The organism is Paenibacillus contaminans (assembly GCF_003285015.1).
Lineage (GTDB): Bacteria > Bacillota > Bacilli > Paenibacillales > NBRC-103111 > Paenibacillus_V > Paenibacillus_V contaminans.
Window position 1 is genome coordinate 1 of record NZ_QMFB01000040.1, and the last position, 57,671, is coordinate 57,671.

The 57,671-nt window shown below is 52.3% G+C and carries 33 protein-coding genes and 1 other annotated feature (1 of these 34 running past the window's edge); of the genes, 5 read left to right on the top strand and 28 right to left on the bottom strand.

The window, feature by feature from the left end; translation table 11 throughout:
• Nucleotides 1-112: 112 nt before the first annotated feature.
• The 7 genes from DQG23_RS36850 to DQG23_RS36880 form a co-directional block, all read right to left on the bottom strand.
• Complete coding sequence (locus DQG23_RS36850) at nt 113-883, bottom strand: SDR family NAD(P)-dependent oxidoreductase (RefSeq protein ID WP_158560897.1); 771 nt, start codon at nt 881-883, stop codon at nt 113-115.
• 17 nt (nt 884-900) lie between these two features.
• Nucleotides 901-2,034 (bottom strand): mandelate racemase/muconate lactonizing enzyme family protein, encoded by a 1,134-nt coding sequence (locus DQG23_RS36855; protein ID WP_113036050.1) that lies wholly within the window; start codon nt 2,032-2,034, stop codon nt 901-903.
• A gap of 45 nt (nt 2,035-2,079) precedes the next feature.
• On the bottom strand, nt 2,080-3,423 hold the full coding sequence (locus tag DQG23_RS36860; protein ID WP_113036051.1) for a family 4 glycosyl hydrolase: 1,344 nt from the start codon (nt 3,421-3,423) through the stop codon (nt 2,080-2,082).
• Nucleotides 3,424-3,463: 40 nt separating this feature from the next.
• Nucleotides 3,464-4,363: a dihydrodipicolinate synthase family protein gene (locus DQG23_RS36865; protein WP_113036052.1), complete on the bottom strand. Its 900-nt coding sequence runs from the start codon at nt 4,361-4,363 to the stop codon at nt 3,464-3,466.
• A 335-nt stretch (nt 4,364-4,698) separates the two neighbouring features.
• Complete coding sequence (locus tag DQG23_RS36870) at nt 4,699-5,637, bottom strand: carbohydrate kinase family protein (RefSeq protein WP_113036053.1); 939 nt, start codon at nt 5,635-5,637, stop codon at nt 4,699-4,701.
• Between the two features lie 24 nt (nt 5,638-5,661).
• Nucleotides 5,662-6,609 carry a dihydrodipicolinate synthase family protein gene (locus DQG23_RS36875; protein ID WP_113036054.1) on the bottom strand — a complete coding sequence of 316 codons (948 nt, stop codon included), beginning with the start codon at nt 6,607-6,609 and terminating at the stop codon, nt 5,662-5,664.
• Nucleotides 6,606-7,628, bottom strand: a complete 1,023-nt coding sequence (locus DQG23_RS36880) for a LacI family DNA-binding transcriptional regulator (RefSeq protein ID WP_113036055.1) — start codon at nt 7,626-7,628, stop codon at nt 6,606-6,608. Before DQG23_RS36880 ends, DQG23_RS36875 begins: the two co-directional genes overlap by 4 nt.
• 344 nt (nt 7,629-7,972) lie before the next feature.
• Between DQG23_RS36880 and DQG23_RS36885 the strand changes: the two genes are divergently transcribed.
• A complete protein-coding gene (locus tag DQG23_RS36885) occupies nt 7,973-9,247 on the top strand; it encodes an MFS transporter (RefSeq protein ID WP_158560898.1) in 1,275 nt (424 codons plus the stop codon).
• Nucleotides 9,248-9,393: 146 nt separating this feature from the next.
• On the opposite strand, the gene DQG23_RS36890 is transcribed toward DQG23_RS36885, so the two are convergent.
• From DQG23_RS36890 to DQG23_RS36995, 20 genes are all read right to left on the bottom strand, one after another.
• Nucleotides 9,394-9,777, bottom strand: coding sequence for a LamG domain-containing protein (locus DQG23_RS36890; RefSeq protein WP_113036057.1), 384 nt, complete (start codon nt 9,775-9,777; stop codon nt 9,394-9,396).
• Between the two features lie 86 nt (nt 9,778-9,863).
• Complete coding sequence (locus tag DQG23_RS36895) at nt 9,864-16,178, bottom strand: Ig-like domain-containing protein (protein WP_113036058.1); 6,315 nt, start codon at nt 16,176-16,178, stop codon at nt 9,864-9,866.
• Nucleotides 16,179-16,378: 200 nt separating this feature from the next.
• Nucleotides 16,379-22,183 (bottom strand): FIMAH domain-containing protein, encoded by a 5,805-nt coding sequence (locus DQG23_RS36900; RefSeq protein WP_113036059.1) that lies wholly within the window; start codon nt 22,181-22,183, stop codon nt 16,379-16,381.
• A gap of 65 nt (nt 22,184-22,248) precedes the next feature.
• Nucleotides 22,249-23,253 (bottom strand): Gfo/Idh/MocA family protein, encoded by a 1,005-nt coding sequence (locus DQG23_RS36905; RefSeq protein ID WP_113036060.1) that lies wholly within the window; start codon nt 23,251-23,253, stop codon nt 22,249-22,251.
• A gap of 309 nt (nt 23,254-23,562) precedes the next feature.
• The gene (locus tag DQG23_RS36910; protein ID WP_158560899.1) at nt 23,563-25,212 is read right to left on the bottom strand and encodes an extracellular solute-binding protein; all 1,650 of its coding nucleotides are present in this window, start codon (nt 25,210-25,212) and stop codon (nt 23,563-23,565) included.
• 295 nt (nt 25,213-25,507) lie between these two features.
• Nucleotides 25,508-26,383: a carbohydrate ABC transporter permease gene (locus DQG23_RS36915; protein ID WP_113036062.1), complete on the bottom strand. Its 876-nt coding sequence runs from the start codon at nt 26,381-26,383 to the stop codon at nt 25,508-25,510.
• A 26-nt stretch (nt 26,384-26,409) separates the two neighbouring features.
• On the bottom strand, nt 26,410-27,264 hold the full coding sequence (locus DQG23_RS36920) for an ABC transporter permease (RefSeq protein WP_113036091.1): 855 nt from the start codon (nt 27,262-27,264) through the stop codon (nt 26,410-26,412).
• A gap of 394 nt (nt 27,265-27,658) precedes the next feature.
• Complete coding sequence (locus DQG23_RS36925) at nt 27,659-29,905, bottom strand: helix-turn-helix domain-containing protein (protein WP_113036063.1); 2,247 nt, start codon at nt 29,903-29,905, stop codon at nt 27,659-27,661.
• Nucleotides 29,906-30,387: 482 nt separating this feature from the next.
• Nucleotides 30,388-31,278, bottom strand: a complete 891-nt coding sequence (locus DQG23_RS36930; RefSeq protein ID WP_113036064.1) for a hypothetical protein — start codon at nt 31,276-31,278, stop codon at nt 30,388-30,390.
• Between the two features lie 688 nt (nt 31,279-31,966).
• Nucleotides 31,967-33,370: a sulfatase family protein gene (locus DQG23_RS36940; protein WP_158560900.1), complete on the bottom strand. Its 1,404-nt coding sequence runs from the start codon at nt 33,368-33,370 to the stop codon at nt 31,967-31,969.
• A gap of 59 nt (nt 33,371-33,429) precedes the next feature.
• Nucleotides 33,430-34,362 carry an AraC family transcriptional regulator gene (locus tag DQG23_RS36945; protein ID WP_158560901.1) on the bottom strand — a complete coding sequence of 311 codons (933 nt, stop codon included), beginning with the start codon at nt 34,360-34,362 and terminating at the stop codon, nt 33,430-33,432.
• 251 nt (nt 34,363-34,613) lie between these two features.
• Entirely contained in the window at nt 34,614-36,032 is a 1,419-nt protein-coding gene (locus tag DQG23_RS36950) for a sulfatase family protein (RefSeq protein ID WP_113036068.1), read from the bottom strand.
• Complete coding sequence (gene cysC, locus DQG23_RS36955; protein WP_113036069.1) at nt 36,032-36,613, bottom strand: adenylyl-sulfate kinase; 582 nt, start codon at nt 36,611-36,613, stop codon at nt 36,032-36,034. Before cysC ends, DQG23_RS36950 begins: the two co-directional genes overlap by 1 nt.
• Nucleotides 36,610-37,614, bottom strand: coding sequence for a Gfo/Idh/MocA family protein (locus DQG23_RS36960; protein WP_113036070.1), 1,005 nt, complete (start codon nt 37,612-37,614; stop codon nt 36,610-36,612). Before DQG23_RS36960 ends, cysC begins: the two co-directional genes overlap by 4 nt.
• A gap of 122 nt (nt 37,615-37,736) precedes the next feature.
• A complete protein-coding gene (locus DQG23_RS36965; protein WP_113036071.1) occupies nt 37,737-39,137 on the bottom strand; it encodes a sulfatase family protein in 1,401 nt (466 codons plus the stop codon).
• 12 nt (nt 39,138-39,149) lie between these two features.
• Nucleotides 39,150-39,953, bottom strand: a complete 804-nt coding sequence (locus DQG23_RS36970; protein WP_113036072.1) for a sugar phosphate isomerase/epimerase family protein — start codon at nt 39,951-39,953, stop codon at nt 39,150-39,152.
• 146 nt (nt 39,954-40,099) lie between these two features.
• Nucleotides 40,100-41,206 (bottom strand): Gfo/Idh/MocA family protein, encoded by a 1,107-nt coding sequence (locus tag DQG23_RS36975; protein WP_113036073.1) that lies wholly within the window; start codon nt 41,204-41,206, stop codon nt 40,100-40,102.
• Nucleotides 41,207-44,091: 2,885 nt separating this feature from the next.
• On the bottom strand, nt 44,092-45,624 hold the full coding sequence (locus tag DQG23_RS36985) for a 2-isopropylmalate synthase (protein WP_113036075.1): 1,533 nt from the start codon (nt 45,622-45,624) through the stop codon (nt 44,092-44,094).
• Between the two features lie 94 nt (nt 45,625-45,718).
• Nucleotides 45,719-45,948: a binding site (T-box leader), on the bottom strand.
• Between the two features lie 89 nt (nt 45,949-46,037).
• On the bottom strand, nt 46,038-49,022 hold the full coding sequence (locus DQG23_RS36990) for an ATP-binding response regulator (protein ID WP_337589431.1): 2,985 nt from the start codon (nt 49,020-49,022) through the stop codon (nt 46,038-46,040).
• A gap of 585 nt (nt 49,023-49,607) precedes the next feature.
• Nucleotides 49,608-52,337, bottom strand: coding sequence for an alpha-L-rhamnosidase (locus tag DQG23_RS36995; RefSeq protein ID WP_158560902.1), 2,730 nt, complete (start codon nt 52,335-52,337; stop codon nt 49,608-49,610).
• Nucleotides 52,338-52,556: 219 nt separating this feature from the next.
• On the opposite strand from DQG23_RS36995, the gene DQG23_RS37000 reads away from it, so the two are divergent.
• The 3 genes from DQG23_RS37000 (at nt 52,557) to DQG23_RS37010 (ending at nt 55,408) form a co-directional block, all read left to right on the top strand.
• On the top strand, nt 52,557-52,871 hold the full coding sequence (locus DQG23_RS37000) for a winged helix-turn-helix transcriptional regulator (protein WP_113036093.1): 315 nt from the start codon (nt 52,557-52,559) through the stop codon (nt 52,869-52,871).
• Nucleotides 52,872-52,902: 31 nt separating this feature from the next.
• Complete coding sequence (locus DQG23_RS37005; protein ID WP_113036077.1) at nt 52,903-53,817, top strand: DsbA family oxidoreductase; 915 nt, start codon at nt 52,903-52,905, stop codon at nt 53,815-53,817.
• Nucleotides 53,818-53,944: 127 nt separating this feature from the next.
• Nucleotides 53,945-55,408 (top strand): catalase, encoded by a 1,464-nt coding sequence (locus DQG23_RS37010; RefSeq protein ID WP_113036078.1) that lies wholly within the window; start codon nt 53,945-53,947, stop codon nt 55,406-55,408.
• Nucleotides 55,409-55,537: 129 nt separating this feature from the next.
• Here DQG23_RS37010 and DQG23_RS37015 read toward each other — a convergent pair whose 3' ends face one another.
• Nucleotides 55,538-57,487, bottom strand: coding sequence for an alpha-amylase family protein (locus DQG23_RS37015; RefSeq protein ID WP_113036079.1), 1,950 nt, complete (start codon nt 57,485-57,487; stop codon nt 55,538-55,540).
• Nucleotides 57,488-57,594: 107 nt separating this feature from the next.
• Between DQG23_RS37015 and DQG23_RS37020 the strand changes: the two genes are divergently transcribed.
• Nucleotides 57,595-57,671, top strand: the beginning of a protein-coding gene (locus DQG23_RS37020; RefSeq protein WP_113036080.1) for an oxalate decarboxylase family bicupin. The gene runs 1,114 nt beyond the window's last position; the window shows 77 of its 1,191 coding nt (coding positions 1-77); it begins with the start codon at nt 57,595-57,597; its stop codon lies off the right edge, out of view.

Consider the following 57,671-nt stretch of genomic DNA (forward strand, 5'->3'; position numbering starts at 1 on the left):
CCCCTTAGATTCATCGGATTAACCTAGGGGGTTTTCCAATGTCTATTCTAAGGGGTGCACTTCATGATGGCCGAGGGTGCGTTTTTTGGTGAAAGCTAATGGGCGGGGATGCCTAGAGATTAAAGGCGCCGGTTATGTGCAAGTCTGTGCCCGTTACTTGACTGGACTCATCCGAGAGCAAATAAATGACGCCGTAGGCCATATCTTCGTTTGTCTGAAGACGCCCGCTCGGAATTGCTTCCTTCGCAATCGATTCCAGTTCAGCCATAGATGTCCCTTCCTTGGCCAGTAATTCCATTTCCCCCTCGGAGGCTACCCAGCCTACCGTAATCCAATTGGATCGTATGCGATCGCGTGCATACTGACCGGCGATGTGCTTGCTTAGCGTATGAAGCGCCCCCTTCGAGCAGGCATAGGCTGCAAGTCTCTCCGAACCTTTATACCCGTGCGTGGAACCCATATGAATGATAGATCCTCCACCGCTCTTTTTCATGGCGATCACGGCATATTTCGAACAGAAGAAAGCAGACTTCGCATTGACGTCAAAAATCCGGTCATAAAGCTCCTCATCCGTCTCCAGCAAACTTGCTCGCGGAAAAATCCCTGCATTGTTAATCAAACCGTCGATTTTCCCATACTTCTCCACACAAGTATCCATCAGTTTCCGGCAATTGGCGACCTGACTCAAATCTCCATGTATGAAGACAGCCTCCGTACCATATAAGCTCGAGATTTCATCAACGAATTTCCGGCCATCCCGTTCATTTCTGCCGCCTATGACTAAATTCGCTCCTTCTGCAGCAATCATCCGTGCGATCCCTTTACCGATTCCTTTCGTCCCGCCTGTGATGACGACAGACTTTCCCTTCAATCTGCCCGGCATGCTGTCCCCCCTTGCCATTACTTTCTGCGGCTTTCCCAGCCCGATTCGAATAACCGCAAAAAATTCTGGTCTCCGTACGGGTATTTCACTATCCGCTCTTCGATTAGGTCCGTTCCAAGACCCGGGGTGTCCGGTATTTCGATATACCCGTCCTTGACAACAGCCGTATTCGCCAAAATTTCCTTCGTCCATTCCGTATTCGTATCGTCAAAGCACTCCTGAATGAGCAAATTAGGGACGGCGGCCCCGATATGTGCGTTCACCAGCGTGCACAACGGACTTTGCGCATTATGAGGAGCAATATAGCTTTCATGCGCCTCTGCAATCGCCGCCGCTTTCATCATCATGCTGATGCCCCCGATGAGCAGCACTTCCGGTTGGGCGATGCTCACCGCTTTACTCTCCACCAGCTCGGCTATTTCCCGTAACGAAGTCGATCGTTCGCCGCTGGCTACAGGTATGGGAATTCGGCGCGCTACTTCGATAGTTGCGGCAATATCCGTAGACATAACCGGCGTTTCGAAGAACATCGGGTTGAACTCGGCCAACGCATGCCCTATCTTCACAGCTGTGCTAACAGAAAATCGATCATGCGCTTCGATTAATAAATCCACATTGTCTCCAACCGCATCCCTTACCGCACGAACGATGGCAAGCGACAGTTTTTCTTCTTCCCGATCGAGGAATCGATACGCATGGCCGAAAGGATCGAACTTAAGCGCCGTATACCCTTTAGCTACGACTTTAAGCGCGGCTTCGGCAAAGAAACCGGGATCTCGCGGTCCGCGATACCACCCGTTCGCATAAGCGCGAATACGCGGTCTCATCTTTCCACCAAGCAGCTGCCATACCGGAACGTCCAAGCTCTTGCCGAGAATATCCCAGCACGCTTGCTCAATGCCTGACATGGCAATCGAATAACCCAGGAATAACCCTTTTTTCATAGAATCGTAGATTTCTCCAATATTGCGCGGATCTTTGCCTATAAATAACGGCTTCATCTCATGAACGGCAGCTTCATGGGGTTTGGTCTGCAGCCCTCCGGTTACCTCGCCTAATCCGGTAATGCCTTCATCCGTATACAGCTTCACAAACACCCAATTTTTCCATTCGTTTCCGACAACAAACGTTTTCACATCAATAATTTTCATCGGTATGCCCCTCTACATTTCAATGGATGGAGTTCCCTCTATACGCTATTTCTTCTTGCCGAAATGTCTGGCTAATCCTTCATTCCGCGGATCGCCCAACCATTCGTTCAACAAGCCCTCCGCTTGCTCAATCGTTCTCGTTCGAGGATCGTATAGCAGAAATTGCATGAGGTATTCCGGATCCCCCGTTCGCATAGCCTGGACGATACATTCCGTCTTGTGCCAGCGCGGAATCATCTCTCCGACCACAATCTTATCGGGCAGCGGCGCGGAAGTAATCCCGTGGATACCGGATCCGTTCACTACAGCCGGGCACTCGATCACAAGATCCTCGGGAAATCCTTGTACGATTTGCCCCTTATTCGGGATATTGACTTGGTATACCGCTTCCTTATCGTTTACTAGCGAATTAATGATGGGTATGATTTGTTCGCCCCCTTGAACGGGTTTGAAAAACTCCGTTACTTTCCCGTGTTTCCCGGAAACGGCGCGCTCAATTTTCTCGAGGTTTTTCTGCGTAAGCTCCAAATACATGCCCCAACCGATCTCGGAATCGAAGCCGCCGTTCGGACCGAACCAGCGTTTCTTCGTTTCAAGATCCGTATGATACCACCAGCCCACAACGCGCGGCGCATCGCCAATCGGCAATAATCCGAACCGCTTATACTGATCGATGGCCCCACGGGTCATTTGCATGTCCATAAAATTGCTTTGCGGCTCTTGCCAATACGCTTCCGCTTTCCGCTCGATCCATTCATCCAGAAGCGGATACGCATCTTTTCCCTTGTAGAGAAAATCCGTCATCCAAATCCAATGATTAAAACCTTTCATTTTGGCGCTCACATGCTCTTTCTCTAACCCCAATACGCGGGCTACGTCCAAATATCCGTAATGACCATGACACAAACCGAGCACATTAATACCGGTTTCCCGGTGCATAAACGTACACCCTTCGAATACGGGATTTGCGGATTGAATCAATAAGGCATTCGGACAAATGCGTTCCATGTCTCGAGCAACTTCAAGGAAGAAGGCCATTTGCGGAAAATCCTGCAGCGGTACGCCTCGGTAATAGCCATGCCGCTCTCCCATGCCTCGCTGCGCTTCCGTCCAATCATGTCCGCCTACCTGAGCGGTATTAATAACGAAATCGGCCCCCTGAAGAGCAATCCGGTGATCAGTCGTCGTCGAGAACGAGAGGTCCCCGTCAATAGCCTCGGCCAGCATTTGCGCTAATTGATGAATCACCTTTAACCGTCCCTCATCAATGTCCATCAATACGACGTGACTTCCTCTCAAACCCGAATTGACGCATAAATCACGTACGATACCTGCTGAGAACACCGCACTCCCAGCTCCGATGATTGCAATCTTCACCTTGCTCCCCATCCCAATTCCTCCTTCTAGCTATGCTTGAATGCAAACGTGCTTACACTTTAAATAATGGTTTTAAATCTTCCAGAATTTGATCCAACTCCCTATGATCATAAGCATCTAGTGCGCAATGCCCCGCTTTTCGTATATAAGCGCTCTCTATAATGCCTCTGCGCTTCAAGACCCCCTTGTAAACGGCAAGGCCATACATGCCTTCCATGTTAAGCAGCGGCAGCATCCGATTGAATAAGTCGCGAGCCGCTCGTTGATCCCCGGACTCTAGCAGGTCCCATAGCTGTACGTGCACATCGCAGATTTCGCAGGCCGGCATCGTCCCGTCCACACCGCGCGCATACTCGTCAAGCAGATGTCTGCCCGCTACTCCGCCCTGAATTGCTTTTAATTTATGTCCGGCAAGCTCTTTAATTTTCGTAATATTGGGTCCAGGGGGCCAACATTCTTCTTTAATGCAATTCACCGTATCCGTCACATCCATGATCGTCACAAGCAATTCTGCCGACAGCGGTGTGCCTACGGGCGGCATATTGTTCTGGATCCACACGGGTAAACCTTTCGCTTCCTTATCGATGACTTGATAGTAGTGAATGATTTCTTCCGGGGCGGCTTTCTTGATATAAGGCGGCATTGCGATGAAAGAATCCGCGCCAACCTCTCGGGCATACCTCGCATGGTAAGCTGCATGTTCTGCAGTGGTGCCTGCAACGCCGGCAACAACAGGAATGATACCGCCTGCTTCCTCGACAGCAATGCGTACGACTCGTTTACGCTCTTCATCCGTGAGCGCGATAAACTCGCTCGCGTTCACCGGTGTGACAACGCCATGTGCGCCTGATTTCAAGCAAAACTGAACAATGTTTCGTAATCCCTGCTCATCTAATTGTCCATCCTCTTTGAATGGGGTTGGGGGTATAGCGAACACGCCTCGCAGTTTCATTTATATCCCGCCTTCCTTTTACAGTTTTTTTATATGAAGCCTTATGGCTGCATACCTGCATCAAGCATTGACTACCGACAACCACCCTCCTATCGGAATCCTTCCATTCAGTCTTTCTGCGGCTTATCGTAGCCCGATCTTTCGTTACAAGTCGATATCCAAATGTTTGGCGGACAAAAAGAAAGATCGAACCGCTTGTGCGATTCGATCCGATCATGCGTATATCCGATATGGCGCGCGGCTTAAAGCCCGCCGTTCATTACGAAACGATGTTCAAATGTTCGGTGCTCCGCCGCATGGCTATTAGGGAATCCAAAGGTCGGCGGCATCCGCCGTCAATCCGTTTTGGCGCCCGCGATAAACGCGAGCACATCCTCGTGCCGGGGCACGCTGCCGGCGCCGCCGATCCGCTGTGTCGCCAGCGCCCCGCTCGCGTTCGCGAACATCAGCATATCGGGGTCGCTCATGCCCGACAAGAAACCGTAAATCAAGCCGGCATTGAACGAATCGCCGGCACCGGTCGTGTCGACCGGGGTGACGCGGAACGGCTTGCCCTCCAGGCGGGAGCCGTCCGCGCCGTAGAGTACGGCGCCGGCGCCGCCGCATTTGACAGCCACGCGTCCGCGCGATTCCGGCAACCTTGCCGCCGACTCCTCCAGCGTCGATCCCGGGAAGATCCGGGTAAACTCGTCGCGGCTCGGGATGAACAGATCGGTTGCCGTCAACAGGCGGCCGATCGCATCGGCATGCCAGTCTTCGTTCGGGTCCCAGCCGGTGTCGAAGGATGTGGTGACGCCGGCGTTCCGGGCTTTGGCGAAGACATCCTGCCAGTGGCCGCGCATCCCTTCTTGCAGAAAGTAAGAGCCGAAGTGAATATGATTGCCTTGCATATACGCAGCTTCCGGAATATGGCGAGGCTCCAAACTGCGGATCGAGCCCATGTAGGTCAGCAGCGCGCGGTCCTTGGCCGTCGACATCGAGATCGTAACGCCGGTGCGGATAGCGGGATCGACGGTCACGTAAGACGTGTCGATCCCTGCCTGCCGCAGCGACCCGATCATAAATCTGCCGTAGTCGTCGTCGCCGACGACGCCGACGAACGAGACGTCCGCGCCAAGCCCTGCAAGCACGCAGGCCGTGATGGCGGAGGAGGAGCCCATGGCCAGCTCGAACGTATCGGCCAGCTTCTCTTTGTTCCACTCCGGCAAAATGTCAATGCCGGTCAAAATAAGGTCGACGTTTAATTCGCCGAGAATAAATACGCGATGTGTCATGCTGCGCCTCCCGTTATGCAACATTTATTGACGATCCGCAGCTTGAGAAGACGCGGCGATCCTTACCGGGAATGCTTGCGAAACGCTTCGGAATTGCTCGACCTCGAGCCGCTGCGAGGCGGTCAACACGACGCCGCGTTTGGCACGGGAATTGACGAGCAGAGGAACGCCTTCCAACTGCAAATAATATTTGGCGTTGAGCGAATAATTTTGCGTCTCCAATACGGACGAAAACCCGAGGAAGTTTTGCAGCGATTCCGCTTGCTCGGGCGAAGCTGGCCAATTGCGAACAAGCTCGACATACAGCTCCGGATGGAAGTTGGCCATCACGCCGCTGAATCCGGCATATCCAAGCCGGAGGCTGTGCAGCAGCGTCGCCGAGTTGGCGTTGAACAATTGCAAACCGCTTCCGGAGCATCTGCGGACGCGATCCTGCAGGATGGCGGGATCGCAGCAAGTATCCTTGAGGAACGAGAATCGTCCCGAAGCGGCGCACCAGTCGATCAGCTTTTCGGACAGCAATCTTTTGTACGGATACGGACATTCATACATACCGAAGCTCATGTGAGGGAAAGCGTCCAAAATGACGCTCGCGCGCTCGATCCATACGTCGTCGGATTCCTCCGCGGCGGCCAGACGATTCGTGACCAAGACGAAAGCGTCGATCCCCGTATCGGAAACAAGGCGAATCTCTTCGAGCTGCTGCTCCAGCGAGTCGGAGACATGGCCGGAGGCGATGACGGGCACGCGTCCTGCCGCCTGCTTCACGACGAATGCGGCGAGCGCTTCGCGTTCCTCCGTTTCGAGAAAAAACATTTCGCTGGACTGGCAAACCGCGAACAAGCCGTCGACGCCTTTGGCGATATACCATTCCACTAGCGCTGCAAGCGCTGAATAGTCGATCTGAAGCGAGTCGGTAAACGGGGTGATCATGGTCGGCCAAACGCCGGGTGCAATACGATTCGTAGTCATAGGTTCTTAACCTCCGGACAAGAATTACGGTACACGATATGCGTTGCGAACGTCTCGATGACGGCAAGCTCGCGGCCGGGGTCGATTAGCTTCGCAAGCAGCCCGATCGCGGCTGCCGCCATCCGCTCGACCGGCAGATGGACGCTTGTGAGCGAAGGAACGGTGAAGGCTGCGCCCTCTGAATCGTCGTAACCGACGACCTGGATTTGTCCGGGCACCTCGATTCCCCGTTCTCGGAACGCCGTAAGCGCGCCGATCGCCATTTGATCGCAAAGCACGAATAACGCTTCCGGCAGCGGCGGACCGGACGACAAGCGGGCAGCGGCCTCGTATCCCCCTTGCTCGGAGAATGCGTCCAGCAGCCGATGTTCCCCGGCCACCAACATGCCGAGCCGCTCCGCCGTCTCCACAAAGCCCTCTTGTCTAAGCTGGATGGCTTGCGAGGAGACATGGGGGGTGATCAGACCGACTTGCCGGAAGCCCTTGGCATGGAACAATTCGGCCACCTCGCACCCTGACGCGTAATGATCGACCTGAATGGAACGGTACCCTTCCTGGCTTCGTTGATAAAGCACCACGGGCAGAGGCAGGTTCACCTGGCTGAGGTAGGCCAAATCGAGCTCGGTAGCGTTGGCGATAATCGCGCCGTTGAACCGCGTCCCGCGAAGCAAGCTAAGCTCTTTCCCGAGACAGGAGGAGGCATACGGCTGAATGAGCAGCTCTACGCCGTTCTCCTGACAAAGCGGCGAGCTTTGGATGCCTTTGAGGAAGCGCCCCATCAGCGAGGAACGCGTGTCCCAAGTCCAAAACAGGGCGACGACCGGAACCCCGGTATCATCGGCAGTTCGAAGCCTCCTGGCAGGGATGTTCGGACGGTAGTTGAGCGCCCGTGCCGCCTCCCAAACCCGCTCCCGGGTAGCGGCTGCAATGCGCAGCGCGTCTCCCTTGCCGTTCAGGACGGCCGATACCGTGCCGTTCGATACGTTGGCTAACTTGGCAATATCGCGAATTCCGCTCATAAAAATAACTCCTTACTCCGTTTGCTAAAACGTTATAGCAAAATATACAATTCGATCATAGTGGATTCCCTTATCCTTTGTCAATTTATTTGGCGAACCAAACGGTTTGCTCGTTTATTGGCCAATTAGAGGAAACGCGTGTTAGCCTAACTTGGCTTGAATTAATCGATCAAACGCCGCTATAAATCTTCTGCTAAATGACTTCGAAATGACCGTATATGAAAGAAAGAATTCGCTTCACAACATGTTCATTTATAGACGCTAAAAAGTGAGCGGAAGTTCATTGCCCGTATTATAATGTTTACAACCGAACCATATAAAACATCACTAGGAGAATGATTACCTTGCCGGGTCAAACCAACTCGCTTCAAAGAAAATCTTTGAAAAACGCCCATTACGAAGCTTTCATCTCGACGGTTTTTGCCAATCTTCTCCAAGGCCCTTATTTAACCGGCTACTTATTGTATCTAGGGGCCACCGCCGGACAAATCGGTTTAATTATGTCGATTCCGCTAGTGATGAATGCCGTTGTTATTGCATCCGCTTATTTTATGGAAAAATATCCGAACCGCTACCGGATATCCTTAATCGGTTACTCTATTCACCGCTTTTTATTATCGGCTTGCGGATTGATTCCTTTTGTTTTTCCTCAAGAGTGGTGGATACCGGTATTTTTAATCATGTATTCGATTCTAAGCTTCTCCGGGTCATTTGCTTCCGTGCCGTTTACGACATTATTTACCGACCTGGTGCCAACCCAAGTGCGTGCCAAATATTTAGGCCAGCGATTCACGTTGACCGGAATAGCTGCGTCTATCACTATACTGACCGCCGGCTGGTGGCTGGACCGGTTAAATCATACCGAAGGATTCGCCTGGCTTTTTATCGTTGGATTCCTTATGGCCATTCTGAATATGATCGTTATCGGAAGATACCCGAACCTCCCTTATACCCCTTCCGAAAACGGGTTATCTCTTCAGCATCTGTTAAAGCCGTTTCGCAATTCTACCTTTATTAAGTCCGTTTTGTTCGTATCCATTTGGATTATGGCGCAGGGCAGTACGATTTCTCTCTTCAGTTATGTGATGCTGGATATTATGAAAGTGAATTACGAATGGCTGGGTATATCAAATACGCTATTGGCCGTCATATCCATAGTCGCCTTTTCCATTTGGGGGAAATTAAGTATCAAGTGGAGTGCGCAGAAGCTGCTTTTGTGGGTTTTTCCGCTCAACGCGGTCTCGGTTATGTTATGGGGGTTGCAAGCCTTTATTCCCGTCCCGTTCATGCTTATTATTGTCTATACCTTTTTGGGTGTAAGCATGGCAGGGTTCGGTCTGCTTGTCTTCAACTTCGTAGTGAGCAATGCGCCCAAGAAGGATATGCCGATTTATTATGCCGTATATGCTTCCCTAACCGGTTTGTTTGGATTTTTCGGACCGTTGATAGGCGGCCTCCTCTTTGATTACATTAAAACCTGGCCGCTCTGGTATCAGGAGTACGGCTTGCTGGTCTGCATCGGACTCCTGATGCTGCTTGCATCGCTAACGATCGCTTTCCGGATCTTTCATGTGCGGCGTACCCCGAGCGCAGCAAGCGATCAACATGCCAGTATGTAAATCTGGCGCCGAAGACATATGCAATCGCACCGGCGATCGGAAAAATTCCGGCCATGCTCGTCCACGCCTATATCAGCGAATAATTATTTGCTGACACGCTTAAGCTTCTAACGGTCATCGGCATTTGTGCCGCGTTTTTATTGGCCTTACACGTGGTTTACCGCCGTTATTTTTATGCTGCTTAACAAATAACGGCGGTAAATGTCACGGCAATCGGACTTGATCCTGATTTTCCTCCGAGCTAAACCTCTCGAATAAAGAACGATTCTGTCAGCATCCGTTTTAGCGGCCGGTTCATAGGTAAACAGCGAATTTCCGTCAATGAAAACCTCGGCCTTGCCGTTCACCACGTAAACCTGAATATCATGCCATTTGTCATCGTGTACCGTGATCTGTTTCCTGACCCAAGAATTCTTATTGTCCAAGCCGTAAATGCCGTCTTTTTCGATACCCGGCTGCAGCAAATGAGCCCCGTCATCTACGCGCAAAACACTGGTTCCGTAAGTTGGCGTAAAGCTGTTAATTTTCACTCTCCATTGGGAATTACCTACCTATCATTCTTGGAATTACTTTCTTTGACATTAGCGCTTCGCCTGAGCAGCCGGATCGACCGCATTCACGGCAACAAAAATACAATGATTGGATTAACTGCTGTGTTTTCAGATTTCTGCGTGTACGTTCCCGCGTAAGTGACCCCGTAGGAATAGGCGCCCGCCAGCAATTCCTTGTTTGCTTCCCCTCCGGACGTCGTGCCGAAAGACCGCCAGCTTCCTGCGTAATATTTGACTTGGCCGCCGTCAAGCGCGTTCCCTTGACTGTCCTTCAACTGGACCTTGACATTCACGGTCTGGAACCCGACTACCGGATCATTCCCCGTGTTCTGCGCTTTCTGGTTATACGTGCCCGCATAGGTAATTCCGTAGGAATAAGCGCCTGTCAGCAGTTCCTTGCTTGCTTCTCCTCCGGATGTCGTGCCGAAAGGCCGCCAGCTTCCTGCGTAATATTTGACCTCGCCGCCGTCAAGCGTGTTCCCCTGGCTGTCCTTCAGCTGCACCTTGACGTTCACGGTCTGGAACCCGACTACCGGATTGTTCCCCGAATGTTGCGACTGCTGATTCGTCGTTCCTTCATATGTCATGGAGAATGTATAGGTCTTGTTCGGCAGCTTCTTTCTTGCCCGCCCGAAGGAATCCGTTATGCCAAAGTCTTTCCAGCCTCCGTCGTAATATTTTACGACACCTCCGCTTAGGGGGCTGCCATGGCTGTCCTTCAACTGCACGATAACATCGCTCGTTACCGTCACTTTGGTTGCCGCCGTCAGCCCGCCGTTTGCTGTTGTTGCCGTAACATACGCGACTCCCTCGGTAACCGCTGTAATGTTTCCGTCATGATCGACTATCGCTACATTTTGATTATCTGTGCTCCACAGCACCGTTTGGTTCGGGCCCGTCACAGGAGCGATCGTTGCCAACAGCTTTTCCGTACCTCCCGGCGGCAGCACGATGTCCGTCTGATTCAGCTCAATATCGGTCGGCATAGGGCTCTCTGTCCCTCGGATCATTTGGATGGAATCGATATATACCTCATTCGTCCCCGACTGCCAGTCGAGCGGAATATTGTAGATAAGTAAGCCATCGGTGCCGGTCGGTTGCGCTCTGCCCATTCCGGAATGCTCGACCAGTTTGACGCCATCCAGCCACAAGGACAACGTTTGCTCGCCATCAAAAACAATTTCCCAATCGAGAAAAGCTTGATCGTCAGGCATGTTCAACTGATCCTGAGTATTCGTTGAGATCCCCAGAAACATCACTTTATTCTTATCGTTGAAGGTGATGCTGAAATGTTTTTGATTGGCCGTTATTTTGAAAATGACCCCGCGATTGATAAGGTTCTGGGATGGCGTCATCAGATCGACAATGCGCGCATTCAGCTTCAGTCTCCATGCGCCGGGACCAATCGTGAAGTTTTTGTTCATCGTGACATAATTCGTCCCCGCCTGCTGATCCCCATAGAATAAATATTGGCCTGCATCAACCGGCTTCATCGCCGTCCCGTTCGGGTTTCCTTTGGAATTGACGGAGTCGGTTATATACGCACCTGTCTTCGGCGCAGCGCTTACTCCCCATGCCGCGCTGGTCAAATTCGATGCGTTATTGTTCAACAGCAGGTTGTTGGGCGTGCCGCTTGTCGTCACCAAGCCGTTCACCCATGTCGCCGGGTAGGCCAGCTCGTGCCATTTATTCACCTTGACTTTATCCCCGAGCAGTCCAAGCGCGTTCGTCCCCGCAATGTTGTTGAACAGGTAAATCCCGTCATAACCTGCCTCATAGAACTGATGGGAGCGCAGAAGATATTGTTCCTTCGAGACGTTAGCTCTTGATATGTTGCTGGCAACGCCCCGCTTAAGCAAATCTTCCTCCTGTTTGGACAAATCGACTCCAGCGATATTGTAATTGATCCCGCCGTACAGCTTCACATTCGTTCCGCTCACCATAGCGGCAAACTCGTCAAGATTGCTCCAAAACTTCTCGCTATTGACCGAAGAAGGAACCAGAATATCGATGAGACCTTCATCAATCCAGGTTTGAATATCAAACCCGTTTTTGAAATAATCGTGATCCGGCACCCGTACGGAAATGCTCATCCCAGGCAATTGCTGCCGCAGCTCCCGCATGAAGTCGGTCAAAATATTCGCCCGATATTGCTGCCACCGCTGAGCGCCCGCCAGAGTATGCTCCAGCTTCGGATCGACGCCATACTCGGCTATATATCCCGCCATAATGGCAGGCTCCCAGCCCAGCACATACGGATTGCGGTTGAAATCCAGCTCGATCCCTTTCACGCCCTGGAAGGACGCGGCTTCCTGCAGCAAAGCCTTGATCGTTCCGCGAAGCTCCGAGTAGCTGTAGCTCAAGTTGTTGCCGAGAGGCGCGCCATAATAAGTCAAATAGCGATAAGCGTCATATTGCGGGTAAATGTTGCCGTTCAGCCACGGATACTGATTCATCGGATAAAAAGCGTTCACCCTCAGCGATGCAAAGGTATCGATGCCGATATCCTGCGAGTGTTGAGCCACGATCTGCAACGGATTTTTGCCGTCCGCTACGAACGCAAGCGTGACATCGCGAATTTTTTTGTCGACATCCCTCATTAGCTCTTCCTGCTGCGGGGTCAAGCTCGTATACGGGATTCCCGCAACCTCGCTCTCGTAGAAGGTGAGGAATGTCGTGCCGGTGGCATAATAGATCGCGCCGACGTCCCGATTCGCATAAATATCCACATCATTTGTTTTCAATGAGGCTTCATCGGTGACCTTCCCGGTAGCCATGTCGGTATTCGCGTCATTATTGTAAATGACCCGTTTGCCGTTTACGCCTTCATCCACTTGGGAGGCGACCATGATTTCGCTTTCTGTCAGGCTTTTGAATTTGAGATAGGCGATTCTCGCCTGCTTCCCCGGCTCAGGTGTAATGGTCAGCATATTTCCGTCGAAATCCGCAGCCATCACATACACTTCGGAAACCGCTTTGCCGCCATATGCGGTCGCCGGATCGAATTTGGCTCCGTCGATTAAGACAGTCTGCCCGTATACGCCGTCCGTTACGGAAAATCCTTGCGTACCGGATATGTAGCCCGCATAGACGCCAAACCATCCGGTGAGCGGAACAGGCACCTGCAAGGCGGCTGACTCATTCTGGCTTTCCAGGATGACTCCTCCCTCATAGGACCCGTCGTATTGGTAATGCGCTTGCTTCCACCCTGCGGCAATCGGATCTTGACCCAGCGTATCTTTTAATTCATGCATTTGCGTATACAAAAATACATCATCGTTAACCGCCGTTATCGCCTGATCGGGATACGCCGAATGAACTTCGGAACGCAGCTCCACGTCTTGCGTCAAGCTCGCAAACTCGTAGTTGCCCTGCATCAGTTTTACGCTTAGCTTCATTCGCCCTGTTTGCCCTTGCGGGTTTATGTGCACAGGAATAATCGATTCCGTAACCGCTTGATTCGTCAGGCTGACGCTTTGATTATTCTTGGTCAATTCCGCTCGAAGCGTCAGGCTATGATCGGCAATCCAGCGCGGATCAAGATCAGATGCGCTGACAATGACATCAAGCGATGCGGAGTCGGATTGCGGCAAAATCGTAACGCCGTTCAGGAACGGTTTGTACCACAAAGATCGGCCGCCCGTTACCAGCCGGATTTTGTCCACATACACCTCGGTAGCGCTGCCGCTCGCCGCTCCGACGGAATTCTGGATAATGGCGATCCGATCGGGTTCCGCAACGCTGAGACCGGCTCCTTCAACGACGGCAAGCTTCACGCCATCCAGCGCTACGAATGTACGCGCATACTCGTCCAGACCTATTTTCCAATTGTGGAAATTCGTATCCTTGGGCAAGTTGACCGTAAACTGCTCATAGGAGCCAGGCTCATTTTTCAAAATGAACAACTGGTTCTTGTCGTTTAACGTAAACGAATATTTTTTCGAATCCGCCACAATCTCGAAAATCAGCCCTTTTCCAGGATCGCCTGCAGTCGTAAGAAGACTAGCGATCCGCGCGTCAACCTCCACAGTCCACGGCTGGCTGCCAAGCTCGACGGGCTGGTAGACCCTTGTCGCCTCCGTTGCCTGGTTGTCGCCGTAAATCAGGTACCGTCCCGCTTCGACAGTCTTCATGCCTGCAATCGTTCCATTAGACTGGAAGCTGTCTGTCACATACGTTCCGGTTTTGGGCGCGTCAGCCAGCCAGCCTCTCGTATCGAGGCGATCGGCCTCATCGCGAATCCTTTCGTTATTCGCTGTTTTGACGAGCTTAAGATGCTCCAAATAAAACTCATTCGTGCCGGACTTCCATTCCAGAGGGAAGTTTGTAATCGTGATTCCGTCCGTCTTCGTTGTCGCGAGCCCAAGCCCTTCATACTCGGCTAATTTCACATGATCGCGCAGCAGCGACAGCGTTCCAAGTCCGTCGAACGCAATCTCCCATTTGTGCAGAAGATTGTCCGTCAGCCCCGGTACCTGTTTCTCATAGTAGGTGCCGCCGGAATCCTTTTGCAAGATGACTTTGTCCTGTTCGTTGAAGGTCACCCGGTAAAGCTTCTTATTTGCCGTTATGTCAAAGTTGATTCCCATCTGGGTCTGGGTATCGAGCGGCGTAATCAAATCTGCGATTCGAGCATCGAATTCCAGCGTCCATGCGCCGGAGCCGATCGGCACATTTTTCGTTATGGCGGAATAGGTGCGATTATCGTTCGCTACCTTATCGCCATAAAACAAATATTGCCCCGGCTGAACCTGCTTGAGCGGCAGCTGATGCGGATTCCCGGAAGAAACGCCGGAATCGATCGTATACGCATTCGGCACCGGAAACGCAACGGGTCCGGTAATCCAGCCGGCAGCTTGTAAATTTGCGGCATCATCCTCAAATAACGTACCGACTACGGTCTGCGCCTGCACATGAGCGCGAGCCAAGAAACCGCCGTCGTACGTCGCGGCCGTAACTTTCGCATCGCCGACGGAAACAGCCGTAACGGTACCGTCCTGCTGAACGGAAGCGACTGCCGGATCACTGCTGCTCCATATCACCGTTTTATCGGAGGCAAGCTCGGGAAACACATGGGCTGTCAGTTGTTCACTGTCGCCTACGGTTATGGCCGTCTTGCGTTTGTTTAACGCGATCCCGCTGACGGGGAGCGGTTTTACCTCTACCTGTGCGCTGGCCGTAAATCCGCCGTCGGCCGTCGTTGCCGTGATCGTCGCCATGCCCGGAGACAAGCCGGTCACAGTCCCTTGCGCATCCACCGTCGCGATCGACGTATCGCTGCTCGACCATTGTACAGCCTTGTTGCTTGCCTGAATCGGCTGTACCGTCGCGGTCAATGAAGCTTGATCCCCCGCGACAATGGCGTTTTCTGCCGGATTCACCGCAACCCCGGTAACCTCGATCTCGCCCATGATTACGGTTATCGCAGTCTGCGCTGTATAACCGCCGTCGACTGTTGTTGCTGTAATCGTCGCTTGACCGGCGGCCACAGCCGTAACAATGCCATTCGCATCGACCGTCGCGATAGTCGGGTCGCTGCTCGCCCACGTCACGCGCTTGTCTCCGGCATTGGCAGGCGCAACGATTGCCGTCAGCGGCACATATGAGCCTGCCATCATCGTAAGATTGGCCGGATCAATGGACACAGCGCTTGCGGGTCGATACAGCTTCATATGATCGAGATACACTTCATTCGTTCCCGCTTGCCAATCCAGCGGAATGTTGTAGATGATCATGCCGTCAGTCGTTCCAGGCAAAGACCTTCCCATCCCTGCATGCTCGGCCACTTTGACGCCATCCAGCCAAAGAGAAACCGTCTGGTTCCCGTCAAAATTAATACTCCATTCATGCAGGTCTTGATCCGCCGGCATCGTTAACCGATCCTGGTACGTTGCCGCAGAGCCGAGAAACATCACCCTGTTCTGATCGTTGAAGGTAAGACTATACTGCTTTTCATTTGCATGGACCCGGATAATGACGCCCCGGTTCACCTGGTTTTGAGACGGAGTCATCAAGTCGGCAAATCGCGCGTTGAACTTCAGCTTCCAGGCTCCGGAGCCGATCGGAAAGTTTTTCGCCATCGTGATGTAATTGGAGCCAGCGGCTTGATCGCCAAAAAGCAAGTATTGACCAGGCTCAACCGGCTTCATCGCGACTCCGTTCGGATTCCCTTTGGTATTGCCCGAATCCGTAATGTACATGCCGTTTTTCGGTACAGAGCTGACGCTCCAGCCTGCAGCCGCAAGACTGCTCATGTCATCCTCGAAAAATACGCCGTTCGTTTCGCCGAAAACAAGTGCGGAATGGTAGATGGGGAACATATTCACGATTAACATGACCGCTATGCCTATTCGAAGCTTTCTCAACCATCTTCGTGTCATAAAACGTCCCTCCCAGGGGGTTTATTGGCGACACAACTTCTACATCCTTAACGGCAGCGACATCATAAAAAACCGGGTATTCCGGCAAAATCGACTTCGTCAACACGTCCGTGTAAATAACTCTTGCGCAATCCCTTCGGCCATCGGCGAAGACATCGTCCGAAAATCGGTGATCAAGATGCTGCTTAGCCTCAGAGGGTTTACGGCAATATTCCTCCATAATTCGACCAAGCTTCAATTAGCGCGTTCGCATCAGTCGTAAAAATTTGCTTAGCCTCGTCAGACAAGCTGCCTTGCTTAGCTTTATTCATATGCTTAAGGAAATCCTGCATATGTTTAACCGCCTGAGTTTTATGTCCTTTAGCAAAATGGTCTAAAGCTTGAGCCAGGCTGTTGGAAAGCTGGTTTTGCAGCGGCCCTGCCACATCCCCGATTGCTGAGAATCCCGACAAGAGAAGCTGCATCGACTGGCCGCTTGTCGTTACGCTCACGTTTATCGCCTTTTGACTTGTATTTCCCGCTTGATCCGTTACGGAAACTAGAAGGATATGAGTGCCGAGCCGGCCTGCCCAGTTCAACTGCGTTCCGGACACATAAGGCGTTCCATCTACCACTGCAGCTTCAACGGCTATGCCGGACAAGCTATCCGTACTTTGCCATTCAAATGTAATCGGCTCGCCGTCTTCAAACACAGCTCCTTCCATCAGCGGATATCCGTTCGCCGATACGGTGAAGGCCGGTGCCGCTTTATCGGACTTGACGGTAACGGAGTGGACAGCTTCTACATTTCCCGCTCGATCGGTCGAGCGATACTGGATTTGATAAATCCCGTCACCCAGCACGATAGGCGAATCGTACGGAATGAACCCGTCCGTCGACTGCATGCCGTATACGCTTTGTATGACGGTTAACGCATACTCGGTCGACGCGACTCCGGAGCCGTTATCCGATGCTTGGAGCGATACCGTTACGTCCGACGTATACCAATCGCCCGCTCCGGCCGTTCCTGCGATAGCGGCATCGGTAGTAGGCGGAGCAATATCCGGCTGCTCAACCGTCACCGTGCTCGTTGCCGTCAGTCCCCCGGCTACGGTCCTCGCCGTGATCTGGGTTACGCCGGCCGAAAGTGCGGTGACCAGGCCATTTGCATCCACCGTCGCAATCGCCGGATCGTAAGTGCTCCACGTAACCGTTCGCTCCGTCGCATGGGTCGGCGTAAAGAGTGCGTTAAGCTGACGGCTCTGCCCAATCCCCAGTTCAAACGCCGCCGGATCAAGCTCCAGGCTTGTCGGAGCGATAATCTTAGAAAAGCGGATGTTATCGATATACACCTCGTTTGTACCCGACACCGCTTGAAGCGGAATCGATGAGATTTCGATGCTGTCCGCTGTCGGATCCGGGAAGTTAAATCCGGCATACTCGGCCAGCTTCGTTCCGTCCATCCATAGCGACACGGTCGTTTGCCCGTCGAAACGGATTTCCCACGCATGAAACGCGTTATCCGCCGGCATCGGGATCGTATAGGTACCGATGTTTCGGTACAGCTTGTCGCCGCGAAATACGGCTTTGGCCGTATGGTTTGCGGCATCATACGAATTTAATGCCAAGATGAATTTCTGACCGTTCGCATTCATTCTGAATATAACGCCGCGATCCGGCAAGTTGGCGCTAGGTGTAATCAGATCGGCGAATTTCGCGTCGAATTGCCATTTCCATGGACCTGCACCAATCGTGAAGGACTTGGTCATCGTCACATATTTACCGGCCGAAGTTTCGTCGCCATAGACGAGATACTGCCCCGCCGGCACCGGCTTCATTGCCAAACCCGACGGATTACCCATCGTATTTGCGGAATCGGTCAAATAAGCGCCGGTCTGCGGTGTATTCACGTTCCAGCCCGCCGTCTTCATGCTGGCAGCATCGTCATAAAACAGCAAGCTGCGTGGCGTTCCTTGCGTAGTGACGATATTTTGCGTCCATTCCGCAGGATAAGCAAAGGTATACCATTTCTCCGCCTTTACTTTGTCGCCCAGTTCACCCAGAATACGTTGGCCGCCGAAATCGCCTCTCCAGTTGTTGAAAATATAAATTCCGTCATAGCCCGCTTCGTAAAATTGGTATGCCCGCAATAAATATTGCTGTTTGGAAACATAGTTGAAGCCCGCGGTTATCGGAATGCCGCGTTTTTTGAGATCCTCCTCCACTTTGGTCATTTCGTGGCCGGAAAGCGTTCCCGTAACGCCGCCGTAAAGCTTTACGCCGGTATTGCTCACCAGATTGGCGAAATAAGCGAGATTGCTGTTGAATTCTTCATGTCCGACGCTGCTCGGGATCAAAATATCGATCAAGCCTTCGCTGACCCAAGTTTCGAGATCGATATCGTTTACCTGGTAATACGGCACGCGGACGGCAATTTGTTTGCCCGCCAGCGCGGAGCGCAATTCCCGTAAAAAGCCGGTCATCATATCCGCCTTCGGGAGAGCCGTCGTTTCGTAACCGAACAGGTTCGGATACCGCCCAAAATCGAGTTCGACGCCCGACACGACTTGTTCGCCTTGCCCGTTCGTAACGAAAGCCGCTTCTACCAACACATTTTTGACAAATTCGCGGAATTCGGGATATGCGTAACTCATACGAATGGTTTTGGTGCCGTCATTGCCAAGCTGCAAATAATTTTTCTGCATAAATTCTTCATAACGGGGTCCGTTTAAAAACGGATACTCGCCATGGTTGTAGAACGCGTTCATCCGCAAGGAGGCAAACGTATTCACCCCGATTTGCTTCGCCCGTCCAGCGACGATTTCAAGAGGATCTTTGCCGCTGTTTATAAGCTGCAAAATCATATCCCGTCCCATCTTATCGCTTGTCCTCATCAATGCTTCCTGCTCCGGGGTCAAATTGGTGTACGGCTTGAGCGCCGTCGGGCTGTCGCGGAAGATCGCCATCGTCGTGCCTAACGCCCAGTACAACGAGCCGACGTCTTTGCCGGCATAAATATCGACCGCCTTCGCCTTCAATTGCTGCTCATTTGCGTATAATCCGGAGGTAAAGTCGCTGTAACCGTCATTATTGTAAATGACCCGCTTGCCCTGCTCGCCTTCGTCCGCCTGGTTGTAAAGCGAAACTTCGTCCGCGGTAAGCCCTTTCAGCTTGACGTATGCAATACGCGCCTGTTTGCCAGGTACGCGCTTCAGAATGAGTTTATGATTCGGGAAATCGGAAGCAAAAGCGAACACTTCTCCAATCGCTTTGCTGCCATAGGCTTGCCCCGGATTGAAGACGACGTTCTCGCCTGTTGATACCGTATGATCCTGAACGCCGTCCGACACCGCGATTTGTTCCGAACCGGTTACATAACCGATGTATACGCCGAACCATCCGTTCAGGCTTGCCGGTAAGGAAAGCGTATGCGTATCCCCGAAGTTTTCCAAAAACACGCCGTCCGAGCTTGCTCCTTCGTACCGGTACGACGCTTTTTCCCACCCCGAGACAGTCGGTGTCAGCGGCGCGCCCAGCGTCTCGTCCCACATCTTCTCCATGTCGGTAAACAAGATCACTTCGCCCGGCTGCGCCGTAGCCTGCTGTCCCGGCGCAAGAACGCTAACCGACGGATAAACCTCCAGATTGCGCTCAACCTTCGTAATTTCCGCGCCGTCTTTCAATAATCTCAGCAGCATCGTCATCCGTCCGGAAGCTCCGATGCCGTCCAGATGGAGCGGCACATTCGAGCCAGTTGCCGCTTGCAGCTTGGTGAGAATCGTTTGGCCGCCTTGCAGCAAAGAGGCTTCCACTTGCAAGCTTCCATCCTGAAACGAAAGCGGATCCGCATCGAACAAGGAAACGACGGTTTCGATTCCTTCGGCTTGCGAGGAAGTCGGCAATACGGAAATACCGGTAATCATCGGCTCAAATTTGCTCCATGGAGGCAGCTCATTTTTCGCAAGTCGAAGTCGATCAATAACAGCTTCCGTATTGCCGGTTGCAGCCCCGGAGGCGTCGTTGATCACCCGGATTTGATCCGGCCCCGCCTGCTGAAGCCCCAATCCTTGCCAAACGCCCAGCTTCGCACCATCCAGCGTTACGATGACTTGTCGTCCGTTATACGCCAGTCCCCATGTATGGTAAAGTTGATCGCTCGGCATGTTCATCGTCACCGTTTCGTAGCTGCCATCGTTTTTGAGCAGCCGCAGCTTGTTTCCATCGTTCCAGATAGCCCGGTAGACGACTCCGCCGGCTGCGACTTCAAAGCCCAGCCCTTTGCTTACATCGGTTCCGGATGGCGATGCCAGCGATTTTATTTTCGCATCGAATTCCAGCGCCCACGGTGCGTTGCCGATCGCAACCTTTTTGGATAATTGCGCAGCCTGCCCGGAGCCCGCCTCTGCATATGTCAAATAAGTGCCCGTTTCCGCAGTCTTCATGCCTGCTGCTGCACCGTTCGTTTGGCGAAAATCCGTAAAATAGGCGCCCGCTATCGGCGCATTCGCCTGCCAGTTCATCGTGGGGAAGCCCGCGCCGTCATCGTCAATCAGCACGTTCGGGTTGCCTAGCACTTCCTGAGTGAAGCGAATGCTGTCGAAATACACCTCGTTTACACCTGCTTGCCAATCGAGAGGCGTATTGTAAATAAACAAGCCGTCCGCCGTATTTACTGTTCCTGCAATTTGCTCGAAGCGGGCAACGACTGTTCCATCCATGCTCACCGATACGGCTTGCTGCCCATCGTACGATATTTTCCACTGATGGAACTGTCCGTCGTCCGGCATCGTCACGCGCCGCGCGTCCACTGCGTTCCCGGAACCGACCTGGGCTACAATCTGGTTGCCGTCATTAAAAGCGATTTTATACCGCTTCTGATTGGCGCGAAAATCAAAAACGACTCCGCGTTCAGCCAAATACCGCGAGGGGGTCATCAATTGCGCGAATTTCGCCGAAAACTCCAATGCCCATGCACCTGATCCAATCGTCATATTTTTTCCTATATAGGCATATTTCCCGGCATCGCTTGCCGCCTTATCTCCATAAAACAAATATTCTCCCTGTTCGACCGGCTTCATGCCGATCCCGTTCGGGTTGCCGAGCGAATTTTCCGAATCCGTGATATACAAGCCATTGACTGGCGGCAAATTACGGGTCCAGCCTGCTTGCGCCAAATTGTCGGCGGCATCCTGCATGTGGACATCGGGATCTCCCTTAAACAGCTTGAAATGGTCAAAGTACACTTCGTTTTTCCCCGCCACCCAATCGAGAGGCAGATTGCCGACAACAACGCTATCGAGTCTGCCTGCGGCCGGCAAGGCAAGCCCTTGAAACGCTGCAATCTTGATGCCGTCAAGCTTCACTGAAACCGTTTCCAATCCATCAAACGTGATTGCCCACTGATGGAAGGCGTTATCCTGCGGCATGTCGATTTCCCTTTGAACGAAGACGGTGCCGCTCGCACTGGTTAATCCATAAAGCTTATTCTTGTCGTTGAACGAGATTTGGTATCGTTTCTCATTGGCATAAACGACGAACAAAATTCCGCGCTCAGCCGGGTACAGCTTCGGCTTAATCAGATCTGCGAATCGTGCGGAAAATTCCAGCGTCCACTCGCCGCTGCCGATCGGAACCGTTTTGCTCATCATCGTATAACGAGCAGCCTCGCTGGCAGCCTTATCGCCATAGAACAAATACTGTCCCGGCTCAACCGGTTTCATCGAAATCAGATTCGGATTGCCGAGAGAATTCGCCGAATCCGTGACATAGACGCCATCTTCCGGCGATCGGCTTAATGTCCATCCCGCCGCTTGCATATTGTCCGCCGTATCTTCGAACAGCACGGGGAAATTCCCTCCAGCGGACAAAGGGGCGGGGGCAGTTCCGCCTGCCCCGTTCGCCTTTGCCGTCATTCCCGGCGGGATCAAAAGCGCGGCGATAAACATAGCAATCACCCATAAACGCATCGAACCCAACCGTATCCTGCTGTTCCATCCTGAAAGCTTGCTCCCGTATCCCTTTTCCAAGCCAGCACCTCCGGTTTCGGTTAACTTCAGCAAGACATCGCGTAGCGATATTAACGACACAACTTCTACATCCCGTGATTTCTTACGATCACGGCTGCTTCGTCCGCTTCAACGGCAGCACGGCTCGCGGATAGCAAATCGCTATGCGTAATCGTATGAGGACTTCCTTCTATTCGGAGCAAAAAGTCTTCCGTAACCGTCGAGGGTACCGTTTGGAGCGGAATTTTGGCAAACGGCCAGTCATGCATGACGGTGAACAAAAGCTCTTCCTGGCCGACCGACGGATCGCCCGTTAAGCGGATTTCAGCGCTGCCCGATGTCCCCGTCACGAATATGCGGAGATCTCCGTAGCTCCAGCATTTCTCCGGCGTGTGCCAGTCTGCGTACAATTGCGCAACCACGCCGCCGCTCATCACCGATTGAACGGCAGCGACATCATAAAAATCCGGGTATTCAGGCAAAATCGATTTCGTCAACACGGCCGTCGAGGAAGCGACTGCCTGACCGGTCAAATAGCCGAGGATGTCAAAATCATGAATGAATAAATCCATAATAATACCGCCGTTTTGCCGCTTGGAGAAATGCCAGGCTTGGCGGCTGCCCGGGGTCAATTTATGCGGCTTGCGCATCGTAATGGAGACCAGGCTTCCCAATTCCCCGGCTTGTATCATCTGTCTCAAGGTAAAAAGCGATTTCTTGTCCCTTGAAGTAAGCAGGAGCCCGATTTGAATTCGCCCCCGATCGATGACGGCCTCCAACCGATCGAGCCCTTCCCGATTCGTAACAATCGGCTTGTCGAGCATAATATGCTTGCCGTGCTCGCAGCACGTTTCAATAATGGCAATCTTCTCATCGTTAATAGCCGAAGAACCGATGATCGTTGCCGATGAATGCCAAATGTCATCCGCATCCCGCACAAGCGGAATGTTATATTTCTCTGCAAAATGCGCGGCCAGCACATCCGGCTCACGATCATAAATTCCTATGCAGTGATGTCCGGCCTTCAGCATGGCTTCAATAAACATCGAAATATGACCATGCTGACATCCCACTATGGCGAAGTTATACATGAAAGCGTTTTCTCCTATATGTTCGAATGTAGTGTCCCTGCTTCGGTCAATCGCAAATCAGAGACGAGAAACGGATAATCCAAAAGCCCGAACGCTAGGGCGTGTCTGAATACTCCGAGGGGAACAGATTTTTCCGAATTTTCGTTCCATGCAAGGCGCGTTTGTGAAGGCGTACCGGGGGTACGTCAAGCAAACGGAACGAAGCAGGGGGCGAAAAGGCGGTGAAAGATGACCCCGAGTGAGTTTTCAGACACGTCCTAGTCGCGGCGCGCGCTCGGCGAATTCCCCGCCTTACGCGCGCTGGCCGTCCTACTTGGTATACCACTCTTTCGTATGCACAACGTTCGCTTTGTTGTCGGCATACCACTTCTGATAAAACTCGTCTACCTTCAATCCGCCGGCTTTTTCCCATGCCGACTTGGCGTCCGCAAGCGCTTTTTCGATTGTGTACGAAGCGCCGCCCACAATCGCCTTCGACCAAATATCATTGATCGCTTTTGTTCCGTTCGTATTGACCAGAAGCAAATCCTGCGGCAAAGACGGCATGGAATTTTGGTCGATGTCGTAATAAATCGGCCGCTCCGCTTGTAAATAAGCCGCATCCGAGCTTTTAATAATCGCTGTAAACTCTTTATCAAGCGGTTTGGATGGGTCAAGCTGGGAAATATATCTGGCACAATCCCCCTCCGCCATCGGAGAAGACATCATCCGGTAATCCGCCGTCCAGGAAACCTCCTTGGTCGAGATCGGCTGGATTGGTGCAGGACATCCGTTTGCGCCAACCTGGTAGTGCGTCCCCTCAATGCCATACTTTAATGTTTTGCCCGTTGAGTCTTTCGCGAGAAAATCAATGTATTTGATAATCGCTTCCGGATCCTTTGCGACGGCATTCACGACCGTTGTGATGAAGATAGGCGGATTGATGGCCGGACTGAATTGACCGAACTCCGATTTCGGCAGCGGAATCGCAATGATTTCTCCATCCGGGTTATTTTTCTTGAATGATTCATAAACTTTATAACCCAATGCGTTCGCTCCGCCATTCGCTCCGAACATACCCAGCTTGCCGTTAACAAAATCCTGCTGCGCTTTCTCGCCGCTGTTGTCCGTCAAAAAGTCTTTATCGACGAGTCCGTCATCATACAGTTTTTTCTTAAACGTATAATTGGCTGCCGCCCGATCCCATTGATGAACGTAATTGCCGCCATTTACGCCAAACTCGCTGTATCCGAACATGGCGCTGACAATTTGCCCTCCTACAAAACTAAGGTTAATGCCATAGGTATCCTTTTTCCCATTGCCATCCGGATCCTGCGCAGAGAATGCTTTGATTACTTGATACAGCTCCTCCGTCGTTTGGGGGACGCTCAAATTCAGCTTTTTTAGCCAATCATTGCGCACATAAAGGACATGATTCGTGTCCAAAGGCGCGACATAGCCGAGTCCGTACAGCTTGCCGTCGTCCTTCATACCGAGCTTCTTCAAAGCCGGGTATTTCTCCAGCAGCTTCTTGTACTCCGTACTGTATTTGTTAATCGCGTCATCAAGCGGCATCAATTGCTTTTGCGAATATAACTGATTTTTGAAGGGGGCGCTGTATTCAAACATGATGTCAGGCGCTCCGCCGGAAGCAAGCAACACGTTTAACTTCTTCTCCGACTCGTTGCGGGGAACCGAAATGAAGTTGACATCCGTAGGACCATTCTTATTGAGCCAATCCGTCCATCTGTTCTTTATCGGCGTTCCTTCCTCCGCTGGAATATTTCCCCTGTCATAGATGGAAGCCGTTATTTCTCCGCGTTTGGCTGCGCTTGGCGAAGGCTGCGAGGTTGCAGGCTTTCCCGATTCTGCCGGCTTCTCGGATGCGGCAGGCGTTTCCTTGTTGCTGCACGCCGCCAGCAAGGCCCCCGTTACCAGTACCATAGCCATTCCCGCTTTGAGCTTGTTATTTCCCTTCATACTTCGAACCCCTCCGGAATAAGTTTTGTGTGATTCCAGTTTATCACTAGGGTGTGTTTGAATACTCCGAGGAGAGCAGATTTCGCCGAATTTTCGTTCCAGGCAAGGCGCGTTTGGGAAGGCGTACCGGGGGTACGTCAAGCAAACGGAACGAAGCATGGGGCGAAAAGGCGGTGAAAGATGACTCCGAGCGGGTTTTCAAACACGCCCTAGCCTTACCGTTTGCCTGCATATCCGAACCTGCGCATCACCCCCTTTCGTGAACGATCGATCACTCGTTCCTCTCCAAGCCTCATCAGCCCTTGATCGCGCCGATCATAACGCCCTGAATAAAGTACCTCTGCAAAAAGGGATAAATAAGCAGCATCGGGATGACCATGATCATGATTCCCGCAGATTTAATGCCCTCGGGTGTAGCGGCAGTCTGTTCGCCAACAGGCAAATTATTGATTTCCTGAAGCAGGGATTGACTGCTGATCATCTGCTGAACAAGAACGGCCAAATTATATTTCTCGGTATCTTGGATATACATAAGGACGCTTAAGAACGAGTTCCAGTATCCCACAGCGTAAAATAAGGCTACGGTCGCAATAACGGGAAGCGATAACGGAAGAACGATCCGAATCAAGTAACGAAACTCCCCGCAGCCGTCCATACGGGCGGCTTCTTCTAGCTCTCCGGGAATATTTGCAAAAAAGGTTCTCATGATCAGCATGTAATACGTGCTAATCAGCGATGGAAGCCATATGGCGCCATAAGTGTTCATTAAGCCCAATGATTTGATGACCAGATAAGTCGGGATCATCCCGCCGCTAAACAGCATCGTAAATACGATTGCCAATGTGAAAAATCGTCTTCCGTACATGTAAGTCCTCGCCAGCGGATACGCAGCAAGGATCGTAAACGCCAAGCTTAGACCGACGCCCAAAACCGTAATGACGACACTGTTCAGGAACGATTGCATAATTCTTGTTCCGTCGATCAGCAGGCGGTAAGAGTCGAAGCTCCAGCCCTTCGGCCAAAACGAAACGCTTCCCGATACGATATAATGAGGATCGCTCATGCTGAGAGCGGCAATATGAACGATAGGCAGCAAGCAGCTTAGCGCAATCAGACCGAGCACTAGCGCATTGAATTGATAAAATAGTTTCTCATTAAATGAGACTCTCATTTCCTTCACCTTCCAACGTTATGTCTTTACCATAAACCCTGCCCGAATTTTCTTGCCGTTCTGTTAGTTAACAGCACGAGCACAAGACCGACGACCGATTCGAACAAGCCGAGCGCGGTCGTAAAGCTGAACTGCGCGCCTTCGATGCCGATCCGGTAAATATAGGTGCTGATGACCTCCGAAATATCGGAAACGACCGGATTTTGCAAAACGAATACTTTATCGAAGCCCACCTCAAGCACATTGCCGATCGATAAGATGAACATAATGACGATGGTCGAAGAAATGCCCGGAAGCGTAATATGCCAGATTCTCCGCCATTTGTTGGCGCCGTCTATGTTTGCCGCTTCGTACAGGCTCGTATCGATCGAGCTGAGAGCAGCCAAATAAATAATCGCCGCAAATCCCGCTTCCTTCCATACGCCCGCTCCGAGAAAAATCGCGATCCATGATCCCGATTTGTACAAAAACGGGTAGGCTTCTCCTGTTACCCCTTTCATGAGATGATTGACGATTCCGGATTCCTGCGCAAAAAGCGTCAAGACGATCCCGCCTACGATTACCCATGAAAAGAAATGCGGCAAATAGACCAGTGTTTGAACGACTCTCTTGAACCATAATTTCCTAAGCTCGTTGAGCAGGATGGCAAGAATAATCGGAAAAGGAAAGCCTACGAAGATGGACAACAATCCTAATACAAACGTATTACGGATAATTTCTAAGGATTGCGGATTGTCAAACAGCATTCGGAAGTGCTTCCATCCCACCCACGGACTGTTCATGATCCCCTGAATAAAGTTGTAATCCTTAAAGGCGATCACAACGCCGAACATCGGCAAGTACTTAAAAAGCAAATAAAATAAAATGACGGGCGCAAACATGAAATACAACGGAATATTTTTGCGAAATCGTAACCCCACTCCCTATGTCTCCTCTCTATACAGTACGGCTCATTGCGAATGTTACCGTTTGCACGGAATCATGGTTACATCCGCCTTCGCCTCTCGTCTTCATCCCAAACTATAGGGAAAGGGAAGCTTCCGCTCAATAGATATGATTCTCGCCGATAGACCATTTTCAATCGGAAATGCAAGGATAAACGCCTACCGCCGTCTTTGACGCTGGCGTTTACCGAGATTTAGAGCCTCTTCCGCATATACTTTCTGAATAATCAAAAAAACCGCTTCCTGTCGGAGCGGATTTCGCGTTTTCCCCCTATTTTCAAACCGAATTCGAACGCCTGATAGACAAAATTCCCGATAGACGATTCTCCTTTTATAACCCTTCCTTCGTTTCACGATTCATCTTACGGTAATCGCCCGGCGTCATGCCGATCCATTTCTTAAAGACGCGTATAAAAGTAATGGAATGGGAATACCCCACCCTGCGTGCAATCTCCTGTACGGAATCAGGCGACTCCTCGTTCAATAGTTTCTTCGCATGCTCCATCCGTACCTTGGCTACATAATCGACGAAATTTTCACCGAATTCTTCTTTGAACAATCGGCTGACGCTTTTCATATGGAGTTGAAAATTTTCGCTGATGTGATTGAGCGACAGATCGGGATTGGAATAATTCGCTTCTATATACTCCTTGATTTGCAGAATTAATTTGTGGCTTTCCTTTTTTTGCTTCTGCAGCTGAAATTGCTCCGATAAGGTCTTAAGGATAGTGCGGATAGGTTTCTCCGCTTCTTCTATTTGGATAAAGCCTTTCACTTTGCTTCTGATATCGGGCAGCGCCTCTTCTTCCCAGATCAACCGAAGCCCGGTCGGGAGCGTCTTGCACTCCTTGTCCAATGCAAAGATGAAGTAGTTGATAAAATCGGCCGCATCTTCCCGTCTGACAGCGGCATTCTTGAACATAGCGAACAAACCGCGAAGCTGCTCCTCCCAATTCGCCTGTCCTGATCGGAAGGCTTGTGCCGCCGTAACGATCTGATCCGCGTATTCCAAGAGATGTCCCTGCGGCGGAGTATTGATCTCACCGTACGAAATGACCGAATTGCTGCCAAAATGCGATTTGAATTGCAGTGCCTCCAAAGCCTCGGAGTAAGATCTGGCGATGTGTCCCGGAGAGTCGATGACAGCTCCGATTCCGCAAGATACCGTAAAGGGCAAATTTTGCCCGATCCAATGTCCGACTTGCTTGCAGAAGCTTTGAAGCCAAGCGTCGAATTCCGTTTGCTCCTGTTCTGCCAATACCATAACCGCCAATTGATCTTGACTCATCCACTCGCACCATACGTGTCGATCCATCTGCTGGCCCGTTTCCCGAACGGATGCGGTTAAGGCGAATTTCAACAAGCCTTGATCTTGCTGAGAATAGACGTCTACAAATTTGTTACTATGATCGATCTCAATTACGGCTACAGCGATCCGGCATTCTTGATCGGATAATCCGGCCCGCTCCATCTCCAGCTCCCACTCTTCAGCAAGAAGCGGCTCTGTGCCTTCCAAGATTCTTTTAAACAACAGCTTTCTGCGAAACCCTGCGCTCTCCTCTGCTTTTTTGTCAAAATCTTTGGAGTGCTCCACCAGTTCATCAATCGCCGTTCGGATAAAATGAAATTCGTCCTGCCGTTCTCCCGATGCCGTTTTCTCAGCAGATTGCTTGGCGTTCCTTGTGTACAGCCGGATGTTGGATTCGATCAGTTGAATCGGGCGATAATGTCTCCGGGCAGCTAGGAATAGCCATATAATCCCCACAAGCACCGAGAGCAGCATAGCGGCATACCAGACATTCGAAATGGAGGACAAATAGCCGAAAGCGTTCGTTTGCTTGAAACCGGATATTACCGTCCAGCCCGAATAATCGGAAGTGAGCGAGGTCAACACACTGCCCGAGCTTGTCCCGCTCCCGATCAATGGCGCACCGCTCGCGTCGGATAGCGTCACAAAGTTTAAATCCGAAACCAAGAGTTCCCGGAGCGCTTCTTCCAGCTTGCTCAGCTGTATATTGGCCACGATGAGTCCCTGTACTCCGGAATTAAGCGGAATTTTTTTGGATAAGGAAATGACCTGCTTCTGAACGCCTGTCTCTCCTTGAAATTCTCTGAAGGAACGGATGACGGACCACGCATGAGCGCCTTCGGCCTGCATCGCCTTTTCGAGAAAAGCGCGATCCGCAAACTGCTCAAGCGAAATCATCGTATTCGTCGTCAGCACAACTTGATCGGATGCCCGGTACAAATAAATCGAATCGATCGATAACAAATAGGTCGACAAATCTCGTACTCTTTGGGAAATAAGATAATTCTCGAAAGGATCGCCCGACGTATCGCCGTCAAAAAATAGCCGTATCCGGTCGTTCGTCAATATTTCCTTGATCATCGTTTGTTCCGAAAAACGGAGGATGGAATCGGTTGTCTGCAAGATGTTGCGGGCGAATACTTCATTCGCTTTGACTGCTTGCTGCTTCGAGTAATTCCCCAATACCGTGAAAAAAAGAAAGATTAGAACGGAGACGATCGTTAAAAAAACAGGCAGGTACGACAAAAGCCAGCGATGGTAAATTTTCATTTTGTTATCATTTCGCTTCAATCCTCTACAAGGATATTATAGTTATACCAATACTAGCATCGGTTGGAAGCGGAATCAATCCGCTTCAAGCATCCTTTTTGGCGGCGCCTTCGGGGACGCAACTCCATTCTGATAAACAGATTCATCTAATCCTGCTATACTGATTCCTCCTATATCCAACAACTCCTGCTCTCCTTTTCTAGGGTATTCATTCCCCAGTTTTCTCTATCCTGCCTGGAAACACAAAAAGGCCCGTCACTCCACAAGGAATGACCAAGCCTCATGTTATCATCCGATCTATTCGATACTGGGAAACATTTGCGGATTTACAGGAGTGCCGTCCAAGAAAAGGTCAGGTTCTATGCTCAGCATTGCACTGAGCAGCTCCGTGGTCCGTACCGTATCGCATACGCGCGCTTCCGCATCGCCGAATCTTCCTTTATTTGAAATCCTTATAACCATGTTGCGTCAGGGCAGCAAAATCAACCGTCCGACGGGGCATACTTCTCCACGTCCGGCTCGAATGACGCTCCACTCACCAGGTCCAGCTCCATGTGGGTGGTTCCGCGATCGTCGGTTAGCACGATCATTCGCGACCCGACGATGGGAACGCGGTCGGCGCTGGTGCGCATGTGCGCTGAGACGATACGAGGAGCACCGTCGACGATATAATTCACCTCAACTATGAACATCGGGAAATGAAAGAGCCAGCTGTTAGTAAAGTTCACGGCGGTCAACGTCCCGGTGCATGACGAACCCTCCACGCGGAGTCGCTCGATGTCCGCCTGACGCCGCCGGGCGTAGGCGATAGAGCCGGGTAGCAGCAGGAGTATGATGGCGGCCCAGAGGGCGAAGCTAGCTCCGACGACGGCGCCGAGCTCTGGCGGGATCGTCGGTGATGTCGCTATGGCATCGAGGTCGAAGGGGCGCGACGGATCGCTTGTCAGCGTCCAGAGCAGGAGGACTCCCGCGACTGCTGCGAGTCCTCCTGCTATCGCTAGCGTCGCGAACAGGCCGGCCACCTTGGTCTGTCCGAACTGCTCGACCGCTCGCGAGTACACTCCGCCGGTCGTACCGATCGCGACGAACAGCAGTAAAACAGCGACGCCCACTGTGACCGGATGACCGAGGAACATGTTGATCGCCGGTGTCGGCGCCATGCCGAGCAGTGCGCCGAATGGCACGGAGCCTGTCAGCGCCCACAGTGCAGCGGCTGTTAGCAGCCACGGCATCAGCGGAGCCGCGCGTCCGATGCGATGTCCCGGCCGGAGTATAGTCATCCGTCCGTTCTTATCCGTGGTTGAGAACAGCGGCAGCGTCTCGAAATGTTCTTGCTGCCCGTGCTTCTGCTGACCTTCTGCAGCATCCCTCATTGGCATAGCCCTCCCGAGGATGATACTCGCACCTTGAGCGGCGGAGGAGGATTCCCCGCGATGCGGCTGGGACGATCAACTATAAAATGGAGGAGTTTCTTCCCTTTTTCTTCCTCATTATTGAACGCTTCAATTTTATATATTTGATAAGGGAAAGGTGAATTTTTGTAGGTGTTATGATATTCTGGATGCCGTATTAGAAAGTTCAACTTCCTATTATCTTTGTACTCAGCCATATATACCTTCACCTCCAATAATTCTTATCTATATTTTACCACTATAAGGTTGTCCGCTGTAAATACCCCCGAACGAAATACATAAACCAAAACTCGAAAAGTCGTCATTATTGATTCATTTATCAAATGGTGCTTTGGACAGGATTACTTAACGAAAGATGTTTCTCGAGGTCTAAAGCCCGTTAAACCGGATAGAGAGGAAAATACCAGAAAGAGACATCCGCATTTGGCGATATTGAGGGAATATAGACTTCGAGTCGGGCTATCCAGCGAAATCAATCCTGAAGACCACACACCTTTGTATCCAAACCGTTGTTAATCAATTAAGGAAATGCTTCAAATCACGATATAAACGGGAGTCGCATCTGCAGCTCCCGTTTATATCATTCAACTATTTTCTATTATAGTATTTAAGCTTGCTGCTTATATATCTATGCAGCCTGCTTCCCTTGCTACAGCTTCCTCCCGCCAAGCAGCTGCCTCCGCATCCATTCGTTGCCGACAAGTCCGTCTCCGTCTGCGGCGAGCTGCTCATAGAGCCTCCGGCGCAAAACGGATAGTTCCGCTTCGGACGGCGGATCGCCGATCAGATTGACCAGCTCGGCCGGATCCTCGAGCAAATCGTACAGCTCATCCATATCGGTCGTATTCCACACATACTTCCATCGCTCCGTTCGGATCATTCGCTGCGTATACAGTCCGAACTGCTGCCCGTTATAGGACGCGACGACCGCATCCCGCCAATCCACAATTTCATCCTGCCGTCCCGCAAGCAGCGGCACAAGCGAGCGGCCTTGCAGAAATCCGGGCTCGGCTTCCAAACCGGCAGCCTCAAGCAGCGTAGGAACCAGATCGAGTATGTTATATACGAAACGGTCGCAGCGCAATCCGCTTTCCCAGCGGCCGTACCAGCGGATCATAAAGGGGACATGCACCACATCGTCGTACAAAATATAATGCTTATCCATCATCCGATGCGAGCCGCACATATCGCCATGGTCCGCCGTAAAAATAACGATCGTGTTATCGTCTTGACCGCTTTCCTTCAGCGCTTTCAGAACGATGCCGACCGCCTCGTCCACTTGGCTGATCATGCCGTAATATCTGGCTACGATCGGCGCCCAATCCTCCCATATGTAATGCTCGATGTCCCAATTAAGCAGCTGCTGCCGCTGAATGTAAGGCTTGTCTGCGAACGTTTCGCGAAAACCCGCCCACTCGGGTATCGAGGCCGGATCATACATGTCGGCAAAACGCCCGGAAGGCCGGCACGGCAGATGCGGGTCCGTGAAATGCAAAGCCATATGCCATGGAGCGCCCGAAGCTTGCAGCTTCTCCAGTTGTTCTACGGCGCGTCCGGCAAACCAGTGCGTTCGCGAATGCTCGACCGGTATCGGATTCGTTTCACCGAAAAATCCGTTCGTGTAAGCCACGTCCGGATAACGGCTCTCCGCAAACCGGCGGTAATCCAGCTCCCCCGTATAGGAATCGTAGCCGAACGCTGTCGCGTCAAGCGTAGGATGCACGCCCCACTTGCCAAGAAAAGCCGACCGGTACCCATTATCCGCGAGGCTCCGTGTCCAAGTGAAAGCTTCCGGCTGCAGCGAAGCGACGGGCAGCGCGCCGCTGAAATTCCACAATGCGCCGAACGTCTCCGGCCGTCTGCCATGCAAAAGCGATTGTCTTGCCGGACAGCAAAGCGGAATATGGGAGAACGCATTCGTGAATGCGGCGCCTTGCGCTGCAAGCGCATTCAAATTCGGAGTATGCACGGGATATGTCCCGCCGTAGCCGACGCAATCGTACCGAAGCTGATCGGCCGTAATTAGCAGAATATTCGGAGCGGAACCGCTCACTGCATACACCTTCCCTCCAATGAGGCTGTTCATACAGCTCAACCATGCCCTCGCCGCCGTTATCCCTCTTTCGGAAAGTCTTCTTTCCCTTCCTTCCATCTGTGCTCTTCAAAGCCGCTTCTATATTTCCGGGGCGAGCAGCCTGCGTGTCTGTGAAACAGACGGTTGAAAAAAGACGGATCCTCATAGCCGACCATTGTCGCGATTGTAATCACCTTCTCGTCCGACTCCATAAGCAAAAGCTTTGCCCGGTTTATCCGAATTTCATGGAGCACGTCGATCACGCTTTTGCCGTATTCCAGCTGTATGACCCGATTTAGCTGACGAATGCTTATATTGTACAATTCGGCGAGCGATTGCAGCGTGATTTTCTTATCGAAGTTTCTTTCCAAATAACCGTACACGCGGCGTGCAGTCATCTCTCTTTCCAATTGGCGCGGGGACGGCATCGTGCTTCTTTGCTTTTGAACCAGGGTATAGTAGCGGGAGAGCAGCAGGAGCAATTCGATCAATTGCATCCGGAGGATTGTCGTATAACCCGGGCCGCGGCTGCCGAACTCCCTTAGCATATTGTCGAGGAGCGACGATACGATGAAGGCGTCTTGACCATGCAGGTTAAGCCTGTGGTTAAACCTGACTTCGCTTTTCAGGAACGGGTGAACGTAGAAAAAGTCCATGGAATCGGTAATTTCCAATTCGCGCAGCAGCGTATCGGGAATTAACGAAGGCATGAACAAGCAATTGATGATTTCCATCTCCTCACCGTTCTCAACATGGTAAGAATGGACCTCGCCGGGGTTGATGATGAACACGTCGCCGGCTTGAATCTCGTAGTGGGAGCCTCCAAATCCGTGCATGCCGTTGCCCCGCACGACATAAACCAGCTCGACGAAATCATGGCCGTGCTCGTGAATCTCCCCTTGGATTTGGCGCATAATGTTGAACGAAAATTCTTCTTTCATAAGCGAACTGCTGCTTATCACATTGTGCATGCCGCTCCCCCATCCACATTGGAATCCGATTTGCGGTTTCGTATGTTCCTTCCGGCGACAACTCGCTTTGCTTCCGGCACTCGCACCGCGGGTATCGCCCGGCGACCGAGTCGCCGAACCGGTTCGCATGGCGCTTTGCTCACGGCGCGCGGTGCGAAGCCAAACGGCGGCGATCGGCAGCATGCCTTCCGCATGCTGCCGTTCTGTGCCGACGCCGGCCGGTTCTGAACAGCGCGGTTAACCGCTCTTCATCACGCATGCGTTCGGACGGCGCCGTCAAAACGTTCGCGGCGCGGATCGCGGCGCCAATCTTCCCAGGATAATCCCGCGGAAGCTAAAATTTGCTCGATTCGCTTCCGGAACGGCAGTCCGCTCTCTTCCAGCTGACGCTTCATCGGATCTCCGCGTCCTTGCAGCTTCTCTTCAACCCAAGTGTCAATAAGGCTTTGAAACCGTTCGGCAAGCTCCGGATTCGCTTCGGCCAAATTGACGGTTTCCTCAGGATCGGCCATCAGATCGTACAGCTCGCAAGCAGGACGGACGAACGGTCCCGAATCGTAGGTGCGGATATATTTATAACGGTCCGTCCGAATGCCCCGCGCGGCTTGCCATGCGCATTCGCTCAAATATACCGTTTCATGCGTACCGTCCGCACGCCCTTCGATTGCGGGCCACAAGCTCCGTCCGTCGAGACCGGAAGGATCGCCGAGCTTCGACGTATCGATGTCCGGACCAGCCTCCCGCCGAACGGCCTCCAGCAAGGTCGGCAGCAGATCGACATGCTGCACGAGACCCGGCACGCGCCGTCCCGCGGGAATGCGTCCGGGCCAGCGCATAATGACGGGGACATGAACCGTTTGGTCGTACAAGCCGCAATGGTCCCAATAAATGTCGTGCTCGGTAAGGCTTTCGCCATGATCGCCGAACAACACGACCAACGTATCCTCGCGAATGCCTAACACTTCCAGATGGGCGTCCAGCTCTTGCAGCCGGTCGTCCAAGTAGCGAACCTCCGCATCGTACAGCGCGTCATAATAGGCGCTATCCGTAACGGGGCCGACCAAATCGTAATGATGATGCTTAAAGAACGGATACGCCATATGATTATACGCGGCTTCCATGCTTTTGTTGACCGGATCGAACGGGTTGCGGCCGCGCTCGTAGAACGGCTCGATATACTTCTCCGGAGGCAAATAAGGCGTATGCGTATCCCAATAATGAAGGAACAGGAAAAACGATTCGTCCTTATGACTCTCAAGCCAAGGAAACGCCAATTCGTTCACGGTACGGCCGTCGATCCAACGCTTGCCCCCGACGGAATTGATATAGTAGCGATATCCTCTCGCGAACCATTCTTTAAGCTGGTACAAATTATCGACCGCTCCGGTCGTAAAGCCGGCGCTGCGAAGCATATTCGGCAGCCATGGGACCGTTTTGGGCAAATTCGTCAAATCCGATCCGTGGGAAACGATTCCCGTCGTCAGTCCGACCTTGCCCGTAAAAATCCCGGTATGCGCGACCTCCGTGGGGATATCCCCCGCAAAAGCGCGTTCGAACAAAACTCCTTGCTTCGCAATGGCGTCCAAGTAAGGACTTGTCGGCTTCCCGTAGCCGTAACCGCTCAGCCGCGACGCTCTTAGCGTGTCGAGGGAAATCATGATGATCTTCATTAAGCTTCCTCCGAATGCCGCGCTTGTGTCAAGAGCGAATGACCGTCCAGCCAAGATAAAATCGAAAGGCAGTTTTCCCCCACCCCGGAATTGTCGGTGCGAAGGGCGATTTCCGGATGCTCCGGCTCCTCGTAAGGATCCGAGATGCCGGTAAACCGCGACAGCTCGCCTTTGCGGGCTTTGGCATACAGCCCTTTGACATCGCGCCGCTCGCATTCGTCAAGCGGACAATTGACGTAAATTTCCACAAAACCCGGCACCTGTTCACGGACTTTGTCCCTCATCTCCCGATAAGGCGTAATGGCGGATACCAATACGATGACGCCGTTCCGCGAAAGCAGATTGGCGACGTACGCGATTCGCTTGATGTTCTCAAGACGGTCCTCTCGGCTGAAGCCAAGCCCCTTGCATATGGTCTCCCGCAGCTCGTCTCCGTCAAGCATTTCCGTTCTATATCCGCGCTTGCGCAGCACCAGCTCCAAATGGCGCGCAGTCGTCGTCTTTCCTGCTCCCGACAAGCCTGTAAACCACAAAACAGGTGCCGCTTTACCGGTTTGAATCGCCGTCAAATCCCGTATCATATCGTAGTCTCAACCTCCACCGGCGCTCCGCCAAGCTTATGCGATTTGATTGCCGCCTCGATCACTTCCTGCGCAGCCAGCGCGTCGGCTCCCGATGCCTCGATCTGCTCCGGCAAAGCCCCAGCTTTGACCTGCGAAATAAACCGTCCGATCCGCTGCTTGAACGTATCGTCGAAGCCTTTCATGCCGCCGAAAATCGAATTCCGCACGACCGTCAGCTCGTCGGAGCTGTGCGGATAATACGTCATGCTTTCATAAACGTTGTCGATCACGAGCCGTCCTTCGTTGCCCGCCGCTTCGCAAAGCTCGATCGGATGGCGCATGGACATATCGTAGCTTCCGGTCAGATGGCCGAGCGCTCCCGACGCGAATTCCATATTAACGGAAACGGTCGACCATGTCGCCCTGCCCGGAGCCTTGGTCATAAACGCCTGCACACGCTTCACATCGCCCGCCAAATACCGCATGACATCGATCGAATGGGGGTGCAGCGCCTTCATATGAACCCACTCGGTTTCTTCCGTCGGGTTCTGAATCGTAAGCTTCATATTGACGAAAAGCAGCGACCCGAGCTTGCCTTCCGTGACCAGCTCCTTCGCCTTATAGGCTGCAGGCGAGAAGCGGTGGTTCAAATTGCAGGCGAGCCGGACGCCCTTCTCCCTGGCGAAAGCGACCATTCGCCGCGCTTCCCCGATGTCGTTCGAGATCGGCTTCTCGACGAGCACATCCTTGCCCGCTTCGATCGCCTTCATGACCGGCCCGAAGTGATGACTGCCTTTCTCTACGCCTGCCGTAGCGACGGCGACGACATCGACTGCCTCGCCGGCGAGCAGCTCGCCGAGATCGGTGTAAGCGGGGACGCCGAACTCCCGTCCGGCGGCGGCTGCACGTTCTTCCATCAGATCGCAAACCGCGACAAGCGCGGTATCCGGATGCTCCTTGTACTGCCGGCAATGAATTTTGCCTATGTTGTTGACGCCGACTACAGCGACTTTGATCAAGGCGCCCACCCTTTCTTCGTTTATCGGAAAGCATTTCTAAGAAGCGCTCTAAACGTGCGGCAAACGCCTGCGACAAAGACGCTTTAAGCGGCTATCCCCGACAGGCCTGATTCGCACTTCTTCTATTTGCTGACCTGCTTTTCCTTCTTCTTCTCCTGCAAAGATTTCGCATTGCCGATCGAGCCGATATGCATCGAATCGTAGGCTTCCTGCGAAGAGAGGAACGGTTTGCCGTGTCCGGACCAATTCAGATTCGTATAGATCGGATTCCGGCGCTTCGTCTGCTTCTCCCGCTTGGCGATGTGATCCCGCATCCGCTTCGTCAGCAACGCTACGACCTCCGGCTCCTCCTCGGCCAAATTGACGTTTTCTTCCGGATCCTGAATGAGGTTGTACAGCTCGACCTCCGGCTTGAAATGGAAGTCGGGCTCCAGCGCGCGGATCAGCTTCCATTCCGGCGTGCGCCAGCCATGTTTTCGCATCCATGTGCATTCCGTAATATAGAACTCGCTTATCCGCGGTTCGCTTTGGCCTTCCATACGGGCCCGCATGCTGCGGCCGTCGAATTTGATTTTGGATTTGAACCCGAGCAAATCCAGCACTGTCGGCATAATATCCTGAATGAGCGTGACGTCGGCGATACGGGTTCCGGCTTTCACTTTTCCCGGGTATTTGATGATAAACGGAACGACCAGCGTACAATCGTACAATCCGTGGTGATCGAAATAACAATCATGCTCATACAGCGTTTCGCCGTGATCGGACGTAATGACGACGAGCGTCTCCTCTTCGATGCCGAGCGCTTCGAGCTTGGCGAAAATGCTTTGAATGCAAGCATCCATATAAGCGATGGCGCCGTCATATTGCGCAACGACATATTCTTCGTCGGTAACGCCTTCCGGAATCCACGATTTCAGAAAATCGGCGAAAGGCTTGAACGCGTAAACCGATTCCATCGCGGTTTTGTCCGAATTGAACTCGTCCCCGCCGTAAAACGCCCGCTCATAAGGCTTCGGAGGCAAATAAGGCGAATGCGGATCCATATGGCGAAGAAACAAGAAAAACGGTTTATCGTCGGCGGCAAGCCGCTCCAGCTCCGGGATGGCGACATCGTTCAAATTTTGCGCTTTCGGCGCGCGTCCCGTTTCGTCCGGCTGCCAGGACTCGTAATCCAAATACGTTTGAAAGCCGCGCGAGGAAGGATTTCCCGTAAATCCGATACAAGTGGTGTTGTATCCGGCTTCCTCCAGCACCTCGGGCAGCGTCCTTACATGATCGCCAAGCGGTCCGCGATGCCTTAACGCTACGACATCCGTACCGAACGTATCCATCCCCGTCAGCATCGATGCATAGGCCGGCGTCGTCGGAATGCTCGGGCTGAAATGCTGCTCGAACAATACGCCTTCCGCTGCAATTTTGTCCATATGCGGCGTAGTCAGCCGGCGATAGCCGTATGAGCTCATATGGTCCCGCCGCAGGCTGTCGATTCCAAAAAAGATCACATTCGGTTTTTTCTTAGCCATCTTCGTTTCCTCCTATCGCGCATGTAATTGCTTCATTATGGCGTTCAAATATCCGTACGATTCCGCCGCGACGATCGATACCTGCGCAAGCGAGTGACCCGGCCCCGCCCCGATCACTTCGAGCACGACCGGCCCGTTATAGCCGCCGTCTACCATCGCTTTGCAGTAGTTGTACAGATCGATATCTCCTCGGCCGCAAGCCTGGCGTTCGATCGGACCCGGCCCCTGCTCTCTGCCTTTGCAATCGCGGATATGGACGTGCTTCACCCGGCTAAGCACGGCGAGCAGCGCTTCTTCGGCGTTTTCGTTCGCTCTGTGAATATGGCTAGGATCCATATCGATGCCAAAAGCGGCGGACGATATATCCCGCATCGCCTGAAGCGTCGTAGGCGTATTGTAAATCGCGTTGCCGACATGCGCTTTGACGCATAACGTAACCCCGTACGACCCTGCCGTCTCGGACAGACGGGCCAGCTTGTCGATCGACGCGCTCAGATCCTCCTCTACGCCTGCCTTGCCTCCGGGACCGATGTTGATGATCGGGATGCCGATCTCCGCCGCCGCTTCGAACGCGGGCAGCAGCCTTTCCTCGCTCAAGGAAGCGACCTCCGTCGACAGAAATTCGAGCCCGTTCTCTTGAACGATCGCTTGCAGCTCGTTTTTTTGCTCCTTCCACCGGCTCAAATCCAGATGCTCGCACATCCCTTGGATCGCCGCGATCTCCACCCCATCGTAGCCGCAAGCCGCGATATGCTTTGCCGCCTCGGCAAAACTGAACTCTTTATACAGCACGGAATTAACGCCTAATTTGATCATGCGTGGTTGCCGCCTCCTATTTTCCCGTTTTGTGGTTATTCGTTCTTTCCCGGGTCATTGTACGCTCGATTTGTTGCGCCCGAATTGACGAGTTCCCGCTTTCCAAGGTTTGTTTGGCGCCGGAGACCGGAGCCTGAATCCGCCTATTATCTCATCGACATCGGGTCGCCGTGCAGCGGCGGCAACGGATTCGGCCGGACGACTTCGCCCCCGCGTTCGTACGATTCGATGACCGCGAACGTGTACTCGAGCACGGCAAGCGCGTCCCTTCCGTTCGCGCGCAGTTCCTCGCGCGGTACGCCGTTCGTAATATCCTCCAAAAACGCATGCAGCCGATTGTTGAACGTCGAGCCGAAATCGTTCGTGCCGTACTCGGTTACTTCCGCCTGCGGCTGAACGCTGATGGCCGGAATGCCCTTTTCCGCTTTCCAATAAGACAGCTTTTCTACGCAATTCTCGATGCAGAACGTCCCTTTCGTCCCCGCCATTTCCATGCTCCACCAGCCGCCGAGTCCATACACCGCATCGCCGCGCTGACTGAGCAGGTAACCGACGCCGCCGTTCGCGAACTTGACGTGAATGCTGTTGATCGAGACCATGACGTCGCCGGCGCTTCTGCGAAAGCCGGGTCTGTCGGAGAACGTTTGAATATGTGTAATGTCGCCGCAGAAATAACGCATGACGCTGAACGGATGAGTCAAAAACGCCTTCATATGAAAATAAGGATGTCCTTTGATTTTAGGCGATCCTGCCAGGGCGTATCCCGCTTCCCCGCCGTTAAAGCCCATTTTGTGCAGGCAGTAGACGAGCTCCCCGATCTCTCCGTTATCCACGTATTGCTTTGCCTTTTCCGCCGGCGGCGTGAAGTAGTGGTTCAAATTGCAGCCGAGGTATACTTTTTGTTTTTCCGCAAAAGCATACAGCTCTCTGGCTTCGCGAATATCGTGACAAAGCGGCTTCTCGACAAGCACATGCTTGCCGTAGCCGATCGCTTCCATCGCGGGCTCGAAATGCCAGCTCCCGTTGTCGATTCCGCCCGTCGTCACATCGACGATTTGCAGATCCGGCTCGTGCTCGATCATATCCTTGAGGCTGTAGTACGCTTTGACGCCGTATTTTTCCGCAGCGGCATCCGCCCGCTCCTTCACGACATCGCAAACCGCCACAAGATCCGCCAGTTCATCCTGTTGATAGCATTGAGCGTGCGTGTTGCCGATTCCGTTCATGCCTACGATTCCGATTTTAAGCGCCATATGGTGTTTCCGGCCGTTTGATCCCGAAGGATAGAACCGGAAACGTTCACCTTCCTCTCATAATGAATAAAAGCACGTTACTTACCATCATCATAGTGCTATTATTCATCGCGTTCATGGCCGATCTGGCCTAAAACATTTCCGATATGGACCATCTTCTCGAGAACTTGGTATGCGTATCGGGCAACTGATGACAGCGCATTCAATCGCAAATGACCAAAAGTCCATTGTGCCGGGCGGATTGTTTACTCTGGCCGTGATGGGGACGGGACGGTATTGGGAGGGGGAAGGATTTCGGTCGGTTACGTTAGGTAGCGGCGGCGGGTCCAGTTAAGGGTGGATTATGTTGGGACGGATGGGATAGATTCTATAAGGGATGGTAAGGGATGGTGAGGGATGTAAGGGATGGTGAGGGATGGTGAGGGATGTGAGGGATGTAAGGGATGCTAAGGGATGCTAAGGGATGCTAAGGGATGCTAAGGGATGCTAAGGGATGCTAAGGGATGCTAAGGGATGCTAAGGGATGCTAAGGGATGCTAAGGGATGCTAAGGGATGCTAAGGGATGCTAAGGGATGCTAAGGGATGCTAAGGGATGCTAAGGGATGCTAAGGGATGCTAAGGGATGCTAAGGGATGCTAAGGGATGCTAAGGGATGCTAAGGGATGCTAAGGGATGCTAAGGGATGCTAAGGGATGCTAAGGGATGCTAAGGGATGCTAAGGGATGCTAAGGGATGCTAAGGGATGCTAAGGGATGCTAAGGGATGCTAAGGGATGCTAAGGGATGCTAAGGGATGCTAAGGGATGCTAAGGGATGCTAAGGGATGCTAAGGGATGCTAAGGGATGCTAAGGGATGCTAAGGGATGCTAAGGGATGCTAAGGGATGCTAAGGGATGCTAAGGGATGCTAAGGGATGCTAAGGGATGCTAAGGGATGCTAAGGGATGCTAAGGGATGCTAAGGGATGCTAAGGGATGCTAAGGGATGCTAAGGGATGCTAAGGGATGCTAAGGGATGCTAAGGGATGCTAAGGGATGCTAAGGGATGCTAAGGGATGCTAAGGGATGCTAAGGGATGCTAAGGGATGCTAAGGGATGCTAAGGGATGTTAGGTATGCTAAGGGATGTTAGGTATGCTAAGGGATGTAAGGCATTTGATCGTGTAACGGATAGTCCTCGCCATCAATCGAAAAATTTCAGAGATTTACAGGTTACCTCCATTCCGCTGATGACTTGTGTGTACTGGAGAAATAGTGAGGAAAAGTTTACTGTTCATAAGGCAAACCTCACTATCCCTCGACAAAAAAACGTTTTCTGGAGAGCTAATGAGGCAATCGCAACTATTAGTGAGCTAAACGAAATTGATAGTGTTGTTTGCCTCACTAACGGGCGAGAACGAGCATTTTACCGGTGGAATAGTGAGGACAGCCTCATGAACAATAAGGTTTTCTGCATTATGCGCACTGTCCAGGCATAACCGTTACGTTATCTGTATTTGCTTATGTATCGATGTCTTCATCAATCCCTAGTTATAGACTTGATCGCCTATTAGGAGATTGACCGCATCAAATTCAAAGTCCCGGCGTAAATATGCTGCACACGGAGCCGCGGTTTGACTAAGTGCTTACGACAAGGCGGGCAGCCAACTTTGATACATGAGCGGTCAACGCACAAGTATATAAATAGCAAAGCTTTGATCATACGCGGTCAACCTATAGGAGTAACATTTACTAGCTTATCTTTAGAAGAGGACTGACGGGTTCAGTAGGGGGATGATACTATGGTTACGTTGGATAGGGTCGGCGGTACTGCTTATATCGAACCGGATCGATCAAGAACAATGGTATCGAGGAAGAATTCGTTTGGTGACGAAAAAACAACGAAGGTCAAAGTTGGCATATCGACGATAGTTTACGGTTATTGGGAGTAGTTGGCGGTAGTTGGCGGAAAAATAGTTTTGCAACATCAAATCAGACGCTTGATGGCGTAAAAACTACAAGTTATTAATGCAGCTTACTCCTAGCGAACGATCAGCTGCTCCTCGATCCGCAGATCTTAATGGAAAACCTACAGCTATTTTTCGAACTATTCCTCGATTCGCGAATCTAAATGGAAAACCTACAGCAAATAACTGCGAAATCTTCCAAATACGAAGAAATGCCGAAAATTACCTGCATGTTTTCCAGTTAAATGTCCTTTTCCCGCCTTTTAGCCGAAAATAACTGCATGTTTTCCAGTTAGCATTCGTTCGTCGCATTTTCTCATCATGTAGACTAGTTCCATATTCAGCAGGCAAACGAACACGATCTGACGGGTCGCGCGATATTTCGTATCGGCGGTCTAGGCAATTGATCCATAATGGCGCGGAGGGAGACACTGCAAATTTCGTCAAAAACGCCGTCCCCCTTTCGTTCCACAGCCAATAACCTGATCATTCCTGAGCAGCGTCCAGCATCTCAGCGCTCCCGCTCTAGCGTCAACGTTCGACTCACCATCGTCCACGCCCGAGACGCATCAGGCTTGCCGGTCATCCCTGAACTGCACCCAGCGACACGACGCTCCCGCTCTAGTGTCGGCGTTCGACTCACAAACGTCCACGCCCACGGCGTTGCCGCTTATCCCTGAGCAGCGTCCAGCGACACGATGCTCCCGCCCTAACGTCGACGTTCGACTCACCATCGTCCACGCCCACGGCGCAGCCGGCTTCATCCCTGGACGCGTCCAGCATCACGACGCTCCCGCCCTAATGCGGACGTTCGACTCACCATCGTCCACGCCCACGGCGCTGCCGCCCATCCCTGAACACGTCCAGCATCACGACGCTCCCGCCCTAGCGTGGACGTGCGACTCACTAACGTCCACGCCCAAGGCGCTGCCGGCAGTCCGCTCACTCCTGAGCGGCGTCCAGCAAAGCGGCGTTGATGCCGTTCAAGAAAGCATTTCCGCTCGCTTTAATAATGTCCGTGTCCATCGCGCGTCCGGAGTAGGTTTTGCCTTGGTATTCGATCCGGATGTTTACCCGGCCGACGGCTTCCTTGCCTCTCGACAGGCTGTTAATTTTGTAGTCCTTCAATTGGACATCCAGACCGATCAGCGATTTGATGACGCTGTACAAAGCGTCGATCGGGCCGTCTCCGACCGCGCTGCCTTTGAACGACTCGGTACCTTTGACAAGCTTGACGGTTGCAGTCGGATACAGGTCGTTGGTGACTACCTGGAAGGAATCCAGCTCGTACAGATGCTTGTCGCTTGCATCCAGATTGCGATGGCTCGTCACCAAGTAAAACACGTCGTGATCGTAAACCTCTTTCTTCGCATCGGCCAATGTCAGGAATTTCTCGAACAGCTGCTCGAAGTCCGCGGCGTCGGTCGTGTCGAAGCCCATTTTCTCGACGGCATTCTTGAAAGCATGGCGGCCGGAGCGTGCGGTCAAAATCAATTCCATGCTGTCCACCCCAACCTCCTCGGGCGACATGATTTCATAAACCCGCTTATCCTTCAGCAGCCCATCCTGATGGATGCCGGAGGAATGCGCGAAGGCGTTCTCGCCGGTAATCGCTTTGTTCACCTGCACATCCAGCCCCGTCAAATGGCTTACCAGCCTGGACGTTCTAAGCAGCTCGCTCGTATTGACTTCGGTATGGCAGTTGAAGTAATTTTCGCGAACCTTGATTCCCATGACGACTTCTTCAAGCGACGCGTTGCCTGCACGTTCGCCGAGACCGTTGATGGTGCACTCGACTTTTTCGGCTCCGTTCTTGATCGCCTGCAGCGTATTGGCCGTCGCCAAGCCCAAATCATTATGGCAATGAACGCTAAGTATCACTTTGTCGTTCAGATTTTTCATCCGATCGTTAATTTTGCGGATCAGCTCTCCGAATTCCTCCGGAACCGCGTAGCCAACCGTATCGGGCACGTTAATCATCGTAGCGCCGGCCTTCACGACGGCTTCGATCGTGCTCCACAAATATTCGAAATCCGACCTCGACGCATCCTCCGTAGAATACTGTACTTGCGGCAGCAAGGTTTTGGCATACTTGACCGCGTCGACGCCCATTTGCAGGACGGCTTCCTTGGAGCGGTTGAATTTTTTCTCCACATGGATGTTGGAGGTGCCCAGCACGATATGGATAAGCGGATTTTGCGCCAATTTGATGCTTTCATAAACGGCGTCGATATCGTTCTTGACGGCCCGCGCAAGCGCCGTAATCGAAACGCTGTCCCCTACGGTACGCGCAATTTCCTGGACGGCTTGAAAATCCCCTAAAGAAGAAGCTGGAAATCCGGCTTCGATAATATCTACATGAAGCCGCTTCAGTTGTTGAGCGATCTCTATTTTTTGATGCAAATTCAGTTTGGCTCCTGGGACCTGCTCGCCATCGCGCAAAGTTGTGTCAAATACGATAATTTTACGGCTCATTTTCAATTCCTCCTAAGTGTAATCGGATGTTTGTATGTGAAGCGGTGTCGGTTAAACCCGGTTTTTAACCAACAAAAAAAACCCCGTCTCTACGTATAGAGACGAGGTTGAACCCGCGGTACCACTCTAATTCATTTCCGAAGAAATGAGCTCATTCGATGGCCATCACCATCTATCCCTGTAACGGTGGAATTCCGGCTTACCCTACATGTTCAGGCAGCAGTTCATAGACGAGTTCGAAATGAACGACGTTACCGTTTCGCACCATCCAACGGCTCTCTGAAAGGTCATTTCACTTCTACTATTTCTAATCCTAACATTTGGATATAAAATTATTTTTTTATTATATGGCAGCATTTTTTATTTGTCAACAAACGAAAAAGCAATTTTTCCAGCCATGCATTCCCCTAGTCTTACTCGATATGCTTATGATCCTTATAGACGGTAAACGAGATCGTAGTGCCGCCGCCCGGCTTGCTCTCGATTTGAAGCCCCCTGCCGAAGTGCCGCTTTAACCGCAGATCCGTATTCAGCAAACCGATTCCAGTCGAATGGTCCGTTTGCCGTTCAAGCAGCCGCTGCAGCAGCCCTTCGTCCATCCCGACGCCGTCGTCCGTCACCGATATCTCAGCAAAAGCCCCTTTATCCGAAATCCGGATCTGAATGTTCCCCCCTCGGGAACGCTTCATGATGCCGTGCTTCACCGCATTTTCGACCAAGGGCTGGATCGTAAGCGGCGGAATCTTGTATTGCCCGCACTCGTCCGCTTCCCAAGCGACATTCAGCCTGTCGTCGAATCTTTCTTGCTCGATAAACAGATAGGAACGGACAAGGCTGATCTCATACTCCAAAGGAACAAGCTCGTGGATGTTTTGAAAATTAAACTTATCCTGCAAAAAGCTGCCGAATACGTCAAGCAGTCTGCGCATCCGGTTGATATCGAATTCGCTCAGTGCCGTCACCGTGTTCAGCGTATTGAACAGGAAATGCGGCTCGATTTGCGCCTGGAGCCAAGCCGCCTCCATTCGCAGCCGGTCGCGCGCAGATTTTTTCACCTCGGTTAAAGCCTGCACTCTAGACCTTAATTCCATCGCATCCACCGGCTTTGTCACGTAATCGTTCGCGCCCGAAAGAAAACCGTTTTGGATATCCTCGGGCTGACTTCGCGCAGTAAGAAGCAGAACGGGGAGCTCCGTGATCGAGTAACGCTTGCGAATCGTCCGCGTTAATTCATAGCCGGACATATTCGGCATCATGACATCGGCGATAACCAAATCCCACTCCTGCGAACCCAATAAAACAAGCGCTTCCTTGCCGCTTGTCGCTCTCACGATGTCATAACGCTGCGGAGAAAGAATGATTTCAAGCACATTGAGATTAACCGGATCGTCGTCTACGATTATGATTCTGGGCTTGTCTGTTGTTGCCGCCGGATACAGCCCGGCACTCGTATCGAACGGAACGGAGGACGCCGCCAAATCGGCCCCTACAAGCGATGCAAGAATTGCCGGCTCTATTTCCGTCCGAACGTTAGCCGAATCCGACAGTTGAAGCGTAAAGGTGAAAACGGAACCCCGGCCGGGAGTGGAGCTAACCTGAAGCTTTCCTCCATGGAGCTCGGCCAGCTGCTTGCTGATGCTAAGTCCGAGCCCGAATCCGCCTTCGATCATCGTCTCGCCGGCGTACGCTTGCTCATACGGCTCGAAAACCCGCCGCATCATCTCCTCATCCATGCCGATGCCGGTATCCGAAACGGCAATATGCGCCCTGCCTTCCTTTATTTCCGCCCGAATCGAAACTTCGCCCTCGTTCGTAAATTTCACGGCGTTGTGAAGCAGATTAAACATAATTTGAATGACCCTGTTCTCATCCCCGAGCACCTGCGGGAAATTTTCCGGAATATGATTTACGAAAATAACCGGCTTTCCCTCCGGCATAAAACGCAGCATATCCATAACGCCCGTCACGACGCTCCTAATGGAAAAGCTGCGTAACTGCAATCGCGGGTTGCTTTCCTTCAGCCTCATCATATCGAGCAGCTCGTTCAGCATGAGCGCCATGCGGCGTCCTACCGACATCGCCATCTCCAAATCCTTGACGCTTTTGGCGCTGAGCGTATCCTTCTCTCTCTCCAGAACCGCTTGCGAAATGTTAAGGATCCCGTTAAGCGGGGTTCGCAGTTCATGGGAAGTATTCGCCAGGAACTCATCCTTCAGCTTGTCCGCCCTCTGCAGCTTCGCCGTCATGCTTTTCGATTCCGTATGAATCTGCAAATAGTTTCCGATCCAGACGGATGCAAAGCAAGTTGTCGCCACAAGCAGATCGAACGGATAATAAATGATTTTGATGCCCGTTATGAGGAGAATGCCCCACCAGATTAAATTGTTCCCGAACGCCACTAAAGACAGAAGCAGCAATACATTGTCTTTGAAGCCCCTTCCGGCTGTTCGAAGCAGCAGCAGCGCCGCAAACAGCAAAATAAGGGCAAGTACCGTCAAAAATAAATTGTGGATCACGAGCAGCTTGTCGGCGGAAAGAAACAGCATGGATACCAAAGCGGCTCCGCAAATGACCGCGCAGCCCGGCGAAATTTTCGTGCGCCAATAGCCAGGCAGCCGGTGGACGATGCATTGAAGCAGAGAATACGTCCCGACAATGACGAAAAGAAACATCAGCTTCAAACTCCACTCCAAGCCGATCGGAATCCAATAAAGCAATATTTTATCGTCGCCGCCGATCAGAATGCTCAGGACCGTGGAAACGACCAGCAGAGCGAAATAAAGCAGCTTTTTCTCCCTGTATCCCAATAGATAAAGAATGACGACATACACCACATGAATCAAAAAAGCAATGGCAACGACTTGCTGCATCGCCATGGACAGCCGCGTTTCCCGATCGATCGCTTCCTCCGATCCGAACTTGATCGACCGGACTATTCCGCTTTTGCGCGGGTCCGAATAATTCGCCGCCTGCACGACAATATCGATGAGGCCGTTTTCGTCCGCCATGAACGAAGCCGTATAAGGCACGTTCCTCGCCGAATACGCCTCCTCGCTTGCAGCCGGCTGACCGGACTTGGCGAGCAAACGTCCGTTCACAAACAGCTCCGACGAGCTTCTGACGCTCGGTATTCGAATGCTGTAAGTGATATCCGCCTCCGGATTTACATATACCCGCAAACGAAACGATCCGTACCCGTACGGCGTGCCGCCTTCCGGCCGCATATAGGCATCCCATCTGCCGGGAACTTGAATATATTGATGGCTGCTTCCCGATGCTTCCTTGACGTCAGCTCCTTCCATCAGCCAAACGTTCGGATAAAACGCCCACTGGCCGTCAAGCGCAATCGTCCGCCCTGCCGTCCCGTCCCATTCCCGGATATCAAGCTCACCGTTCACAGCAGGGGGAAAATCCGCGCTATTGAAGGACACGATCCATAGGATTCGCGAGCCTGTAAGAATAATCAAAAACAAACTAACCAAAAGTAAAATTTTTCCCTTATTCATCATGAAAGTAGTAATTCGCTACCAATTGCCCGACTCCTTCTGCATGTAAAATTTCCCCTTAAACCGTTTTGCGTCTGCTGACATTTACAGGTCCTCTAACCGGTATTCATACTCGCTTGCAGTCCGATTTTGCCCACTTGGAATCAAGTACGGCCTCCTTTCACTGCCTGTAGTACGAATACGCCTGCTTGCAACGGGTATTTTAATCGGCACACCAGTAAATCCGTTCTCCAAGCCGGCAAAATCGGACTCCAGCGTAGGGCGAGCCTCGATTGCTTGCTCCATGCGGGCTATTTCGGACTACAGCTTATAGAGGAGCCTTAATTGCAGCGTAGGCATAAACGCTTTCGAAGAAAGCGACTTCGCAAGCATAGGCTAAGGAAACTTAATTAATTGTGAAACATATAAGTTCTTATATTTCGAAAAAAAACAGGACCGCACGCGCAAAAACGCGTCGGTCCGTTCCTCTTTCATTCATCAATCGCTAACGGTAAAAAGATAATCTCCCGAGCCGATTTCCACGAATACCGCATCGTTCGTGTGCTCCGAAACCGTAAGCCCGATCGCCGCTTCGAGACTCCCGCCGCTCTCCGTGACATGCTGGCCGGGATTAGCCGGAATACGCACGACAGCGGTCGTACCGGCCGGAATGCTCACGTCAATGGACAGCCTGTCGTCCAAACGCCGCCAATTGCAAGAGATTGGCCCCTGGATCGACTCGTACCGGCTTGCGACATGATCGAGCCCGCCTCCGATGCGCGGATGAATCCGAATATGCTTATAACCCGGCACCCGGTCGTCCAGATCGATTCCGCCTACAAAACGGAATATCCATTCGCCCACCGATCCGAGCGCATATTGATTAAAGGAGTTCATGCCCGGACGCTGAAAGCCCTTCTCTTCCGTCCAGCCGTCCCAACGCTCCCAAATCGTCGTCGCGCCTTGAAGCACGGAGTAAAACCATGACGGGTAGCCGGTTTGCATAAGCAGCTTATACGCGATTTCTTCATAGCCGTTATCGGCAAGCACGGCAAGCAGCCATCTGGTTCCGTGTATGCCCGTCGAGATATGCCAATCTCTCTGCTCGAGCAGCTGCAGGATCCGGTTCACGGCGAACTCCCGCTTTTCTTCCGGCAGCAATTCCATCGCAAGCGCCATCGTATAAGCGGCTTGCGTATCGCCCTTGATCGTTCCCGACGCATCCACATACGCCCTATTGAACGCCTCGGTTATTTCCTCCCGGTGCCGCATGTATCGCAACGCGTCGTCGTGCTTCCCGACGATCGAGGCCATTTTGGCAAGAAGTCCGGTCGAGTAGGCATAATAAGCCGTACCGAACACGTCGTAAGGCGTAGTCGAAAAAGCGGAAACATTGCTGAAATCGCCCAGCCCCGCAGCTTCGGGGATGGATAACCAGTCCCCGAATTGCGGCAGATCCTCGCGCAGATGCGAAGGGTGCATCTCGCCGAGAAAAGCGATCCACCTGGTCATCGCCTCGTAATGCCGCTCGATAATATCGGTGTCCCCGTAAACGCGGTACATCATCCAGGGGACAATAATGCCGGCGTCTCCCCAGCCCGCGGAAGCCGTATGATCGTAAGTCATATCCCCGCCGTGCTCGGTTTTCCCTCCCGGAATGAACGGCGCGAAGTCGGTGAAGGCGCCTGTCGGACGCTGGGCATCCGTCAAATCGGTCAGCCATTTGGTGAAAAACGGCGCGACATTCATGAAATAACTCGACGTCCGGAAAAACACTTGGGCGTCGCCGCTCCAGCCAAGCCGCTCGTCGCGCTGCGGACAATCGGTCGGGACGCTGATGAAATTGCCGCGCTGGGTCCATTCGATATTTGCGAGAAGCCGGTTCAAAAGCGGATGCGAGGTTTCCAGGACGCCGGTTTTGTCAAGCGAAGAGTGATACACGACGCCGGTCAAATCGGACGGCTTCAATTCCCCCACGTAACCCGAAATTTCTACGTAACGGAATCCGTGCAGCGTAAAATGCGGCTCATAGACTTCCTCCGTCTTGCCGCTCAAAATAAAAATATCGGTCTGCCGCGTCAACCGCAAATTTGCCGTATACAATTCTTTTTTCTCATCCAGCGCCTCGCCATGCCTAAGCGTAACCGTAGTCCCCGCTTCTCCCTGCAAGCGGATCCGAATCCGTCCTACCATGTTCTGCCCCATATCCGCGAGCCAGACGCCGTTCCCTTTATCGACGATCGATACCGGCTTCAATTCCATCACGGAGCTAACGGGAGGGCAACTCTCCGCTACGATATGTCCCTTGAATTCGTAAAATACGTTTGCAGCCGTCCAACTCGTATCGTCATACTGCAGCGTATTCCATCCCGGCATTTCCAATCTTGCGTCATACGTCTCTCCCATTTGATAATCCGTAGCGACCAGCGGACCGAAAGAGGCCTTCCACGTCGGATCGGAAAACACGGATTGCCGCGAACCGTCCTCGTATTCCAGGTTCAGCTGCACAAGCACGCGGGGGTCTTTGCCGTACCTATGGTAGCCGAACATCCCGATATAGCCGGAATACCAGCCATGACCCAGCAAAATGCCTATCGCGTTGTCTCCGTCTCCCTCGTTCAGTACATCGGTCACGTCGTACATTTGGCAGGAAACGCGGATATTGTAATCCGTCCAATCCGGAGCCAGCCGATCGCCGCTAATTTTGCAACCGTTTACATAAAGCTCGTATGCGCCGAGTGCCGCACAAAATAGCGACGCCTTGCGGATGGAGCGTCCTTCCGTTTGAAAGCCTTTGCGCAAATACACCGCAGGCTTTGGCTCGGCATGGGTAGGCGCATGATTCGATTTCAAGCCGACCCATTTTCCCTGCCATTCCGCACGCGAAAGAAGTCCCATCGACCAGCTCGCCGGCTCGCTCCAATCCGATGCATGGCCGCTCTCGTCCCAAACCATGACTTTCCACATATACGTCATGCCCGAGACAAGCTCGATGCCTTCGTAGGACACATGCTGCGATCGATCGCCTTCGACCTTGCCCGAATCCCAAACATCGCCTACGTTACGGTCGAGCGACTGGGTGCTCGCGGCTACGAGTATGCGATAGGCGCTTTGCTTCACCGCTCTCCTGTCCGAAGCAAGCTTCCAGCCAAGTCTGGGCTGCCGGCGGTCGAGCCCTGCAGGCTCGGTCAAATACTCCGTGCTTAAATGATGAATGCGCATGCTCATCTTCCTCTCCACATCGGTTGTAACAGCCGCAGATACGATCAATTTGCAGGCTCTGATAGTAGAGTAAAAGATCAAGCAAGCCGTTACCATAAGCGGATTTTATCGTTTTATTAGTTTTCTTTACTTTCAAGCCCCGGTACGCGGATAATCGATATACATAAAATACAGTTGCTATACTATTTATATTTAGTGTACTATGTATACAAGGTGGTGATTCCTATCAACGTTTGTCCCTATCTCGAATACGCCTTCTCTATACTCGGCAAAAAGTGGAACGGATTAATCATTCATTATCTGTCGCTATGTCCGGATCATTCCGCCCATTTTTCCGAAATCAAACGGGATTTATCGGAAATTACGTCAAGAGCCCTCTCTTTGAAGCTGGCCGAGCTCGCCGAGTTCGGACTTATCGAGAAAAAGGTGACGAACGGAACGCCCGTCGTCATTTCATACGAATTGACCGAGAAGGGGCGATCCTTGACCTTGGCGCTTGAGCCCGTCCAACAATGGGCCTTGCGGAATAAGCAAGTATAAATACATCCATATGAGAAAAGAGGAGTATACGATGAGCAACAACAATATGTTCTGCGATCTTCAAACGGGAATATGCGGAGAAGCCGGCGAGGAAACGACGCAATTTATCAATCTGAATCCGCCCGAGCCGAAAGTCCGGCTGTATTATGTGACCGATCCGATCTGCTCCCACTGCTGGGCGCTTGAGCCGGTTTTACGCCGGTTCGAGGAACAGTACGGCCATTACGTAAAGCTTCATACCGTGATGGGAGGCTTGCTCGAGAGCTGGAACGGCTTTGCCGATGCCAAAAACGGGATCAACGGCCCTGCCGACGTAGCCGGGCACTGGAAAGAGGTCGGACTGCATTCGCGCATGCCGATCGACGGTTCGTTATGGCATGATAACCCGATTCAATCGTCGTATCCCCCCTCCCGCGTTTATAAAATCATTCAAGCGAAGGATGCGAAGCTGGCCAAAACATTTTTGCGCCGCGCCAGGGAAGCCGTATTCGCCTTTAACCGGAACATCGGAGACGAACGGGTGCTGATCGAAATCGTCAGCCGAATGGGGCTCGACGGTGAAGCCATCGTGCGGGAAGCGGGAACCTCCGCCGGCCAGCAGCTGCTGGAGGAGGATTTCTCTCTTGCCAGATCGCTAGGGGTACGAGGATTCCCGACGATCATTATGGTAAATGAAGACAACAAAGGCGTCAAAATCGTCGGCGCACGGCCGCTGGAAAACTATGTGGAGGGACTTCGGCAGGTACTGGCGGAAGAAGCTCTTGAGCCCAAGCCTCTCCCCGGCTTAGCGAAGCTCCTGCAGAAGGAAGGCCTGTTGTTTGCCAAAGAGCTTGAGGCGATGTACGATATTCAGCCGAATGAAGTGAAAACATTTGTACAAGAGAACCTTTCGCCGGATGAATACGCCATGAACGAAATTCTCGACGAGACGTATATTCAAAAATAATACGCCTTTAAAGGAATTTGCATCCTCGGAACGAAATAATTATGTAGTACATGGTACTGCGTCATGTGAATTTGTTTCCCGCAGCTTTTCCGTTTCGGCATACATCGTATAGGGAGGTAAAAGAAACATGGATGAAAAGAAGAAGCTGACGACCGCGGCGGGCGCTCCGGTTGCCGACAATCAAAATGCAATGACCGCCGGTCCCCGAGGGCCGATGCTGTTGCAGGATCTCTGGTTTCTCGAAAAGCTGGCGCATTTCGACAGAGAAGTCATCCCCGAAAGACGCATGCACGCCAAAGGCTCGGCAGCATTCGGCACTTTTACGGTTACCCACGACATTACACAGTATACGAAGGCGAAAATCTTCTCGGAAATCGGCAAGCAAACGAAAATGTTCGCCAGATTTTCGACGGTTGCCGGCGAACGCGGAGCGGCTGATGCAGAACGCGATATTCGCGGATTTGCAATGAAGTTTTATACCGAGGAAGGCAACTGGGATCTGGTCGGGAACAATACCCCTGTATTTTTCCTAAGAGATCCGCTTAAATTCCCGGACTTGAACCATGCGGTAAAACGCGATCCGCGTACGAACATGAGAAGCGCCAGGAATAACTGGGATTTCTGGACTTCGCTTCCCGAGGCATTGCATCAGGTTACCATCGTCATGAGCGACAGGGGTATCCCCAAATCGTACCGGCATATGCACGGCTTCGGAAGCCACACCTTCAGCTTGATCAACGATAAAAATGAACGCTTCTGGGTCAAATTCCATCTTCGCTCCAATCAGGGCATTCAGAATTTAACGGACGAAGAGGCGGAGGCGCTGATCGGCAAGGATAGAGAAAGTCATCAAAAGGACTTGCTGGAAAGTATCGACCGGGGAGAGTTCCCGAGTTGGAAGCTGTTCATTCAGGTGATGCCAGAAGCGGATGCGGCCAAAATGCCGTATAACCCGTTCGACTTGACCAAGGTCTGGTACAAAAAAGATTACCCGCTGATCGAAGTCGGCGTAATGGAATTAAACCGCAATCCGGACAATTACTTCGCCGAGGTGGAGCAAGCGGCTTTTAATCCCGCGAATGTCGTACCCGGTATCGGTCTCTCGCCCGACAAAATGCTGCAGGGCCGATTGTTCTCTTACGGGGATGCTCAGCGTTACCGGTTAGGCGTAAACCATCATCAGATCCCTGTTAATGCTCCGGCTCCCGGCTGCCCGTTCCACAGCTACCATAGAGACGGCCAAATGCGGGTTGACGGCAACGCGGGCAGTACGCTGGCTTACGAGCCCAACAGCTACGGCCAATGGCAGGAGCAGCCCGAACACAAAGAGCCGCCTCTCGCGCTTGACGGAGCCGCGGCGAATTGGAACTTTAGGGAAGACGACGACGATTATTATACGCAGCCCGGACTTTTATTCCGTTTAATGGATGAGGGACAACAGAAGGCATTATTCGAAAATACCGCCCGCGCGATGGGCGACGCTCCGGATGAAATCAAAAAACGCCATATCGGAAACTGCTTGAAAGCAGATCCCGCTTACGGCGAAGGCGTGGCCAAAGCGCTGGGCATTCCGCTCGGCGAAATCGAATAATCAGTACGCTGAGATTCGAAAAAGCAGCCGCTTGCGTCCTCATAATCGATACATACCGCTTCCATGCGCGCACCCTCGCAGATTAACGAGAGTGCGCATGGAAGCGGCTTTATTTTGCCGGGATAATGATTAACGCTCCACAACCACCATCTTATACCCTTCTACGGCAGGCAGTTCGATGCGGATATATCCGTCCGAAACGCTGTAGGCAAGCGGTTTTCTATCGGGAGCCGTATAAACCGCCTTCGCCGCTTCCCCCCGGATGCTGACCACACCGCCATGCAGGACGGCATGCTCTTCGATCACATTGTATTTAATTCTTAGCTCAGGATAAGTCGTCTTGATGTGAATCATTTCCATCCCGTCTTTGGCGGTTACGGTTACGCGGGCCGTGGACGGAATGCTTTCGCATTTGATTACGGGATCGGCGATCAGCTGCTCCAGGCAGTATTTCACGATATATTTATGCTCCGGCATCGCATACTCCCCATACCCGGTGAACAGCTGAAAGCAGACTTGAAAAATGTTCCCGGAACGAAGCACCGCAGGCCATCCGGCGTAACGGTCCGGCGGCGTGTAGAACGTACCGTGAAACCCGTCCCACTCCCGGTTGAAATACGGCTGATAATAATCCGCGATCGCCTGCGTCCCTTCGCCGCCGCTCATTTGAATCCCTTGGTTGTAAATCGCGGTCAGCCGGTCCGGAATGCGGTCGCTTAGTCCCTCTTTCATTTTGAAGTAGGAGGCGTTCCACGGGTCTTGGCCGTCATAGCTCATGTTCCAGGCGTCCATCGCAAATGCCGTTTTCTCCGGATTCAGGCCGGAGCTGCCGCTGCTAATAATGCCGCCGCCTTTGGCCAAATGCTGTTCCAGCTTCTCTTGAAGCTGCTTCGTAACGGGAATCACATCCGGTAAAATAATGACCTTGTACTTGGAAATATCCGCTCTTTCATCCATGATGTCGAACGAATATTTCAGCTCGCCCAGCAGCCTGGCCGCAGCATACAAAATGGCCTGCCCTTGCGGAAACGCCACGTTGTTGGCGCCCATGTCGCAGCCCTCCGGCATGATGATGCCGATTTCGGTCACCGGACGCGCATAGTCCGTCCACGGCTCCAGCTTCTCTATCTCCGTATAAACTTCTCCAACCATCTTATACACATCCGGCTCCAAGCCGTCGCGGGGGTGCATATGATCGCCGACGGAAGTCGTAAGCCCGTTGCTTATGGCGTCCCAGCAGTCGTACTCCAGAGAGGCTTTGCTTTTCAAGCCGCCGAAATCGCCCCAGCTGGCATGAAATCTGCCTGTCATGTAGACGACTTGCTTTCCGAGGTTGCGCGTATAGGCTGCCTGCGCCGCAAAATAGTCGTAGCTCCAAGCGCCCGGCAAGCATTCGATTTCGATATGCGATCCGAGCCCCTCGCAGTTGATATGCCCGAGACCGTTCGGGAAGAAGAAAATGTCGTCCCGGATCTCCTTTTTCAATTCATGGAAGAAATCGATCACATTCTTTTTGGTAAAAGCGGCCACCTGATCGTGATTCCGCGGGTCCATTCCCGATGCCGCCATACTCTCCGCGCATTCGTTGCCGTAGCAAGGATTGATCAGGATGCAATCGAGAAAAATGCCGTCGATCGGGTACATCTCCGCCACTTCCTTGATCATGCCGAGCAAATAATCGCGGTAGCCCGAGTTCAAGCACATCAATCGGAAGAAATTAGCGGTTCTGTCGCCCTCGATGATCTGTCCGTCCTTGTTTACGAGACACCATTCCCTATGTTTTCTGGCCATCTCATGATCCAGTCCCACGTTGAAATAAGCGGCGACCCCGATGTCAAGCTTATGACACTCTTCTATGATTTGCCCGAGCATGTCAAATTTCAAATGAGGATGAGGAAGGCCGATCTTCGTCGGATAATAGGCAAAGCCGAGATTACATTTAGCGAACGCATTGATAAAGTCGACCTTGGCGTCCTTGAGCGTCTGCGCGAACCGTTTCGCGTCGAAATTCACTCCGAAGTCCGGTATGTTCGCCAGCGTGTGAAAATCCAGGTGAACCGCTCTTTTGATTAGTCTCATTCATGTGCCTCCAATGACATAAGTCTCGTATTGTTCATAGCGGTCAAGCAACGCGTCATAAACATCTTGGTATGTGAAGCTATTTAGATGGAGGGGATCATCCTTATATGAAAGATCCGAATAACAACGAAACGAAACCCGGCATCCCCCAGCCGATCAGAAGCGACGGTGCCGGGGGCCCCGA

Excerpts from the sequence above, each read along its gene's own strand:
- cysC (WP_113036069.1), bottom strand. The coding sequence starts at position 36,613 with ATGATACGGGATTTGACGGCGATTCAAACCGGTAAAGCGGCACCTGTT.
- DQG23_RS36965 (WP_113036071.1), bottom strand. The coding sequence starts at position 39,137 with ATGGCTAAGAAAAAACCGAATGTGATCTTTTTTGGAATCGACAGCCTG.
- DQG23_RS36985 (WP_113036075.1), bottom strand. The coding sequence starts at position 45,624 with ATGAGCCGTAAAATTATCGTATTTGACACAACTTTGCGCGATGGCGAG.
- DQG23_RS36850 (WP_158560897.1), bottom strand. The coding sequence starts at position 883 with ATGCCGGGCAGATTGAAGGGAAAGTCTGTCGTCATCACAGGCGGGACG.
- DQG23_RS36895 (WP_113036058.1), bottom strand. The coding sequence starts at position 16,178 with ATGACACGAAGATGGTTGAGAAAGCTTCGAATAGGCATAGCGGTCATG.
- DQG23_RS36925 (WP_113036063.1), bottom strand. The coding sequence starts at position 29,905 with ATGAAAATTTACCATCGCTGGCTTTTGTCGTACCTGCCTGTTTTTTTA.
- DQG23_RS36920 (WP_113036091.1), bottom strand. The coding sequence starts at position 27,264 with ATGTTTGCGCCCGTCATTTTATTTTATTTGCTTTTTAAGTACTTGCCG.
- DQG23_RS36865 (WP_113036052.1), bottom strand. The coding sequence starts at position 4,363 with ATGAAACTGCGAGGCGTGTTCGCTATACCCCCAACCCCATTCAAAGAG.
- DQG23_RS36855 (WP_113036050.1), bottom strand. The coding sequence starts at position 2,034 with ATGAAAATTATTGATGTGAAAACGTTTGTTGTCGGAAACGAATGGAAA.
- DQG23_RS36870 (WP_113036053.1), bottom strand. The coding sequence starts at position 5,637 with ATGACACATCGCGTATTTATTCTCGGCGAATTAAACGTCGACCTTATT.
- DQG23_RS36970 (WP_113036072.1), bottom strand. The coding sequence starts at position 39,953 with ATGATCAAATTAGGCGTTAATTCCGTGCTGTATAAAGAGTTCAGTTTT.
- DQG23_RS36875 (WP_113036054.1), bottom strand. The coding sequence starts at position 6,609 with ATGACTACGAATCGTATTGCACCCGGCGTTTGGCCGACCATGATCACC.
- DQG23_RS36915 (WP_113036062.1), bottom strand. The coding sequence starts at position 26,383 with ATGAGAGTCTCATTTAATGAGAAACTATTTTATCAATTCAATGCGCTA.
- DQG23_RS36950 (WP_113036068.1), bottom strand. The coding sequence starts at position 36,032 with ATGAAGATCATCATGATTTCCCTCGACACGCTAAGAGCGTCGCGGCTG.
- DQG23_RS36910 (WP_158560899.1), bottom strand. The coding sequence starts at position 25,212 with ATGAAGGGAAATAACAAGCTCAAAGCGGGAATGGCTATGGTACTGGTA.
- DQG23_RS36975 (WP_113036073.1), bottom strand. The coding sequence starts at position 41,206 with ATGGCGCTTAAAATCGGAATCGTAGGCATGAACGGAATCGGCAACACG.
- DQG23_RS36930 (WP_113036064.1), bottom strand. The coding sequence starts at position 31,278 with ATGAGGGATGCTGCAGAAGGTCAGCAGAAGCACGGGCAGCAAGAACAT.
- DQG23_RS36860 (WP_113036051.1), bottom strand. The coding sequence starts at position 3,423 with ATGGGGAGCAAGGTGAAGATTGCAATCATCGGAGCTGGGAGTGCGGTG.
- DQG23_RS37005 (WP_113036077.1), top strand. The coding sequence starts at position 52,903 with ATGAGCAACAACAATATGTTCTGCGATCTTCAAACGGGAATATGCGGA.
- DQG23_RS36905 (WP_113036060.1), bottom strand. The coding sequence starts at position 23,253 with ATGTATAACTTCGCCATAGTGGGATGTCAGCATGGTCATATTTCGATG.
- DQG23_RS36880 (WP_113036055.1), bottom strand. The coding sequence starts at position 7,628 with ATGAGCGGAATTCGCGATATTGCCAAGTTAGCCAACGTATCGAACGGC.
- DQG23_RS36945 (WP_158560901.1), bottom strand. The coding sequence starts at position 34,362 with ATGCACAATGTGATAAGCAGCAGTTCGCTTATGAAAGAAGAATTTTCG.
- DQG23_RS36995 (WP_158560902.1), bottom strand. The coding sequence starts at position 52,337 with ATGAGCATGCGCATTCATCATTTAAGCACGGAGTATTTGACCGAGCCT.
- DQG23_RS37015 (WP_113036079.1), bottom strand. The coding sequence starts at position 57,487 with ATGAGACTAATCAAAAGAGCGGTTCACCTGGATTTTCACACGCTGGCG.
- DQG23_RS37010 (WP_113036078.1), top strand. The coding sequence starts at position 53,945 with ATGGATGAAAAGAAGAAGCTGACGACCGCGGCGGGCGCTCCGGTTGCC.